The sequence below is a fragment of the Pseudomonas sp. AC229 genome (assembly GCF_979254655.1).
The window spans coordinates 334,083-391,753 of record NZ_CEEDHK010000003.1; the positions used below are offsets into that span (position 1 = coordinate 334,083).

49 protein-coding genes and 4 tRNA genes (2 of these 53 cut by a window edge) are annotated in these 57,671 nt (G+C 61.0%); 34 read left to right on the forward strand and 19 right to left on the reverse strand.

All coding sequences use genetic code 11. The annotated features are described in order from the left end of the window. The 3 genes from AC0IW7_RS06285 to AC0IW7_RS06295 form a co-directional block, all read right to left on the reverse strand. Positions 1-924 carry the 5' portion of a nitrite/sulfite reductase gene (locus tag AC0IW7_RS06285; protein WP_471816477.1) on the reverse strand. 735 nt of this gene lie to the left of the window's left edge, so only the first 924 of its 1,659 coding nucleotides appear in the window; it begins with the start codon at positions 922-924; the stop codon falls past the left edge of the window. A 208-nt stretch (positions 925-1,132) separates the two neighbouring features. After that, a complete protein-coding gene (locus AC0IW7_RS06290) occupies positions 1,133-1,996 on the reverse strand; it encodes a pirin family protein (RefSeq protein WP_471816479.1) in 864 nt (287 codons plus the stop codon). A gap of 6 nt (positions 1,997-2,002) precedes the next feature. Continuing rightward, the gene (locus AC0IW7_RS06295) at positions 2,003-2,407 is read right to left on the reverse strand and encodes an OsmC family protein (protein WP_471816481.1); all 405 of its coding nucleotides are present in this window, start codon (positions 2,405-2,407) and stop codon (positions 2,003-2,005) included. A gap of 110 nt (positions 2,408-2,517) precedes the next feature. Between AC0IW7_RS06295 and AC0IW7_RS06300 the strand changes: the two genes are divergently transcribed. From AC0IW7_RS06300 to AC0IW7_RS06315, 4 genes are all read left to right on the forward strand, one after another. Further along, complete coding sequence (locus AC0IW7_RS06300; RefSeq protein ID WP_471816483.1) at positions 2,518-3,543, forward strand: amidohydrolase family protein; 1,026 nt, start codon at positions 2,518-2,520, stop codon at positions 3,541-3,543. Positions 3,544-3,611: 68 nt separating this feature from the next. Next, positions 3,612-4,079: a DUF3859 domain-containing protein gene (locus AC0IW7_RS06305; protein ID WP_122497125.1), complete on the forward strand. Its 468-nt coding sequence runs from the start codon at positions 3,612-3,614 to the stop codon at positions 4,077-4,079. A gap of 359 nt (positions 4,080-4,438) precedes the next feature. Then, on the forward strand, positions 4,439-6,394 hold the full coding sequence (locus tag AC0IW7_RS06310; RefSeq protein ID WP_471816485.1) for a DUF1302 domain-containing protein: 1,956 nt from the start codon (positions 4,439-4,441) through the stop codon (positions 6,392-6,394). Positions 6,395-6,422: 28 nt separating this feature from the next. Continuing rightward, positions 6,423-7,793: a DUF1329 domain-containing protein gene (locus AC0IW7_RS06315; RefSeq protein ID WP_471816487.1), complete on the forward strand. Its 1,371-nt coding sequence runs from the start codon at positions 6,423-6,425 to the stop codon at positions 7,791-7,793. A gap of 81 nt (positions 7,794-7,874) precedes the next feature. On the opposite strand, the gene queD is transcribed toward AC0IW7_RS06315, so the two are convergent. Both queD and norR read right to left on the reverse strand, forming a co-directional pair. Further along, positions 7,875-8,231 (reverse strand): 6-carboxytetrahydropterin synthase QueD, encoded by a 357-nt coding sequence (gene queD / locus AC0IW7_RS06320; protein WP_122451187.1) that lies wholly within the window; start codon positions 8,229-8,231, stop codon positions 7,875-7,877. A 105-nt stretch (positions 8,232-8,336) separates the two neighbouring features. After that, positions 8,337-9,893: a nitric oxide reductase transcriptional regulator NorR gene (norR, locus tag AC0IW7_RS06325; protein ID WP_471816489.1), complete on the reverse strand. Its 1,557-nt coding sequence runs from the start codon at positions 9,891-9,893 to the stop codon at positions 8,337-8,339. Between the two features lie 144 nt (positions 9,894-10,037). On the opposite strand from norR, the gene hmpA reads away from it, so the two are divergent. Then, entirely contained in the window at positions 10,038-11,216 is a 1,179-nt protein-coding gene (gene hmpA / locus AC0IW7_RS06330) for an NO-inducible flavohemoprotein (RefSeq protein ID WP_471816491.1), read from the forward strand. A gap of 124 nt (positions 11,217-11,340) precedes the next feature. On the opposite strand, the gene AC0IW7_RS06335 is transcribed toward hmpA, so the two are convergent. From AC0IW7_RS06335 to nhaB, 6 genes are all read right to left on the reverse strand, one after another. Beyond that, positions 11,341-11,697, reverse strand: a complete 357-nt coding sequence (locus AC0IW7_RS06335) for a YfeK family protein (RefSeq protein ID WP_471816493.1) — start codon at positions 11,695-11,697, stop codon at positions 11,341-11,343. Next, on the reverse strand, positions 11,651-12,478 hold the full coding sequence (locus AC0IW7_RS06340; protein ID WP_471816495.1) for a hypothetical protein: 828 nt from the start codon (positions 12,476-12,478) through the stop codon (positions 11,651-11,653). Before AC0IW7_RS06340 ends, AC0IW7_RS06335 begins: the two co-directional genes overlap by 47 nt. 41 nt (positions 12,479-12,519) lie before the next feature. After that, entirely contained in the window at positions 12,520-13,599 is a 1,080-nt protein-coding gene (locus AC0IW7_RS06345) for a patatin-like phospholipase family protein (protein WP_471816497.1), read from the reverse strand. A 371-nt stretch (positions 13,600-13,970) separates the two neighbouring features. Beyond that, a complete protein-coding gene (locus AC0IW7_RS06350; protein WP_471816499.1) occupies positions 13,971-15,248 on the reverse strand; it encodes an OmpP1/FadL family transporter in 1,278 nt (425 codons plus the stop codon). A gap of 175 nt (positions 15,249-15,423) precedes the next feature. Then, positions 15,424-15,903, reverse strand: a complete 480-nt coding sequence (locus tag AC0IW7_RS06355; protein ID WP_471816501.1) for a hypothetical protein — start codon at positions 15,901-15,903, stop codon at positions 15,424-15,426. A gap of 235 nt (positions 15,904-16,138) precedes the next feature. Beyond that, complete coding sequence (nhaB, locus tag AC0IW7_RS06360) at positions 16,139-17,635, reverse strand: sodium/proton antiporter NhaB (protein ID WP_471816503.1); 1,497 nt, start codon at positions 17,633-17,635, stop codon at positions 16,139-16,141. Between the two features lie 220 nt (positions 17,636-17,855). Between nhaB and AC0IW7_RS06365 the strand changes: the two genes are divergently transcribed. The 3 genes from AC0IW7_RS06365 to nudC are packed head-to-tail and all read left to right on the forward strand — an operon-like array spanning position 17,856 to position 21,216. Beyond that, positions 17,856-18,668, forward strand: a complete 813-nt coding sequence (locus AC0IW7_RS06365; protein WP_471816505.1) for a crotonase/enoyl-CoA hydratase family protein — start codon at positions 17,856-17,858, stop codon at positions 18,666-18,668. Between the two features lie 41 nt (positions 18,669-18,709). Next, positions 18,710-20,386, forward strand: coding sequence for a FimL-related protein (locus tag AC0IW7_RS06370; protein ID WP_471816507.1), 1,677 nt, complete (start codon positions 18,710-18,712; stop codon positions 20,384-20,386). Beyond that, a complete protein-coding gene (gene nudC, locus AC0IW7_RS06375) occupies positions 20,386-21,216 on the forward strand; it encodes an NAD(+) diphosphatase (protein ID WP_471816509.1) in 831 nt (276 codons plus the stop codon). The genes AC0IW7_RS06370 and nudC overlap by 1 nt, the downstream gene beginning before the upstream one ends. Here the strand turns inward: nudC and AC0IW7_RS06380 are convergent. Then, positions 21,184-21,963, reverse strand: a complete 780-nt coding sequence (locus AC0IW7_RS06380; protein WP_471816511.1) for a TSUP family transporter — start codon at positions 21,961-21,963, stop codon at positions 21,184-21,186. The genes nudC and AC0IW7_RS06380 overlap by 33 nt on opposite strands. Positions 21,964-22,062: 99 nt before the next feature. Here AC0IW7_RS06380 and AC0IW7_RS06385 point away from each other — a divergent pair, with 99 nt between their 5' ends. Next, entirely contained in the window at positions 22,063-22,713 is a 651-nt protein-coding gene (locus AC0IW7_RS06385) for a hypothetical protein (protein WP_463382342.1), read from the forward strand. Positions 22,714-22,775: 62 nt separating this feature from the next. Here AC0IW7_RS06385 and AC0IW7_RS06390 read toward each other — a convergent pair whose 3' ends face one another. From AC0IW7_RS06390 to AC0IW7_RS06400, 3 genes are all read right to left on the reverse strand, one after another. Then, positions 22,776-23,678, reverse strand: a complete 903-nt coding sequence (locus AC0IW7_RS06390) for an EamA family transporter (protein ID WP_471816513.1) — start codon at positions 23,676-23,678, stop codon at positions 22,776-22,778. 65 nt (positions 23,679-23,743) lie between these two features. Then, complete coding sequence (locus AC0IW7_RS06395) at positions 23,744-25,294, reverse strand: MDR family MFS transporter (protein WP_471816515.1); 1,551 nt, start codon at positions 25,292-25,294, stop codon at positions 23,744-23,746. Continuing rightward, entirely contained in the window at positions 25,284-26,330 is a 1,047-nt protein-coding gene (locus tag AC0IW7_RS06400; RefSeq protein ID WP_471816517.1) for an HlyD family secretion protein, read from the reverse strand. Before AC0IW7_RS06400 ends, AC0IW7_RS06395 begins: the two co-directional genes overlap by 11 nt. A 120-nt stretch (positions 26,331-26,450) precedes the next feature. Here AC0IW7_RS06400 and AC0IW7_RS06405 point away from each other — a divergent pair, with 120 nt between their 5' ends. The 7 genes from AC0IW7_RS06405 to AC0IW7_RS06435 all read left to right on the forward strand — a co-directional run bounded on the left by AC0IW7_RS06405 (position 26,451) and on the right by AC0IW7_RS06435 (position 30,298). Further along, positions 26,451-27,377, forward strand: a complete 927-nt coding sequence (locus AC0IW7_RS06405; RefSeq protein WP_471816518.1) for a LysR family transcriptional regulator — start codon at positions 26,451-26,453, stop codon at positions 27,375-27,377. A gap of 69 nt (positions 27,378-27,446) precedes the next feature. Continuing rightward, a complete protein-coding gene (gene gltX, locus AC0IW7_RS06410) occupies positions 27,447-28,928 on the forward strand; it encodes a glutamate--tRNA ligase (RefSeq protein ID WP_471816520.1) in 1,482 nt (493 codons plus the stop codon). A gap of 146 nt (positions 28,929-29,074) precedes the next feature. Further along, positions 29,075-29,150, forward strand: a tRNA-Ala gene (locus AC0IW7_RS06415). 68 nt (positions 29,151-29,218) lie between these two features. After that, positions 29,219-29,294, forward strand: a tRNA-Glu gene (locus AC0IW7_RS06420). 52 nt (positions 29,295-29,346) lie between these two features. Continuing rightward, positions 29,347-29,422, forward strand: a tRNA-Ala gene (locus tag AC0IW7_RS06425). Positions 29,423-29,490: 68 nt separating this feature from the next. After that, a tRNA-Glu gene (locus AC0IW7_RS06430) sits at positions 29,491-29,566 on the forward strand. A gap of 297 nt (positions 29,567-29,863) precedes the next feature. Next, positions 29,864-30,298 (forward strand): acyl-CoA thioesterase, encoded by a 435-nt coding sequence (locus AC0IW7_RS06435; protein ID WP_122451206.1) that lies wholly within the window; start codon positions 29,864-29,866, stop codon positions 30,296-30,298. A 203-nt stretch (positions 30,299-30,501) separates the two neighbouring features. Here the strand turns inward: AC0IW7_RS06435 and AC0IW7_RS06440 are convergent, their stop codons facing one another. After that, positions 30,502-30,915, reverse strand: coding sequence for a hypothetical protein (locus tag AC0IW7_RS06440; protein WP_122497166.1), 414 nt, complete (start codon positions 30,913-30,915; stop codon positions 30,502-30,504). A 136-nt stretch (positions 30,916-31,051) separates the two neighbouring features. Here AC0IW7_RS06440 and AC0IW7_RS06445 point away from each other — a divergent pair, with 136 nt between their 5' ends. Both AC0IW7_RS06445 and AC0IW7_RS06450 read left to right on the forward strand, forming a co-directional pair. After that, entirely contained in the window at positions 31,052-32,077 is a 1,026-nt protein-coding gene (locus AC0IW7_RS06445) for a tRNA dihydrouridine synthase (protein WP_471816522.1), read from the forward strand. Between the two features lie 115 nt (positions 32,078-32,192). Further along, positions 32,193-32,639: an Hsp20 family protein gene (locus tag AC0IW7_RS06450; protein WP_471816524.1), complete on the forward strand. Its 447-nt coding sequence runs from the start codon at positions 32,193-32,195 to the stop codon at positions 32,637-32,639. Between the two features lie 71 nt (positions 32,640-32,710). Here the strand turns inward: AC0IW7_RS06450 and AC0IW7_RS06455 are convergent, their stop codons facing one another. After that, positions 32,711-36,382 carry a PAS domain S-box protein gene (locus AC0IW7_RS06455; RefSeq protein WP_471816526.1) on the reverse strand — a complete coding sequence of 1,224 codons (3,672 nt, stop codon included), beginning with the start codon at positions 36,380-36,382 and terminating at the stop codon, positions 32,711-32,713. 125 nt (positions 36,383-36,507) lie between these two features. After that, entirely contained in the window at positions 36,508-37,401 is an 894-nt protein-coding gene (locus AC0IW7_RS06460; RefSeq protein ID WP_471816528.1) for a LysR family transcriptional regulator, read from the reverse strand. Positions 37,402-37,559: 158 nt separating this feature from the next. On the opposite strand from AC0IW7_RS06460, the gene leuC reads away from it, so the two are divergent. From leuC to AC0IW7_RS06540, 16 genes are all read left to right on the forward strand, one after another. Further along, positions 37,560-38,987 (forward strand): 3-isopropylmalate dehydratase large subunit, encoded by a 1,428-nt coding sequence (leuC, locus tag AC0IW7_RS06465; protein WP_122497176.1) that lies wholly within the window; start codon positions 37,560-37,562, stop codon positions 38,985-38,987. 10 nt (positions 38,988-38,997) lie between these two features. Then, complete coding sequence (gene leuD / locus AC0IW7_RS06470) at positions 38,998-39,639, forward strand: 3-isopropylmalate dehydratase small subunit (RefSeq protein ID WP_471816530.1); 642 nt, start codon at positions 38,998-39,000, stop codon at positions 39,637-39,639. Positions 39,640-39,749: 110 nt separating this feature from the next. Next, entirely contained in the window at positions 39,750-40,514 is a 765-nt protein-coding gene (locus AC0IW7_RS06475; protein WP_471816532.1) for a class I SAM-dependent methyltransferase, read from the forward strand. Between the two features lie 364 nt (positions 40,515-40,878). Continuing rightward, positions 40,879-41,961, forward strand: coding sequence for a 3-isopropylmalate dehydrogenase (gene leuB / locus AC0IW7_RS06480; protein WP_471816534.1), 1,083 nt, complete (start codon positions 40,879-40,881; stop codon positions 41,959-41,961). Positions 41,962-42,080: 119 nt separating this feature from the next. Beyond that, complete coding sequence (gene asd / locus AC0IW7_RS06485; protein WP_122497184.1) at positions 42,081-43,193, forward strand: aspartate-semialdehyde dehydrogenase; 1,113 nt, start codon at positions 42,081-42,083, stop codon at positions 43,191-43,193. Between the two features lie 173 nt (positions 43,194-43,366). Next, positions 43,367-44,377, forward strand: a complete 1,011-nt coding sequence (locus AC0IW7_RS06490; protein WP_471816536.1) for an aspartate-semialdehyde dehydrogenase — start codon at positions 43,367-43,369, stop codon at positions 44,375-44,377. Positions 44,378-44,544: 167 nt separating this feature from the next. Next, positions 44,545-47,601: a motility hub landmark protein FimV gene (locus AC0IW7_RS06495; protein WP_471816537.1), complete on the forward strand. Its 3,057-nt coding sequence runs from the start codon at positions 44,545-44,547 to the stop codon at positions 47,599-47,601. Between the two features lie 36 nt (positions 47,602-47,637). Further along, positions 47,638-48,459, forward strand: a complete 822-nt coding sequence (gene truA, locus AC0IW7_RS06500) for a tRNA pseudouridine(38-40) synthase TruA (protein WP_471816575.1) — start codon at positions 47,638-47,640, stop codon at positions 48,457-48,459. A gap of 68 nt (positions 48,460-48,527) precedes the next feature. Beyond that, positions 48,528-49,148 (forward strand): phosphoribosylanthranilate isomerase, encoded by a 621-nt coding sequence (locus AC0IW7_RS06505; RefSeq protein ID WP_471816539.1) that lies wholly within the window; start codon positions 48,528-48,530, stop codon positions 49,146-49,148. A 237-nt stretch (positions 49,149-49,385) separates the two neighbouring features. Next, positions 49,386-50,276, forward strand: coding sequence for an acetyl-CoA carboxylase, carboxyltransferase subunit beta (accD, locus tag AC0IW7_RS06510; RefSeq protein WP_122497194.1), 891 nt, complete (start codon positions 49,386-49,388; stop codon positions 50,274-50,276). Continuing rightward, on the forward strand, positions 50,273-51,592 hold the full coding sequence (folC, locus tag AC0IW7_RS06515; RefSeq protein WP_471816541.1) for a bifunctional tetrahydrofolate synthase/dihydrofolate synthase: 1,320 nt from the start codon (positions 50,273-50,275) through the stop codon (positions 51,590-51,592). Before accD ends, folC begins: the two co-directional genes overlap by 4 nt. Further along, on the forward strand, positions 51,576-52,223 hold the full coding sequence (locus AC0IW7_RS06520) for an SPOR domain-containing protein (RefSeq protein ID WP_471816543.1): 648 nt from the start codon (positions 51,576-51,578) through the stop codon (positions 52,221-52,223). The genes folC and AC0IW7_RS06520 overlap by 17 nt, the downstream gene beginning before the upstream one ends. 250 nt (positions 52,224-52,473) lie before the next feature. After that, positions 52,474-53,025, forward strand: coding sequence for a CvpA family protein (locus AC0IW7_RS06525; protein ID WP_122497200.1), 552 nt, complete (start codon positions 52,474-52,476; stop codon positions 53,023-53,025). A gap of 186 nt (positions 53,026-53,211) precedes the next feature. Continuing rightward, positions 53,212-54,717: an amidophosphoribosyltransferase gene (purF, locus tag AC0IW7_RS06530; protein WP_122497202.1), complete on the forward strand. Its 1,506-nt coding sequence runs from the start codon at positions 53,212-53,214 to the stop codon at positions 54,715-54,717. A gap of 63 nt (positions 54,718-54,780) precedes the next feature. Then, a complete protein-coding gene (locus AC0IW7_RS06535; RefSeq protein WP_471816545.1) occupies positions 54,781-55,992 on the forward strand; it encodes an O-succinylhomoserine sulfhydrylase in 1,212 nt (403 codons plus the stop codon). A 13-nt stretch (positions 55,993-56,005) separates the two neighbouring features. Then, positions 56,006-56,785, forward strand: coding sequence for an SDR family oxidoreductase (locus tag AC0IW7_RS06540; RefSeq protein WP_471816547.1), 780 nt, complete (start codon positions 56,006-56,008; stop codon positions 56,783-56,785). Between the two features lie 119 nt (positions 56,786-56,904). Here the strand turns inward: AC0IW7_RS06540 and gspD are convergent, their stop codons facing one another. Next, on the reverse strand, positions 56,905-57,671 hold the 3' portion of the coding sequence (gene gspD, locus AC0IW7_RS06545; protein WP_471816549.1) for a type II secretion system secretin GspD. 1,195 nt of this gene lie beyond the right edge of the window; only the last 767 of its 1,962 coding nucleotides appear in the window; the start codon falls outside the window, past its right edge; the stop codon is at positions 56,905-56,907.

Consider the following 57,671-nt stretch of genomic DNA (forward strand, 5'->3'; position numbering starts at 1 on the left):
GAGGGCGTCGGTCTGGTCTTCCAGAGCTTTGTAGGCTGGGTCGACGAAGTGGGCGGCAACACGTGCCACCTCAGCTTCAGTCAGGGTGGTAGGGCCATCTTTCAAATGCGCCCATTCGGCGTTGACGCGTTCGGCGAATACGTCCGGCGTCAGCGCTTTCACCAGGATTTTGATGCGCGCCTTGTACTTGTTATCGCGGCGGCCATAGCGGTTGTACACACGCAAAATGGCGTCGAGGTAACTGATCAGGTGCTGCCACGGCAGGAACTCGTTGATGAAGCTGCCGACGATTGGTGTACGGCCCAAGCCGCCACCGACCGATACGCGGAAGCCCAACTCGCCGGCTGCGTTTTTCACCGCTTCCAGGCCGATGTCATGCACTTCGATGGCCGCACGGTCGCTCACGGCGCCGTTAACGGCAATCTTGAACTTGCGCGGCAGGTGCGAGAACTCGGGGTGGAAGGTGGACCACTGACGAATGATTTCGCACCACGGGCGCGGATCGACGATTTCGTCTTTCGCCACGCCGGCGAACTGGTCAGTCGTGGTGTTGCGGATGCAGTTGCCGCTGGTCTGTACCGCGTGCATTTGCACGGTGGCCAGTTCGGCGAGAATTTCCGGTACGTCCTCCAGTTCCGGCCAGTTGAACTGCACGTTCTGGCGGGTACTGATGTGCGCGTAGCCCTTGTCGTAGTCGCGGGCGATCTTGGCCATCATGCGTACCTGTGCCGACGACAGCAGGCCATAGGGCACGGCCACGCGAAGCATCGGCGCAAAACGCTGGATATAAAGACCATTCTGCAAGCGCAACGGGCGAAATTCTTCGCCAGAAAGTTCGCCAGCCAGATAACGGCGGGTCTGATCACGGAACTGCTTGACGCGGCTCTCGATGATGTCTTGATCGTAACTGTCGTAGACGTACATACGGGTCCTGTTTTCAGGCTACTTACTGCCAAATCAGCGCGCACGGCCGCGCACTCCTTGCGGAGCCGGGGGAAGATACCAGTTCAGGTTTATGCGCAAAAGTGATGTTTTAGTATAAGAACGAAACTTATGGTGCTAAGAGCCGCGCGCTATAAGGCGCAGCCCTACATGCCCCATCGAAAGGCTCCTGTCTGATGGGAGAAAACCCCTATCGCGGCAGCTCGATTCTTTCGGTTTCGCCGGGCACCGTCGGCCAATCGCCGGCGGCCCATTTCGCCCGGGCGCGGTCGATCAATGCCGAGTCGCTGGCGACGAAATTCCAGTTCATGCGCCTTGGGCCGTCCAACGGGCTGCCGCCGACCATGATGATCTGGCAGTCGCTCTCGGCGAACAGCGTGTAGGTTTCACCGGCCGGCAATACCACCATGCTGCGCGCCGCCAGAGGTTCGTCTTCCAGGCGCGCTTCGCCGCTGATCAGGTACAGCGCGCGCTGCTCATGTTCGGCGGCAATAAATTGCGCCGAGCCGGTGCTCATATAAATGTCGGCGAGCAGGGTAGGCGTGGGCACCGGCACGGGCGACTTGAGGCAGAAGCCTTCTCCGGCAACCAGCCGAATCTTCACCCCCAGCGCTTCGCTCTCGGGTAACTCGGCAACGCCGTGATGGCTGTAGCTCGGTGTGCCTTGTTCCAGATGCTGCGGCAGGGCAAGCCACAGCTGCAACCCGTGCAACTGTGAACCGGTTTCCCATAACTCGGCCGGTGTGCGCTCGACATGGGCGACGCCGTTGCCGGCCGTCATATAGCTGACATCGCCAGCCTCCACGCGCTGATCCGAGCCGATGCTGTCTTTGTGCAGCAGGGCGCCTTCAAACAAATAGCTCAGCGTCGACAGGCCGATGTGCGGATGCTGACGCACATTCATGCCGGTGCCCGGCGCGTAGTGGTTGCTGACGATGTGGTCGAAGAACACAAACGGCCCGACGCTGCGGCACTGTGCGGAGGGCAGCGGCCGCAAAATCGGCTGGCCTTCAACATCTTCCGGGCGTGGGCGAATTACCAGGGGAGCGGCCATAAACGATTACTCAGCGAGTTGGGTGTCGACGTGAATCTCGGTGCTGGTCATCAGCTTGTGCACCGGGCATTTGTCGGCGATAGCCAGCAACTTGGCGCGCTGCTCATCGCTGAGCTCGCCTTCCAGCGTCAAGCTCACCGCGAGGGTGTAGTGGCCTTCGCGCTCTTTGCTGGCGTCGCGGCTGATGGCCACCTTAATGCCGGTTAGCGGCATACCACGGGCGCGGGCATATTGCGTGACGGTCAGGGCTTTGCAGGCGCCGAGCGCAGTGTCGAAGTAATCGTGCGGGTCTGGCGCCGAGCTTTCGCCGCCCAGTTCGGTCGGCATGTCCGTCGCCAACGGCGCCAGTTCGGCGATCTGAATGTCGTGGCGATAGCTGGTGGCGGACTGGCTGGTGATGGTTATGGTCATGGCACATCTCGGCGTCGAAGGGCGTGGTAGAACATCGTGCTTGGCGCCGCTTGAACCTGCAAGCCCGACGCGGGGTCTATGCTTGTCACGCACTTTCAGGGAGCGAAGCGTTGTCCAGTCACCCCACGTTTATTGCCACATTCATCCTCACGCTGCTGCTGGCCAGCCCCAGCCACGCCCGCGACTACCACTACACCGACGCCCACTTGCACTACGTCGATTTCTTTCAGGAAACCGAGGGCATGCCGGCGCTGCTAAAGCAGATGGACGCCAACCGCGTTGACCACGTGATGATCGCCGGCATTCCGCTGGCCAAGAAATGGCACGAAGACGAACCCAAGCGCCCGCGTTACTACGCCGGCGATGACGCCGATGCCTACTGGTACAGCGCCACTGATTTCTACGTCGCCGCGGCGCTGGGCGACCTCAGCCCCAAACAGCGCGCGCGCTTCCACCCGTTTCTGTCCGGCTTCAACCCCGTGGACAAAAACGCCGACGCCCATATCGCGCGGATGCTCAAGTTGTACCCCGGTTTCTGGCAAGGCATCGGCGAGGTGTTCACCCGTCACGATGACCTGACAGCCATCACTTCCGGCGACACGCCAAGGGCCAACAACGAAGCCATGGCGCGCGTGTATCACCTGGCCGCCGAGCATGATTTACCCGTGTTGCTGCACAGCAACATCACCTCCAAGCGCGAGAAAAATCCGCTCTACCTGGCCGAAATCGAAGAGCCGCTGCGTAACCATCCGCACACGCGGTTCATCTGGGCGCACGCCGGTACGAGCATGGAGCTGCATCGCCATCAGACCAAGCTGGAGTTCGTGCTGCCGACGCTGCAACGCATGCTCGAGGCGTACCCGAATTTGTATATCGACCTGTCGTGGAGCGTTCTGCACCCGTATTTGCTGGACGAGCAGGGCAAGCCGGATGCCGATTGGTTGGCGCTGGTTAAGCGCTACCCCGAGCGCTTTATGCTCGGCTCCGATGTGGTGGGCAAGTTCGACAACGTGGGCAAAGAGCTGCGCGGCTTCGATCCGTTTCTCGACGCGCTGCCGGCCGATGTCGCGCAGAAAGTGGCGCGCGACAACTTCCTGGCCGTGTTGCCGCGGAACTTGAAACAGCCGGCGCCGTAACCGGCACTGTCATCAGTCTGTCATTGCATGGTCATAAGCTCGCGCGATCCACAACTAAGGAGCGCGACATGCAAGTCATCCGTAAGAGTTCGTTGGCGGCGTTGCTGCTGTGTGCAGTCAGCCAGTTGGCCCAGGCCGAAGTGCGGGTCGAAGGCCCGGTTGAGTTCGGCATTTTCGAAACCACCGCCACCGACCTGCAACCGGGCGAGCGCGTGCTGACCCGCAGCAAACAAGCGATTCAGCCGACGGATGTGATTCCCGCCAAGCTCGGGACCAAATTCGGTATTCGCTACACCCTGGCGAACAAGAAAATCGACGACACGCCGCTGACCCTGCTGTACCTCACCCCCGGCATCCAATCCGCCGATGGTCGCCACGACAAACTGGTGGTCGAGCAGAAGCTGGTGGTCGGCGCCCCGCAAGACGTAATGGCATTCGAGTTCAGCGAATACAACGAATTGGTAAAAGGCGACTGGCATTTCATGGTCTTCCAGGGCGACCGCCTGCTGGCCGAAAAGCGCTTCACCGTGCAGTAAATTTCCCCGCTCCACCGAGCCCGAGCCGCCATACTCACCAAACACACCGTCATCCCCGCGCAGGCGGGGATCCAGGCTTGCCGCCCGCGTAAAGCCCTCGAAATTCCGTACGCATTCCCCACAACCAGCTAATTTCTTCCCACCGGTTGGCAGCGAGGCAACACTTTGTTACTTTGCCTGCACTATCGTACCAACTCGAAACGTGCGCACCGGTCACGGTGACGCCTCAAGGGACGATGGAGTTTCTGTTGCAGGTCGCAGTTGCGTGCGCGCCGACCTTCAGCAGCCGAGAGATGAATAAAAAACAGGGTGGCCGTTAGCGCTGCCCAAATAATCTTGGCGTATAGGGAGCGTTGTCGATGAACACACGTGTGTGCGGTTCCAACGGAAAGGGGCGCCCATGGCGGGCGGGGGCAACGATGGCGTTACTGCCATTGCTGGTGGCGGGGGCCGCGCAGGGCGCTGAGTTCAGCTTTGCCGACAACGAAGTAACTGGCTCGTTGGACACCACCCTTTCATACGGCTCAATGTGGCGCGTGCAAGGCCGCGACAAGGGCAACGTCACCGACATCAACGCCGACGACGGCAACCGCAACTTCGACACCGGCCTGGTTTCCGAAGTGTACAAAGCCACCTCCGACCTCTCGGTCAAATACCAGAACTACGGCGCGTTTGTGCGCGGCACGGCGTTCTACGACACGCAGATCATGGACAAGCGCAACGACTATTACGACACCACCGGCGGTGTCGAGCGCCCCAGCCAGAACTTCCCCAACGACAACGAATTCACCGAAGACACCCGCCACAACGCCGGACGCAAAGCGCAGATTCTCGACGCTTATCTCTACGGCAACTGGGACATCTACGACAAACCCCTCGCCGCCAAAGTCGGCCGCCAAGTGCTGAGCTGGGGCGAGGGCGTGTTCTATCGCGGCGGGGTGAACACCATCAACCCGGTCGACGCGGCCAAATTCCACCTGCCGGGCTCCGAACTGAAGGAAGTATTGGTGCCGATGGAAGCCTTCAGCTTCAACGTCGGGCTGACCGACGATTTGTCCATGGAAGCGTTTTATCAGTGGAAATGGAAAGAAACCCAGCTGGACCCGGCGGGCACGTATTTTGGTGATACGGACCTGTTCGCGGAGGGGGGGAATACGGCGTATACGGACAACGCGGACCTGGCGCCACTGATGCCGCTGTACACCTCGTTTCTTGGGGTAGGCGGATTAGGTGCGGGGGCTTTTGGTCCTAACTCCTATCTGAATGAACAGACCACCGTGTTCAAGGTTGCCAACATCGGCAAGGACATTGAAGCCGATGACAGCGGTCAGTTTGGTGTGTCGTTCAGGTACGTGGCCGAACAGCTCAACTCCACTGAATTCGGCTTCTACTTCGTCAACTATCACGCCAAAGAACCGCAGATTGCGATAGATCTTTCGGGATTCGAGGGCGTCGATCTCAATACCTTAGGCGGTGCACTCGGCAGCTTCGGCCTTGCGCCTGAGTTCGCGGGCGCACTGGCTACCTTTGATATGGCTGGGAATGCACAGGCGCGGCGGGACTATGTCGAAGACATCCGCATGTACGGCTTCAGCTTCAACACTACGCTGGGAGATGCATCGTTCTCCGGCGAACTGGCGTATCGACCCAACGCTCCCATCAGCATTGCCGCGACCGACGACTTGCTAGGTGACCTGCTCATCCAGGGGGTTAACGGTTCGCCATTGGTAGACAGCGCGATAGCTGGCGGCGAGGCGTGCGCAGCGGTTGCAGGCAAACAACTGTGCCGCTCCCAACTCTTCGAAAACTACCAGCGCGCCGAAACCTACAACATCTCGCTTTCCACCATTTACAACTTCGGCCCCATGGTGAGCTTCGACTCGGTCATGGGCGTGGCCGAAGTCGCCTCGCAACACATCCGTGGCAGCAGCCTGAAATACCGCGCCTACGACGGCACCACGCGCAAATTCGCCAGCACCACCGACAAAGCCTACGTCGACCCCGAAAACGGCGACTCCGACCAAATCACCCGCGACAGTTACGGCTACACCTTGCTGCTCTCCGGCAGTTGGAACGACGTCTACGCCGGCGTGAAGTTGGCGCCGTACGTGGTGTACCAGGACGACTTCCAAGGCAACTCCGACCGCACCGGCAACTTTATCGAAGGGCGCAAGGCGTACACCCTGGGCATGGACGCCACCTACCTGAACGCGTTCGAAGTCGGGTTGCAATACACCGAGTATTACGGCGCCGGCCGCAACAACTCGATGCGCGACCGTGACAACGTGTCGTTAAGCGCCAAGTACTCGTTTTGATGCCTGACAGAATTCTGGAGAACCGTGCATGTTGAACAAAAATTCACTGCTGCTCGCCGCCATTCTGCTGGCCGTCGGCACCACCGATAGCCTGGCCGGCGTTTCTGCACAGCAAGCCGCCACGCTGAAAACCACCCTCACACCGCTAGGTGCGGAGAAAGCCGGCAATGCCGCCGGCACCATTCCCGCCTGGACGGGCGGCATGACCCAGGCGCCGGCCGGCTACAAAGGCCCGGGCGCGCACCACGTCGACCCGTTTGCCGGCGAGAAGCCGCTGTTTACCATCACCAAAGGCAATCTGGAACAGTACAAAGGCAGCCTCACGGCGGGGCAAATCGCCTTGTTCAACGCCTACCCGGAAACCTTCCAGATGCCGGTGTACCCCACGCACCGCACCGGCTCAGCGCCGCAGTGGATCTACGACAACACCTTCAACAACGCCACCAGCGCCAAAGTGCTGGACGGTGGCAACGGCTTCGCCGACGCCTATGGCGGCACGCCGTTTCCCATTCCGCAGAGTGGTGTCGAAGCGGTGTGGAACCACATCGTGCGCTATCGCGGCACCTATGTGATTCGTCGCTCGGCCGAGGCGGGCGTGCAGCGCAACGGCCAGTACTCGCTCGTTACCTCGCAAGACGAAGCCCTGTTTCGCTTCTACAACCCCAAGGGCAGCTACAGCGAGCTGAACAACACCTTGTTCTACTACATGACCTTCACCACCGCGCCGGCACGCCTTGCCGGCAATGGTGCACTGGTGCAGGAAATGCTCGACCAGGTCAAAGAACCGCGCCAGGCCTGGGGTTACAACCCCGGCCAGCGCCGTGTACGCCGCGCGCCAACGCTGGCCTACGACACGCCGATTGAATCGTCAGATGGCCTGCGTACCGCCGACGACACCGACATGTACAACGGTGCGCCAGACCGTTACGACTGGACCCTGGTCGGCAAAAAGGAAATCTACATTCCCTACAACAACTACCTGCTCACCAGCCCGGCCGTGAAATACGACGACCTGCTCAAGCCCGGCCATATCAACCCGCAGTACACGCGCTATGAACTGCACCGCGTGTGGGTGGTGGAAGGGAAGTTGAAAGCGGGCGCGCGGCACATCTACTCCAAACGCACGCTGTTCCTCGACGAAGACAGCTGGGGCGCGGCGGTAGTCGATCAATATGACGGGCGAGGGGAGTTGTGGCGCGTGTCCATGGCCTACCTGAAAAGCTTCTACGAGCTGCCCACCGTATGGACCGCGCTGGACACCTTCCACGACCTGCAAGCGCGGCGCTATAGCGTGCAATGGCTCGACAACGAAGAGCCCGGCACTGCCGACTTCAGCAAGCCCTCGCCAGACGACGCCAACTTCAGCCCCGCCGCTTTGCGCCGCAAGGCATCGCGCTAACCGCACCCTCAGTCGCGATGCTCTTGATCTAAAAGCATCGCGGCTAAAGCCGCTCCTACAGGTGATTGTTGAGGCTGCTGATCAATCGCCGCGGTATTCGCAGCCGCTGGTGCAGGTTTCGTGAATGCGCACGCGCGAAAGCTCGGGCAGCAGGGGTTTGAGCTGTTGCCAGATCCACTTGCTGAGCACTTCGCTGGTGGGGTTTTCCAGGCCGGGAATGTCGTTGAGGTAGTTGTGATCCAACTGCTCATACAGCGGCTTGAAGATCGCTTTGATTTCGGAGAAGTCGCGGATCCAGCCGGTGTACGGATCAACGTCGCCCTCGATGTAAATGGCAACGCGGAAAGAATGGCCGTGCAGGCGCCCGCATTTGTGCCCGTCAGGCACGTGGGGCAGACGGTGTGCGGCTTCGAAGATGAATTCTTTAAACAGTTCCACGACGTAACGCTCTGAGAAGGGAGGGCGGCAAAAACAGCCGGCGAGTCTAGCAGTTCGGCCTGGGCTTTACCCATAGCGAGCTTGTCTCGCCGGTCAGGAAGTGCCTTACGCCTTCAGGTTCAGGCGCTTGGCCAGGCGGTTGAGGTTGGCGCGGTCCAGGCCCAGCTCCCGCGCCGCACCGGCCCAACTTCCTTGATGACGCGTCAGGCATGCGCTGATCAGTTGGCGTTGATAGTCGTCGAGGTGCTGGCGTAAATCGCCCACCGCGCCCTCAGCGGCTGGCACTTCCAAGGTCTGGCCCCGCGCAGCCGGCTGGGCGTCGGGCAAGGCCAGGTCGGCGGCGTTGAGGCTGAGAATTCGCGGCCGTTCGCGGCACGCTGCCAGCGCTTTGAGCGAGGCGCGGCCGATCAGATGCTCCAGCTCGCGCACATTGCCCGGCCAGTCGTAAGCCAGCAAGGCCGCCTGCGCATCAGCCGCCAGGCGCAGGCTGCGCAAGCCCAGGCGCGGACGGTTGTCTTCGAGGAAAAACCCGGCGAGCAGCAACACATCGCGGCCCCGTTCGCGCAACGGCGGCACGCGCAGGGGGTACACGCTCAGGCGGTGATAGAGGTCGGCGCGGAAACGACCGGCGCGCACCTCTTCGGCCAGGTCGCGATTGGTTGCCGCCAGCACCCGCACATTCACGTGGTGCTCTTTGTCCGACCCCACGCGTTGCAGTTGCCCGCTCTGCAGCACCCGCAGCAATTTGGCTTGCACCGGCAACGGCAGTTCGCCCACTTCGTCGAGAAACAACGTGCCGCCATCGGCCAGCTCGAACTTGCCGCGCCGCTCGCTTACCGCCCCGGAGAACGCGCCGCGCACGTGGCCGAACAGCTCGCTCTCCACCAGGGTTTCCGGCAAGGCAGCGCAGTTGAGGCTGATCATCGGCGCCTTGGCGCGCGGTGACTGCACGTGAATCGCCTGGGCGACCAGCTCTTTGCCGACACCGGTTTCGCCACTGATCAACACGCTCAGTTCGCTGTTACCGACCACCGCGATCTCTTCCAGCAAGCGCTTGTGGGCGGGGCTCTGGCCGATCATTTCCTTGGTCTGCGCTTGGGCCGCCGCCTGCTTGTAGACCTCGGCGAGCTGGTGTTGGTCGTGGGCATCGCGGGCCAGATGGCTGATGCGCTCGCCGGCTTTTACGGTGGCCGCCGCCAAGCTGGAAAAGGCCGCCAAGGTGTTCAGGTCGGCGGGGCTGAAGCAGGCGGCGTCCAGCGCGTCGAGCGTCAATACGCCCCACGGACGGTCGTCGAGGTAGAGCGAGCAGCCCATGCAGTCGTGCACCTCCAAATGGCCGTGCACGCCTTCGACCAAGCCGTCATACGGGTCGGGCAAATCGCTGTCGGCGGCGAAGTGTGTGGGCTCGCGGTTTTCCAGCAGCGCTTTTAAACGCGGGTGCTCCGCCACTTTGAAGCGCCGCCCCAGGGTGTCGGCGCTCAAACCATGAACGGCCAGGGGCACCAGTTGCTCGCCTTCCAGGCGCAACAACGCAGTGGCGTCGCACGGCAACAGGTCGCGCAGGGCGTCGAGCAAACGGCGGTAACGCTCGCTCTCCGGCAGCTCGCGTGACAGGTCGGCCACCAAAGGAAGAAAGGCATTGAGCAGCGAAGTGGCGGTCATAATGACCCTCTTTGAGTCATAGGGACTCGTGTCATAGCGACTTCAATTCGAGATAAGTCGTTGAAAGTTAAGGGCTAAAAAGCTGGCACGAAAACTGGAATGTTCAGCTGGCGAAAAACCCTACCACAGCCTAGGAAAGAACTCATGCTCACTGCCCCGCAAACCGTATTGATCAAAGCCACCGTGCCGCTGCTCGAATCTGGCGGCGAAGCGCTGACCACCCATTTCTACGACACCATGCTGCGCGACTATCCGCAGGTGCGCCCGCTGTTCAACCAAACCCACCAAGCCAGCGGCGCGCAAGCCCGGGCGCTGGCCAATGCGGTGCTGATGTACGCCAAGTTTATCGACCGCCTGGAAGCCCTGGGGCCGCTGGTGGGGCAGATCGTAAACAAGCACGTGGCGCTGCAGATTCTTCCCGAGCATTACCCCATCGTCGGCACGTGCCTGCTCAACGCCATTCGCGAAGTGCTGGGCGCGCAAGTGGCGACCGACGAGGTGATCGATGCCTGGGCCGCCGCGTACGGGCAATTGTCGAACCTGCTCATGGGCATTGAAGAAAACATGTACAGCGCCAGCGAGCAGGCTGAAGGCGGCTGGCGCGGTGGTCGGCAATTCCGCCTGGCGCGTAAAGAAGCGGAGAGCGAAGAAATCACTTCCTTCTACTTTGTGCCGGCTGACGGCGGGGCGCTGATGGACTTCGTGCCGGGCCAGTACATCGGCTTGCGCCTGGTAATCGACGGCGATGACCTGCGCCGCAATTACTCGCTGTCCGCTGCCTCGAACGGGCGCGACTACCGCATCAGCGTTAAGCGCGAGCCAGGCGGACGCGTGTCGGGTTACCTGCACGACCGCCTGAACGTCGGCGATAGCCTAGAACTGTTTCCACCGGCGGGCGCGTTTACCTTGCAGGCTTCGGACAGGCCGCTGGCACTGATTACCGCCGGTGTCGGCATCACCCCGGCGCTGGCCATGTTGGAACAGGCGTTGCCCAGTGGCCGCGAGATTTACTTTATTCATTGCGCACGGCATGGCGGGGTGCATGGGTTTCAGGCGTGGCTGGAGACAAAGGCGCAGGACTATCCGCAGCTCAAACGCTTCTACTGCTACAGCGAGCCGCGTGAAGAAGACCAGCACATTCAACCGGGATTTTTGACCGAAGAGCGCTTGGCCCAGTGGCTACCCGAGAGCCGCGACTTCGACGCCTACTTCCTCGGCCCGCAACCGTTTATGGCCCACGTAAACCGCAGCTTGCGTGGCTTGGGAGTGCCGGCGGCGCAGTGTTATTACGAGTTCTTTGGGCCGGCTGGGAAGCTGGAGTAATGCGTTCGGCTCGAAATTCTGGGTTCCCGCCTGCGCGGGAACGACGGAGTTTTTTAGCTAGCCGCCACGTTCCGCTCCCTCTGCCCGCTTGCGGGAGAGGGCTGGGGAGAGGGTTTTGAGTGGGTCAGGGCTTACGAATCCGCTGCAATTCCCCATTCAACCAATCGGCCGACGGCTGTTGCTGGCCGTTGCAGTCGACGCTGTAGGCCTTGCCGCTGATGCTGCTGCCGGTAGCCGCGCGTTTGATGAAGTCTTCGCTGCTGTCGACCAGGCCTTTGTTTTCCAGGTAGTCGAGCTTCTGCTGCAGGTGCATGCGCGCTTCCTTGCCGTCGTAAGCGCTACCGTTGCGGATAAAACTGCAGCCGCTGCTCTCGACGAAAACCAGCAATTTGTCGACTTCGCCACGGCTCTGCGCGCTCAGTGCGGCGTGGGTTTCAGTCGCTGCAAGCAGGCAGCAGCTGATGCAGATAATCCGCCACATAGGCGTGAAAGCCACCATCGTTCCAATACTCCATATGACTCAAAGGGGTGTGCCGTTTGTACCAGGGCCCTACGGCCATGGCACGGTCTTCGTACACCACGTCGGCGTAGTTTGGCAGCGGACGCAAGGGATAGCCCAGTGCATCCGCCGGTGCATAAAGGTTAAGCCAGCGCGCCCGTTCGCGCACGGTCGGGCTCAGGCAATTGCCAGGAAAGCGAATCGGCAGCACCGGGTAATAGGCAAAGGTGAACAGCGGAATATTGCAGCCAAAGGTGATCAGCCCGGCCAGGGTTTCCAAGCCCAGGAACGGGTCCAGCGGGCAACTGGGCGTGGCGTTCAGCTGCTGTTGGTCCCAGGCGTAATTGGAAAAAATATGCCCGCCCAGCGAGTGCGCCAGCACCACCAGCGGCGTGTCGGCATCCACCTTGGCGCGCAGCGCTTGCAGGCCCTGACGCACCGTTTGGTGCACTTGTTGGTAGGTGGTGTCGTAGGCCTCGCTGACCTTGCGGTAGCCGCTGGCATCGCCGAGAAAAAGCGTGACCGCACGGCGCAGCCAGCGCCAGGTCACCGGCTCGGCTTTGAGCTTTTCCAGGTAGGCAAATTCGCGGTCATCCAGCACGTCGGCCCAGTACAGACTCTGAAATGCCACCTGGTCCGCCTGATCGCCGAGGTGCAAGCGCAGCTGACTGATCAGGCCCTGAGCGAATACGTGATAACCGTCGCTATTGAACTGCGCGGGTTGTGTGCCAATGCCGTGAATGATGGCAACTGCAAGCTTCATGACCGGTCCTTGGTATTGCTCGGAAGTTTCCCTGTGCGTTTTTACAGCGCCAGCAAGCGCTCGCCAAGTTTGTTGCCATCAACCAGTTCGAGGAACTCATCGCCCATTCGCCGGCTCGCGTCCATCGCGGTGCGCCAGTAGCGTTCGCGCCCGGCGTCGTCACCAAGGAAACGGGTGAAGTCTTTGCGGTCGGGCAGTTTGCCGAACGGCAGTTTGGCCAGGTACTCGCGCGAGGGCGCCAGCAGCAGCACGTTCTGCAGGCGCACGTTATCGCCCTTGCGCCACGGCAGGCCTTTGTCGAACCAGCCGGGAATGACTTTGTCGGTGAAGTGCGGATACAGCACCACGTCATCGCCGCTGTAGGGCAGGTCGAGGTGGTAATCGAGCAAGCCGCCGTCGCGGTAGGTGCCCGCGCCGGCGCCGGGAATATCGCGCACGCCTTCCATCACCATGGGAATGGAGCCGGAGGCGAGCAGGGCGTGGCGCAAGTTGTTCACGTCCAGGTGCAGCAAGCGCGAGGGGAAGTCGCTGAGGGCGCTCAGCGGCGGCTGGTTGCGGGCGTCGTGCAAAATTACCCGCTCGAAATGGCGCGACAGGCGCGGGCGGCCGAGCAGGTTGTTGCCGATTACCGACGACAAGCCCAACCCCAACGCGCCACGGCGGTCGTGGGCGAGCAAGCCGAGGCTGCGAACCACCATGATGTTGAGGTTGTAGTGGGGATTATTGAGGACGTGATCGTCCTGGCCTTCAAGCAAATCGTCGAGCATGCGCACGCAGCTCTGCGTCACTTGCGCCATGGTCACGCCCTTGGCGAAACGCTGCTGGGTATACAGCTCGCCCAGGCGCTGAATGCCGGCCGCCGCGTCAGGCAGACAAGCACTGGCGAAGCGCCAAGAGCCGATGGAAGCACCGATCAGCGCGCGTTGACGCGGTGCGCGTGGCAGCCAGTCGCCGAACAGCGCCAGGTCCAACCCTTGAATGCCCAACGCCTTCGGACCGCCCGCGGCGCCCGGCAGAATGCCCACGTCAGCTGGCGCCAAGCCACGCTCACGAATTCGCGCCAAGGCTTTGCTGCCGGCTTTAAGGGTCAGGGCGGGGGACTTGATTTGGATCGCGCTCATGTAGGCCTCCATCACGCAAGGGCGCGATTATAGAGCGGTGAGCGGTAAGACCAAGGAGGTTTTGTTGTGTGAATGTGGGGGTAAAACGTGGGGGTGTAACAAAGCACGTGGTGATCCCGGCCGGCGTCATTCCCGCGAAAGCCGCGGTTCGACGACTCGGAACTCGAATGATCAGAGGTAAGCACTTGCCTGCGAAATTCTGGATCCCCGCGTGCGCGAGGATGACGGGTGCTGGAGGGAGAGCACCGTCATCCTCGCGAACGAGGTAGTCCGACAATTCGGGGTCCAGCTTGCATCAATTGACTTGCCTCTGGATCCTGAGTTGTTGCACCGCCGTGCTCGCGAGGATGACGGCGGCTTACGACCAACAATCAGAAACGGTACGAAACCTGAGTACCGAAACCGTGGGCGCTGTTTTCGTAGGTGGCGCGATACGAGCCTTTCGCCGGGTCGGTGTCGTTAACCTTGGTGTCTTCTTCCCACAGGTAGGAGTAGGCCAGGTCAACAGTCAGATCCTGAGTCGGATTCCAACCTACACCGAAGCTGACAGCAGTACGGTCGCCAGTAGGAATGCGCGGCGAGCGGTTTTCGTTGTTAGTCGGGCTTTGATCGAAAGCCAGACCGGCGCGCAACGTCCATTCTGGGTTCAGCTTGTAGGCGGTGCCCACGGCGTAACCCCAGGTGTCATGCCAGTTCTGTTCTTCGGTGATGGTGGAGAACGAAGCGGACGCACGACCGGCGGGGACGCCATCGTTTTCTACAACGATTTCTTTCAGGCGGCTCCAGCGAGTCCAGGTGCTGCCGGCATATACCGTCCAGGCACTGTCGATTTCGTGGGTGATCGACGCGTCAACCGATTCTGGAGTGGTCAGGTCGAGCGAGGCATCGTATTTGCCATAGGCGCCAATCGCACCGAGTACCAAGTTGTCGCCGGTGACTTTGGTGTCACCTTCCAGCTTGTATTTCACTTTCGAGTGATAGGTGACACCGGCACGGGTTTGCGGCGTGAATTCGTACAGCACACCGATGTTGTAACCAATGGCCGTGTCGTCACCTTTGACTTCCACGTTGCTCTCGCGAGGGTCCAGGCCCGGGACGCCGGAAACCGCGCTCTCCAACTTGCCGCTGATGCGGTTGATGGTCGGACCGAAACCCACCGACAACTCGTCGTTCACACGGAAGCTTACGGTCGGCTGCACGGTGACCACTTTCACTTCGCTGTAGTCGCCGAACTTACGGCCCTGGAAGTCGCCTTCGTAGTCAGTGATCAGGCCGAACGGGGCGTACACGCCGACGCCAAACGCCCATTGCTCATTCACCGGGTTCACGTAGTAGCCCATGGGCACGGCAGTGAACGGCACCATGTCGCCGTCGTTGCTGCCGGAAGTGGAACCGCTGGCGTGCTTGATGTCGGTTTTGGCGGAGATGGCCGCCGCGCCAACGCTGACTTCCTGGCGCTTGAGGCGCGACATGCCGGCAGGGTTGCCGAACAAGGTGGTCGCATCTTCAGCCGAGGAGGAGCGCCCGGCGAAGGACGAACCCATGCCGCTGACACTTTGTTCGTTAAGGGCAAAACCGCCAGCCAGGGAGTAGCTGGAAGCGGCAGAAATAGTCAGGGCTAGGGTGGTCTTGAACCAGGCGTGTTTCATGGAATAGTCCTGTTGTAATTGTGTACGGGTGGCGGAAATTATCAGGATTCATATTTCCTGGCCAGTCGCTCAAGATCCCAAATTTACCCGTAATTGTCCTACAAGTAAGGGCATTGTGATGGCAACGTCGGCAATCCTGTACGAGCGTACTTTTGCCGTTTTGTTCCAGTTGTTTTTAAGCCGCTTGACGCGTTTTAACGATGTAGTGGTGCCACGCGCGGCTGAAATCGCGTTCCCGGCCCTCCGGTTGAAACACCTGCCGCCACACCCGCGCCATGCCCATTATGTCGTCTCCATCAAGCAGGCCGGGGCTTTGCGCCTCGACCATAAGCCAGGCGATGGCGGTGGCGTAGCGCAGGTTCACCGTCAGTTCCAGATGAGGGGCGGCCAGAAAGGCGTGCTGGCTGGCTAACCCGCGAACGCGGCTGGCCAGTTCTGGGTCGAGTGCGAGGTGGTGGTCCCAGAGCGTTTGGTGACGCAAATCGGCGATTCGGTACAAGCCGTGACCGCTCTGGTCATCCAGCGCTGAGCCGAGAGCCGACTGACAAGCGGCGGTGCACAGTAGAAAGGATTCGGCGCACGGGCTGTGCCGATCCAGGTAGAGGAGGGTAGGGCGGATGACGTGTTGGCATAAATCACTGGCGGCAATGCCCATGGCAACCTCGAAGAAAGGTGACCGGTGAGACCTTGGCGCCTGGCAGCGGTGTTGAAACGATTTTTCGAAAAGGCCCCACCGGGAGCGGGGTTAGCCGCTCCTGTTGAAGCATAGTCAGACCATTACGCTGTAAAGGGCTGTTTTTAAATCATTTACGCGCCAGCTGCGGCGCGTATATGCCTCAGGGTGATTAAAAGCCGCTTTCAAGGGAGGTTCCGAACGGGCTTGTTGGGCTTTACAACCAGTGCGCCACGGCCCACCAGCCCAGCAGACTCATCACGATGGTGTACGGCAACGCCATCCACGCCATGCGGCCGTAGGACAAACGCACCAGCGGTGCCAAGGACGACGTCAGCAGAAACAAGAACGCCGCCTGGCCATTGGGCGTGGCCACGCTTGGCAGGTTGGTGCCGGTGTTGATCGCCACGGCGAGGTTTTCGAAATGCTCGCGGCTCATGTTGCCGGCGGCGAATTCGCGTTTTACCTCGGTGATATAGATGGTGGCCACGAACACGTTGTCGCTAATCGCCGACAGCAAGCCGTTGGCAATAAACAGCATGGTCGGCTGCTGCTCGGACGGCAGCGCTAAGACGGCCTGGATAATCGGCGTGAACAGCTGCTGTTCGTGAATCACCGCCACCACGGCAAAAAACACCACGAGCAACGCAGTGAAGGGCAGCGCGTCTTTGAAGGCGTTGCCGATGCGGTGCTCGTCGGTGATGCCGCTAAATGCGGTGATCAGCACAATAACCAGCAAACCGATCAGGCCCACTTCCGCCACGTGGAAGGCCAGGCAGCCGATCAGAATTAACGCCGCCAGGCCCTGCACGATCAGGCTGGCTTTATCGGCCTGTGTGCGGTGTTGCGATTCGCGGGCGGCGTGTTCGGCCAATACGTTGCGCACCGACTCGGGCAGCTCGATGCCATAGCCGAACCAGCGCAGCTTTTCCAGCAACACGCAGGTAATCAGGCCCGCCGCCAGCACGGGCAGCGACACGGGCGCCACCTTCAAGAAGAAGGTGATGAAATCCCAGCCCACTTCGTGGCCGATCAGCAGGTTTTGCGGTTCGCCCACCAGCGTGCACACGCCACCGAGCGCTGTGCCGACCGCGCCGTGCATGAGCAAGCTGCGCAAAAACGCGCGGAATTGGTTGAGGTCGTGGCGTTTCTGTTCGTCGATATCGCTGTCGTCACTGCCGTCTTTCGGCGCGCTGTGGCACGAGGCGAAGTTATGGAACACCTGATAGAAGCCCAGGCAAACGGTGATGACCACGGCGATCACGGTCAGGGCGTCGAGAAATGCCGAGAGGAAGGCGGCCATCAAACAGAACGTCAATCCCAGCAACGCCTTGGACTTGACCCCCAGCAGCAGCTTGGAGAACACCAGCAGCAACAGGTCTTTCATAAAGTAGATGCCGGCGACCATGAACATCAGCAGCAAAATGACCGGGAAGTTATGCACCAGCTCGTCGTACAGCGCCTGCGGTCCGGCCATGTGCAGCAGCAGCGCTTCGATCACCAGCAAACCGCCGGGTTGCAGCGGGTAGCACTTGAGCGCCATGCCCAGGGTAAAGATGAACTCGGCCACCAGCATCCAGCCTGCCACCATCGGTCCGAGCGTCCAGAGTGCCAGCGGGTTGAGGATCAGAAAGGCGAGAATGCAGAGCTTGTACCAGCGTGGCGAGTGGCCCAGAAAGTTGCGCGCGAAGGCGGGGGCGAGCGAGGTTGGCATTGCGGGCGGACCTTATTCGAATGTGGGTTTGAGGCGCTGGCAAGATACCAGACAGATCAAGCGCTTAAAGCCTTTAGTCGAGCAGTGGTGTGAAGACCGGCAGCGTGGTCTGCGTCACACCCTCGGCATCGACTTTTATGACGTGCTTGTTATAGTTGCGCGGTTTTATCCACAACAACATTCTATGCGCGCACGCGCAGCAGAAATGAGGAAGGCCAAGATGTCCGCCTACAAAGCGTTCCGTGTAGAACTGGCCGACAAGATCGCCCATGTGGTGATCAACCGCCCAGAAAAGGTCAACGCCATGAGCGCGGACTTCTGGACCGAAATCGTGGAAATCTTCAATTGGATCGACGCCACCGACGACGTTCGCGTAGTGGTGATCTCCGGCGCGGGAAAACACTTTTCCTCCGGTATCGACCTGATGATGCTGGCGCAAGTCGGCAGCCAGCTCGGTAAAGACCCTGGCCGCAACGCCGAAGTGCTGCGGCGCAAAATTCTCGAACTGCAGAGCTCGTTCAACGCCGTCGACGCCTGCCGCAAGCCAGTGCTGGCGGCCATTCAGGGCTACTGCCTGGGCGGCGCCATCGACCTAATCAGCGCCTGCGACATGCGTTACTCGACGCTGAACGCGCAATTCTCGATCAAAGAAATCGACATGGGCATGGCGGCCGACGTCGGCACCCTGCAACGTCTGCCGCGCATCATTGGCGACGGCATGATGCGTGAACTGGCCTACACCGGCCGCACCATTGGCGGCGAAGAAGCGCGCAGCATCGGCCTGGTCAATCGCACGTTTGTAGACGAAGCCGCGTTGCTCGACGGTGTGTTCGGCATCGCCCGGGAAATCGCCAGCAAATCGCCAATTGCCATTCGTGGCACGAAAAAAATGATCGGCTACATGCGTGATCACCGCGTGGACGACGGCTTGGAATACGTCGCCACCTGGAACGCCACCATGTTGCAATCTGCCGATCTGCGCGTGGCCATGGCCGCGCACATGAGCAAGCAAAAGCCTGAATTCGCAGACTGATGCGCGCGTATTTCTCACTGGCGCGGGAGGCGCAGTAGGCCATGGTTTCTGGAGCCACATCCCTGAGTTTGGTGCGCGACGAGCTGTTCGCCACCATGGAAGAGGCGGAACTGAGCCTTGAGCAGTTTATTGCCGAGCGCAACAACGGCAGCCTGCTGCAACAAGCGGTGGAATACCTGCAGCAAATTCGCGGCACGCTCAATCTGATCGAGCTGGCCGGTGCCGAATTGCTGGCCCAGGAAGTGCTGGAACAGGCCACCGACATTCCCGAAGGCGCCGGTGAAGAGCGTGATGTACAGCTCTCGGCATTGAACAATGCCTTGCACGTGCTGCGCCGCTACCTCGAAAACGTCGAGATGCACCGCCAGGAATTGCCGGAATTGCTGTTGCCGGCGATCAACGACCTGCGCGCTGCCGGGTCGCAGCCGCCGCTGCCGGAAAGCTTTTTCTTCAGCGCCCGTCTGGACCAAACCCGTCCGCAAACCGGTACGCCGGTCGATGTATCCGCCCATGCCGATGACCTGCGCCGCCTGCGCCATATGTACCAGGTTGGCCTGCTCGGCTTTATCCGTGAGGAAAGCCCGCAAGCCGGCTTGAAGCTGATGGGCCGCGCCTTGAGCCGTCTCGACAGCCTGTTCGCCAGTCAGCCGCGTGGCCGCCTGTGCTGGATTGGCGCCGCCGCGCTGGAGGCCCAAGTGGACGGCCAATTGCTGCCGCGTAAAGCGCGCAAGCAACTGTTCGCCCGCATTGACCGCGAGCTCAAGCAACTGCTCGGCAATGCCAGCTACGAAGCGCCACGCAATCTGCTCAAAGAATTGCTGTATCTGGTCGCACTGGCCGACAGCCATGGGCCGCAAGCGTCCCAGGTGCGTGAAGTGTTCGGCCTGCTGCCGCTGCCTTTTACCGATCAGCTGCTCGAAGAAGAATCGCAATTGCTGGCCGGTCCGGGCCGTTCGGTGATGCGCTCGTTGTCCTCGGCCATTCGTGAAGAGTTGGCCAGCGTGAAAGACCTGCTCGATCTGATCGAGCGCGGCACCGTCGACAGCGAACGCCTCACCACCTTGCACGGCCTGCTCGGCAAGTTGGCAAAAACCCTCGGCATGGTGGGCCTCAGCTCGGCGGGTGCGACCCTGCAGAATCAATTGCAGGTCGTGGCCGGCTGGAACGACGCGGAACCGATTGAAGTGCCAGCGTTGCACAAACTTGCCGACGCCGTGCTGTATGTCGAAAGCATGGTCGCCAGCCTGGAAAGCGGCGAGCGCCGTGATGCGCGTCCTCAAAACGCGCAGCCAGGCGATGAAGCCACCTCGTTTGCTCAGCACCAATTGAACGAAGCGCGGATTGTGGTGGTCGATGAATCACAGGCGGGCTTGGTCATGGCCAAGCGCGCGATTACCTCGTACCTCGAATCCAATGGCGACAAGCTGCACCTGGCCAATGTGCCGTTCAGCTTGCAGGCGGTGCGCGGCGGCCTGTGGTTCCTCAATCAGGAACGTGCGGCCCTGCTGGTGGGCGCCTGCGCCGATTACATTCAGACGCAGATGTTGGAGAGCGCGCAAATGCCATCTGAACAAATGCTCGAAACCCTGGCCGATGCCCTGACCAGCCTTGAGTACTACCTGGAAGGCGGCGCCGTGCTGCGGCCTGAAACCGTGCCGAGCGTGCTCGACCTGGCCGCCGAAAGCGTGCGTGCCCTGGGTCTGCAGGTGGCCGCGTAATGAGCAAAAGCTGGGAGCCGGCGGTACTCGATATCAGCCAAAACGGCGGCTGGGCACTGGCGCATTTTCGCCAGGGTTTTCTCGCCGACAGCAACGGTGTGCTGTTCCCCCGCGATTGGCTCAAGCGCCAGGACCTGCCCGCCTTCGAAGAGCACGGTCTCGGCCATTTCGATGGCGATGCCGTCTACCTGCTGGACTTCGCCCACGCCCCGGAACTGCCCGGCTGCACCTTGCAGAGCTTGCGGCAGTTCATGATGCAGAGCGATGCCGACACCTTCCGCCTGCTGGGTTTCGCCGCGCAGATCGCCACCTGGGCCGACAACTATCGCTTCTGCGGCAGCTGCGGCACGCGCATGCAGCGCTCGGTCACCGACCGTTCCTCAACCTGCCCCAATTGCCAAGTGGCGCATTACCCGCGCCTGTCGCCGAGCATGATTGTGCTGGTTACCCGCGGTGATGAAATTCTGCTGGCCCGCTCGCCGCGCTACGTGCCGGGCATGTACAGCACGCTGGCCGGTTTCGTTGAGCCGGGCGAGTCGGTGGAAGCCTGCGTGGCGCGTGAAGTGCGCGAAGAAGTGGGTATCGAAATTCAGAACATTCAGTACCTGGGCAGCCAGAGCTGGCCGTTCCCGCATTCGCTGATGTTCGGCTACCACGCCGAATACGCCAGCGGCGACATCGTTATGCAGGAAGAGGAAATCGAAGACGCGCAGTGGTTCAAGATCGACAACTTGCCGCCACTGCCGGCAGCGCGCTCGATTGCCCGTTACCTGATCGATGTGTACCTGGCGCGCCGCTCAGGCCTGCCCGAACCAGTGCTGCCAAACTAGCCGCGCGGTCAACGCCAACACCACCATGATGAACACCGGGCGGATAAATTTAGAACCGCCCGAAATCGCCGTGCGCGCGCCCAGAAACGCACCGGCCATCAGCGCCACGCCCATGCTCAAACCGAGCACCCACGCCACTTGCCCGCCGATGATAAACACCACCAGCGCGGTGATATTGCTGACGAAGTTCATGGTCCGCGCCACGCCGCTGGCGCGCAGCAGATCGAGCGGGTAGAGCAGCAGCGTGCTCACTGTCCAGAACGCTCCGGTGCCGGGGCCGGCCACGCCGTCATAGAAACCCAGCGTAAAGCCTTGCGGCCATTGGCGGCGGCGGGCGATAGGCGCGTCGCTGTTCACCGGTGCGGTAGGCGTGCGGCTGAACAGCAGGTACAAACCGCAGGCGAATACCACCACCGGCAGCATTTGCATCAGCCATTCGGCCGGCAGCCAATGGGCGACGATGGCGCCCAGAGTCGAGCCGATGGCAGTGGCGATCAGCGCGAAGCGCCAGGCGCTGGGATCGAATAATTTGCGTCGGTAAAAGGTCAGGCTCGCCGTGGCCGAGCCGAAGGTGGCGCACAGTTTGCTGGTGCCCAGCGCCAGGTGTGGCGGCACGCCTGCGGTGAGCAGCGCGGGCATAGTCAACAGGCCGCCACCGCCGGCGATGGCATCGATAAAACCAGCCAGAAAGGCAACGCCCGCGAGAATGGCGAGGGTGGTCGGGTCTACAAGCAGTTCGAAGGGCATAAAAAGGTCGACTGGTGTCAGTTGCGCCGAATGCCGGCTGGCCGTGGCGGGGGAGGCTGCGCATAATGCCGCCTATTTGCCGCAGAAGGAATTGGCTTTATGCAGTATGACGGTCTGGCGTGGGGCATCGCCCTGCTGGCTCTACTGGCCGTATTGGTCGCCGCACGAATTCTGCTCAACCGCAGTTGGTTTCTCGGCTGGTTACGCGGCACGGTCGGTCTGGCCTTTCTGGCATTGGCCGGGCTTATCGGCACCGTCGCCTACGATCTGGTCAGCTACGACGCCATTCCCGAAGACAAACCTGTGGTCACCCTCAGCTTCCAGGCCGATGGCCCGCAGCGTTATCGCGTCACCCTGCTTGAAGGCGCCGATGAGCGCAGCGTAAACCTGGAAGGCGACCTCTGGCAGCTGGACGCGCGCATGATCGAATGGAAAGGGCTGGCTGCGCTGATTGGTCTGCAACCAGGCTACCGCCTGGAAAAACTCTCCGGCCGTTTCCTGGCTATCGAACAACAAGAGTTGGCGCAGCACGCCAGCGCGCCGTTGGCGCAAAGCCCGTTCGGTATCGACCTGTGGCGCTGGCTGCGTCTGGGCCAACACGACCTGTTCCTTTTCAAGCCGCAAGCGTTGCGCGTGACCTACCTGCCCATGGCCGATGGCGCGGTGTATGCCGTTAGCCTGTCGCCCACCGGCTTGATGGCCAAGCCGCTGAACCAGGCGGCGGATCAGGCGCTGAAAGACTGGAAATAAGAGCGTTCGAACCGATGTTGTAGGAGCTAGCTTGCTAGCTCCTACGGGGTCGGTGAATCGCTTCATCTGCGCCCAAAAATAATCATCATCACCCCACCCAGCGTCACCAGGCACGCCACTAGCGCGGCCATTCCCAGGCTTTCACCGAGCAGCAGATAACCCAGCAGCAGCGCAATCACCGGGTTAACGAAGGCAAAGGTCGACACCAAGCTCGGGCGCACTTCGCGCAGCAGCCAGAAGTAGGCGGGATACACGCCCAGGCTCACGGGCAGCACCAAATACGCCAACCACCACCAGCCATGCGCGGACAGCTGCGTCAGGTCGAGTTGATTCCATTCGCCACGCCAGGCGGCAAACAAGGCGAGCATCAGCGCGCCGATGAGCATTTGCAGGCTCATGCCTAACCAAGTAGAGCGGAACGAAGGGCGGCTGCGTAGAAGCCAGGCGCCAATGGCCCACATCAGCGTGGCGGCCACCACAAGGCTGCCGGCGAACCATTGCTGGGCGGTGGCGGCGCTGCCCAAGCCGTTGCTCATCAGCAACACGATGCCGCACGAAGCCAATACCAGACCGCACAACACCCACAGCGGCGGCCGGTCGCCGAGCAGCCATTCCAGCGCCACGCTCCAGATCGGCAGGCTGGTGTAGAGCATCGCCAGCAAACCGGTGGGCAGGTATTGGTTGGCGTAGAGCAGGGCGCCTTGGCCGACGGTGATCAGCATCAGCCCGCCGATAAACGCGCCGCCCCAATCGCTGCGTTGAATGCGCGCCTGGCCGCTGATAAACACCCACGCCAACGCCAGGCTGCCGGCAAGAAAGAAGCGCAGGGTCACGATCACAAACGGCGGCAATTCAAGCAGCAGAAAATGGTTGGCCAGGTAGGTGGTGCCCCAGCCGATGTACACGGCTGCAAACGAAAGCAGCAACACCAGGGAGCGAGCGCGAGGGGAAAGCATGGAAGACATGGATAGCCTGAAATGACGCGCGCCGGCAGGGCGCCGGCGCATCGTTAATAGATGAAGTGATGAGCTTAGTGCGCAGCGCCACCCGTGGCGCCGGACGGCAACGCTTTGGTCAGCAGCACGGCGATCATGCTGATGGCCAACGCCAGGCCGACAAAATGGAAGGCGTCATTGTAGGCCATGATCATCGCCTGCTGGTGCGTGATCTCGCTGAGCTTGGCCAGCGCGGCGGTCTCGTTGCCCAGGGTTTGCGTGAGGCTGCTAATGCGCTCGGCCACTTGCGGGTTGCTCGGCACAATGGATTCGCGCAGGTAGTCGAAGTAAATCTTGGTGCGCGCATCCAGTAGCGTGGCGAGCAGGGCAATGCCGATGGCGCCGCCCAGGTTACGCAGAATATTGAACAGGCTGGAGGCGGAGCCGGCGTCCTGCGCGCTGATGTACACCGTGGCGATCAGCGAGATGGTCACCATGATCAGCGGCTGGCCGAACGCGCGCAGCAGTTGAATATGGTTGAACTGCGGGCCGGCGAAATCCAGGTTCAGCACGCCAGACAGAAAACTGCCCAACCCGAACAAACCAAAGCCGGCCGCGCACAGCCATTTCGGCGAAATGAACTTCATCAGTTTCGGCACGAACGGAATCAGAAACAGCTGCGGCACACCCATCCACATGATCACTTCGCCGATCTGCATGGAGTTGTAGCCCTGGATTTGCGCCAGATACAGCGGCAGCAAATAGATCGAGCCATACAGCCCGACGCCCATGCCCAGACTGGAAATGCTCGATAAACCAAAGTTGCGGTTGCCGAGAATGCGCAGGTTAATCAGCGGATTCGGTTTGGAAAACTGCACGATCACAAAGGAGATCAGGCTGATCACGGCAATGCTGCCCAAGGTGACGATAAACGCCGACTCCAGCCAATCCTTGCGATGGCCTTCCTCGAGAAACACCTGCAAGCAACCCAGGCCGATGCCGAGGGTGAGGATGCCGGCGTAGTCGGTGCTTTTCAGCAGCTCCCAATGGGGCGCCTTTTTCTCCAAGCCATACAGCAGCCCGGCGATCATCAGCAGGCCGGGCGGTACGTTGATATAGAAGATGTATTCCCAGCCCCAGTTCTCCGTCAGCCAACCGCCCAGCGTCGGGCCGATGGAGGGGGCGAACGTGGCGGTCATGGCAAACATGGCCATGCCCACGGCGCGTTTGCTTTCCGGCAGCTTGATCAGCACCAGCGTGAACGCCAAGGGAATCAGCGCGCCGCCGGTAAACCCTTGCATGGCGCGGAAGACGATCATGCTTTCCAGGTTCCAGGCCATGGAACACAACAGCGAGGAAATCAGAAAGCCGATCGACACATACACCGACAAACGCCGCGCCGACAGCAGCTGCACCAGCCAGGCGGTGAGGGGAATCATGATGATTTCAGCGACAAGGTAGGACGTGGAAATCCACGAGCCTTCTTCCAGCGTGGCCGACAGCGCGCCCTGAATGTCCTTGAGCGAGGAGTTGGTGATCTGAATATCCAGCACGGCCATAAACGCGCCGAGCATGGCGCTCATCACCGCAATCCAGTCACGCCGCGAGGGTTCGCCGTCCGGGCGAACCAGGGCGTCAGCTGCCACTGTTGTCCGCCTTGATGGTCACTTTCACAGTCACCGACATGCCTGGGCGAATTTTGCCCCTGAGCGGGTTGTCGGCAGGGAAGGTGAGTTTCACCGGAATACGCTGCACCACCTTGGTGAAGTTGCCGGTGGCGTTGTCCGGCGGCAGCAGGCTGAACTGCGCGCCCGAGGCGGCAAACAGGCTTTGCACCGTGCCCTCGATGGACTTGCCGGGGTAGGCGTCAAATTCCAGCTCGGCTTTCTGGCCGGGCTGCATGTCGCCGATCTGGGTTTCCTTAAAGTTGGCCTGCACCCAGATGTCTTCATCCGGAACCAACGACATCAGGTAGGCGCCGGCCTGAATGTACTGACCATTGCGCGCAGCACGCTGACCAATCATGCCGCTGATGGGCGCATGAATTTCGGCGCGGCTGAGGTTGAGCTTGGCTTGTTCAAGGTCGGTTTTGGCATTGCTGATTTGCGCTTGCAGCCGTTTGATGTCGGCGTTCAGCGAGTTCACCTGCTGGCGCTGGGCTTGCAGGTCGGCCTGGGCTTTGCTGACGTTTGAACGGGCGACGCGGCTGTCAGCGGCCAGGGTGGTGACGCGTTCCTCGGATACATAGCCCGGTTTGCGCAGGGTTTGCGCGCGGGACAGATCCATTTGCACGCGGCCCAGTGTAGCTTCGGAAGACGTTACGTCCGCTTCGCTGGCGGCGATCATGCTGCTTTGTTGCGTGAGTTTGCTTTGCGCCTGCACCAGCTCGGCTTCGCGGGTCGCCAGCGCGGCTTCGGCGCGGCTGACAGCGATGCGGAAATCTTCAGGGTCGAGTTTTACCAACAGCTCGCCTTTTTCCACATGCTGGTTGTCATGCACCAACACTTCTTCGATGCGCGCGCTTAATTGGCTGGATACGCGGGTGATTTCGCCCTGCACATAGGCGTTGTCAGTGGTTTCGATAAAGCGCCCGACCAGAAACCAGTGGGCGAAAAAACCACCGGCAATAATCAGCAGAATGGCCAGGAAGATAAATAGACGGCGTTGCAATTGGGCAGGCATGCGAGAGCTCGTAGGGCGATTCCCCGAAGGGCGGGCAAAAGTGTAAGCGAATCTAACAGTGTTCCACGCAACCAAGTAGCCGATACAATTCAGAAACTTTGTTGCTTATGGGGAACAATAATGGGGCTGGATGATGCGCTGATCTTCACCCGCGTCGTGGAATGCCACAGTTTCACCCAGGCGGCGCAGGCGCTGGCGATGCAGAAATCGACGGTGAGCCGCCGTATCGCCTTGCTGGAAGAGCGGCTCGGCGTGCGCTTGCTCAACCGCACCACGCGCAAACTTCGCCTCACCGAAGTGGGCCAGGCCTATTACGAGCGTTGCCGGCAAATCATGCTGGACTTCGCCGAGGCAGAGCAGGCGGTCATGCAGTTGCAGCAAGAGCCGGCGGGTTTGTTGCGCATCACAGCGCCCATTGAGTTCGGCCAACTGTTCCTCGGCCGCGTGCTGGGTGCCTTTATGTTGCAGTACCCGCAAATTACCGCCGAGGTGGAAATTACCTCGCGGCATGTGGATCCGCTGGAAGAGGGCGTCGACATCGCCATCCTGATCGGCCAGCCGCAAGACTCGACCCTGATCGCGCGCAAATTGTTTTCCAGCGGCCGACGCCTGTGCGCCAGCCCCGTCTATTTAAAGGCGCACGGCACGCCCCGAGTGGTGGAAGACCTGGCCCGGCACCGGGCCATTTTGTTGCCGCAGGACTCCATTCGCTATTGGCCGTTGCTGGGGGAGAACATTCCCTGTCAGCGCGTGTTGTCGTGCAACAACCTCACCTTTGCCCGCGAGGCCGCGTTATCCGGGGCTGGCATTGCGGCGCTGCCGTTTATGCTCAGTGAGGATCAGGTCGTGCGCGGGCAATTGGTGGAATTGCTGCCTGAAGTGCGGCTGCCGGTGGGCGAGGTGTATGCCGTGTACCCGTCGCGGCGTTTCCAGGCCATGAAAGTCAAAGCCTTTCTCGACTTCCTGATGCGCAGCCTGCGCCTGGAGGAAGGTGGTTTGCTGGAGCCTTCCGTGGTGCGGCTGGTAACATTGCCGCCCACTCTTTGAATACCGGCCGCTCCCGCCTTCCGGCGGCGGCCCGACGCCCTTAATTGATCTGCTGATTCGAGACTGTCCATGACCAAAGTACGCACCCGTATCGCACCATCGCCCACCGGCGACCCCCACGTTGGCACCGCTTATATCGCGCTGTTCAACCTGTGCTTCGCCCGTCAGCACGGTGGTGAGTTCATTCTGCGTATTGAAGACACCGATCAGCTGCGCTCCACCCGCGAGTCGGAACAGCAAATTTACGACGCCTTGCGTTGGCTGGGCATCGAGTGGAGCGAAGGGCCGGACGTTGGCGGCCCGCATGGCCCATATCGGCAGAGCGAGCGCGGCCCGATCTACCAGAAATACAACGCCGAGCTGGTGGAAAAAGGCCACGCCTTCCACTGCTTCTGCACCGCCGAGCGCCTGGACAAACTGCGCGCCGAGCAAACCGAAAAGAAAGAAACTCCGCGCTACGACGGCCTGTGCATGAACCTGCCAGCCGCCGAAGTGGCACAGCGCGTCGCCGCTGGCGAGCCGCACGTTACCCGCATGAAAATGCCCACCGAAGGCGTGTGCGTGGTGCCAGACATGCTGCGCGGTGAGGTCGAAATTCCATGGGACCGCATGGACATGCAAGTGCTGATGAAGACCGATGGCCTGCCGACCTACTTCCTCGCCAACGTGGTCGACGATCACCTGATGGGCATCACCCACGTATTGCGTGGCGAAGAATGGCTGCCCTCGGCGCCCAAGCTGATCAAGCTGTACGAGTATTTCGGCTGGGAACAACCGCAGCTGTGCTACATGCCGCTGCTGCGCAATCCGGACAAAAGCAAGCTGTCCAAACGCAAGAACCCCACCTCGATTACGTTCTACGAGCGCATGGGCTATCTGCCGCAAGCAATGCTCAACTACTTGGGCCGCATGGGCTGGTCGATGCCGGACGAGCGCGAGAAATTCACCCTGGACGAGATGGTCGAGCACTTCGACATCCAGCGCGTGTCGTTGGGCGGGCCGATTTTCGATCTGGAAAAACTGTCCTGGCTCAACGGCCAGTGGATTCGCGAACTGAGCGTCGAAGATTTCGCCGCGCAGGTGCAGAAGTGGGCGTTGAACCCCGAATACCTGATGCAAATCGCCCCGCACGTCCAGGGCCGGGTAGAAACCCTGAGTCAGGTCGCGCCGCTGGCCAACTTCTTCTTCGCCGGTGCCTTGCCGCTGGATGCCGCGCAGTTCGAGCATAAAAAGCTATCGCCGGAGCAGGTGCGCCAAGTGATGCAGTTGATTCTGTGGAAGCTCGAATCGCTGCGTCAGTGGGAAAAAGACAAGATCACCGGCTGTATTCAGGCCGTGGTCGAGCATCTGGAACTGAAACTGCGCGATGCCATGCCGCTGATGTTTGTCGCCATCACCGGCCAGGCCAGCTCGGTGTCGGTGCTGGATGCCATGGAAATTCTCGGCCCGGACCTCACGCGTTTCCGCTTGCGCCAGGCCATTGAATTGCTGGGCGGCGTGTCGAAAAAGGAAACAAAAGAGTGGGAAAAGCTGCTGGCGAGCATCGCTTAAGGCGCTTTATTGCACGGCGGTAAGCGCTGAAAATGCTGGGAGGGCAGGGTAAGTAGTTGTTCTTCCAGCATAAAAAATAAGTATGTAGGAAAAATAGTGTTGACAGCCCCAAGGCTCACGCTTAACATGCGCCCCGTCCTCGAGATGGGGCTATAGCTCAGCTGGGAGAGCGCTTGCATGGCATGCAAGAGGTCAACGGTTCGATCCCGTTTAGCTCCACCAATCTCTAAAGCCGAAAGGCTTGCCACAACCGGTTCCTGGAACGGGTTGAGTTGTTAGAAGGGTTTTGCGTCCCCTTCGTCTAGTGGCCTAGGACACCGCCCTTTCACGGCGGTAACAGGGGTTCGAGTCCCCTAGGGGACGCCACGATTTAAAGTGCAACACCGCAAGGTGCTGTGAGCCGAGAGGCGATAAATCTGGGGGTATAGCTCAGCTGGGAGAGCGCTTGCATGGCATGCAAGAGGTCAACGGTTCGATCCCGTTTATCTCCACCAATTTCGCAGTAAACATTGTTAGAACTGCCACGGGCCAGCTTATTGCTGGCCTTGTTTTTGAAGGTTTTGTCCCCTTCGTCTAGTGGCCTAGGACACCGCCCTTTCACGGCGGTAACAGGGGTTCGAGTCCCCTAGGGGACGCCAATTTATCCGCTCTGCGGACTTTTGAAGGGTCATTCCATTGGAATGGCCCTTTTGTTTTTCTGGGGTACTAAGCGATCGGCTGCGCGTCGGCGGGGCTGCGTTAAAAATGGTTTTTAAATGCTCATGGGCTACAGCCCACTGCGCTTTAAAAACCATTTTTGCCTTGCTCCGCTCTAGCTCGCTCGCTCTCGATTGTCTTGGGGCTAAGAGTTTTTCGCTGTCTATTCACGGATCTGATCTCGTACCCCGCATCCGCCCACGTTGCTAAACTGCCGCCTCGCCGCCATGGAGAGACGTATGAACTGGGATTTGCCGACGCCGTTTGTAATTGACCTGCAGGTGCTCGCCGACGACATCGATGGGCTTGGCCACGCCAATAACGCGGTCTACGTCAGTTGGCTTGAGCGCTGCGCGTGGCGGCATTCGCAGAGTCTGGGCCTGGACCTGAGCGAATACCGCCGCCTGGACCGCGCCATGGCGGTGGTGCGCCATGAGGTGGATTACCTGGCCAGCGCCTACGAAGGCGACGAGTTGCAGGTGGCGACCTGGATTATCGAGTCGGATCAGAAATTGCGCATGAGCCGGCATTTCCAGCTAATTCGCCCGGCCGACGGCGTCACGTTGCTGCGGGCGAAAACCACGTTTGTGTGCATCGAACTCAGCACCGGCAAGCCCAAGCGCATGCCGCCGGAATTTCTCGAAGGGTACGGTCCGGCGGTTCTTCAGCGTTGATGCGCGAACCCCATCGCGGCTAAAGCCGCTCTTACAGGGGCCGCTTTTCGGCGGGAATGACGAACACCTTCCAAACCGCACCGTCATCCCCGCGCAGGCGGGGATCCAGAGTTTCGAAGGGAAATGCCGGTGCCGAATGCTCCTCTTCCTGTGGGAGCGGCTTTAGCCGCGATGGGCCAGACCTGCAAACGACTAACCCCGCATCAAGGCGCCTGAGTATCAGCCGGCGACAAAAACGCCCCGGTGTCATCCACCACAATCTTGAACTCTCTGGTTTCCCCAGGCGTAAACACGGCGGACTGCGCATTGGCCGGCATGTCGCTGACGCAATAGCCCGAGCCGCCGCGCGAGACGCTGATCGATACCTCACCCGGCGGCACATCGACAGCAATCGACTGCTTTGGCGCGAGCTGCGCCACCAATTGGTTTTGCACGTACAAGTCCACGGCGCAGGCGTTCGGCGCGTTGTTGTCGCGGCTCACTACCAGGCGCGCCATGGCTTCGCTGTCGGGTGCGGCGGTAAGCGGTACGTCCGGCGGCGGTACCAGCGATTCGGCGTTGGCGCTCGTCAGGCAAACGAGGCAGGCGAGGGCGAGCAACAGGCGGGAAATGGGCATGGACGACATCCTTTCATCGGGTTCTATGCGTTGTGACCGCATGCTGGCCAATTGAATTCACTCTGAATCATCGCCTTGCCCCGTGTCCGTCCCTACACTAGGCGCCTTTTTCGCCTGCTCTAAAGAGATTGTCGTTATGCAAATCGCCCTGGCGCCTATGGAAGGCTTGGTCGACGAAATCCTCCGTGATGTGCTGACCCAAGTGGGCGGCATCGACTGGTGCGTGACCGAATTTATCCGCGTCAGCGACCGCCTGTTGCCGGCCTCGCATATGCACAAAATGGCCCCCGAATTGCGCGACGGCGCCCGCACCCGAGCTGGCGTACCGCTGCGTGTGCAGCTTTTGGGTTCCGATCCGGTGTGCCTCGGTGATAACGCCGCACTGGCGTGCGAGTTGGGCGCGCCGGTGCTGGATTTGAACTTCGGCTGCCCAGCCAAAACCGTGAACAAATCCCGTGGCGGCGCCATTCTGCTTAAGGAGCCGGAGTTGCTGCATGCCATCGTCAGCGAGGTTCGCCGCAGCGTGCCGGCGGCCATTCCAGTGACGGCGAAAATGCGCCTGGGCTTCGAAGTGCCCGACGGCGCGCTGGACTGCGCCCGCGCCTTGGCAGACGGCGGCGCAGCGCAAATCGTGGTGCATGCCCGCACCAAGCGCGACGGCTACAAGCCGCCGGCGCACTGGGAATGGATTGCGCGCATTCAAGAAGTGGTCAAGGTGCCGGTGTACGCCAACGGCGAAATTTGGAGCGTTGACGATTGGCGGCGCTGCCGCGAGATCAGCGGTGTTGACGACATCATGCTGGGCCGCGGTCTGGTGGCCTTGCCTGACTTAGCCCGGCAAATTGCAGCGGCCCGAGCAGGGCATGAAGTCGTGCCGATGACCTGGGCGGAACTGATGCCCTTGCTGCAATCGTTCTGGCTGCAAGCCCGTGGAAAGTTGTCGCCGCGTTACGCGCCGGGGCGATTGAAACAGTGGCTGGGACAGCTCACCCGCAATTACCCGCAGGCCATGGAATTGTTCAGCCAGATTCGCCGGGAAAGCGATTGCGTGCGGATTGATGAGTTGCTGAATGTGCAATTCCAGGGTCAACGGCTCGCGGCTGAAGCCGCTCCTGCAGCTGATGCGTTTTCTGTGGGAGAGGCTTCAGCCTCGAGTTTTTGATTTTTTTTGTGGGCTCTCTTGAAAACGTTTCACCTGTCCTTATCTAGCGGTTACGGGATGCCGAAGTCGGGTCCCGGACTTAACCACTTGCTGATTTTTTCAGGAGAGAAACACCATGAGTACTGCATTTTCCCTGGCTCCGCTGTTCCGTAGCTCCGTTGGCTTTGACCGTTTCAACGACCTGTTTGAAACCGCCATGCGCAACGATCAGGGCAGTTCGTATCCACCCTATAACGTGGAAAAACACGGTGACGACCAGTACCGCATCGTGGTCGCTGCAGCCGGCTTCCAAGACGAAGACCTGGAGCTGCAAGTCGAGCGCGGCGTGCTGACTGTGAGCGGCGGCAAACGGGCTGACGCCAACAAAGAAGTCACCTATCTGCATCAGGGCATTGCCCAGCGTGCGTTCAAGTTGTCGTTCCGTCTGGCTGACCATATCGAGGTCAGAAGCGCGGACCTGGCCAACGGCCTGCTGAGCATCGAGCTTGTGCGCGTAGTGCCGGAAGAAGCCAAGCCAAAACGCATCCCGATTGCGGGTTCGCGTCCGGCGTTGAATAGCTGATAACAGTCGCGCGCTGCGCAGACCACGTCAGTAGCACAAGGGCGCCCCAGGGCGCCCTTGTCATGTCTGCCTTACGGCCGTTTCACCGCCGGTGGCAGCAGGGCACGGAAGTCGGCCAGTGGCACGGGGCGGCTGTACAAATAGCCCTGATAGAAGTGGCAACCTTCCTTGAGCAGGAAATCCAGCTGGTCTTGTTGCTCCACACCCTCGGCAATCATTTCCAGCCCCAGGCTGCGCGCCATGGCCACAATCGCGCGGATGATCTCGGCGTCGTTGGGATCATTGGTGGCATCGCGCACGAACGACTGGTCAATTTTCAGCACGTCCACCGGCAGGCGCTTGAGGTAGGTGAGCGACGAATAACCGGTGCCGAAGTCGTCCATGGCAAAGGTCACGCCGATTTTTTTCAGGCGCAGCATTTTCGCGATGGTGTCGTCGATGTTTTGAATCACGATGCCTTCGGTGATTTCCAGCTTGAGCATCGAGTGGGGCAGCTCGCTGTCGCGCAGGCTGTTGGAAACCCGCTCGACAAAGTTGTTCTGGCGAAACTGCAGCGGGCTGATGTTCACGCACAGGCTGAAGTTGTCAGCTGCGATCAGCCCGTCAGCCAATAGCCGCGCGCAGGCGTGGCAGGCTTCGGCCATCACCCAGCCGCCGACTTCCAGAATCAGACCGCTTTCTTCCAGCACATGAATAAACTGCGCCGGCGACTGCGGCCCGAGCGTCGGGTGGCTCCAGCGCAGTAGCGCCTCGGCGCCGATGATGGCGCCGTTGCGGGCGTCGACTTGGGGCTGAAAGTGCAGGTTGAATTCGCCGCGCACCAGCGCCTGGCGCAAATCGTTTTCCAGGCGCAGGCGCTCGCTGGCCGCCTCTTGCATGCTCTTGCGGAACATTTGAATGGCGTTGCGGCCGGAATCCTTGGCGCGATACAGCGCAATGTCCGCGCGCTTGAGCAGGTCCGCCGGAGTGTTGCCGTGGTCGGGAATCAGCGCGATGCCCATGCTCGGCGTCACTTGCAGGCGGTGGCTGTCGAGCAGCATCGGCTCGGCCAGTAGCTTGCGCAGCTTGTCGGCGATCTGCCGCACTTGGCGCATCACTTCCGAGCGCTTGCCTTCCAGACCAGAAAGCAGCACCACAAACTCGTCGCCACCCAGGCGCGCCACGGTGTCTTCCTGGCGCACGCTGGCCTCCAGGCGCGCGGTGACCATTTTCAGCACCGAGTCGCCGACCGGATGGCCCAGCGAGTCGTTGATGTGTTTGAAGTGGTCGAGGTCGAGAAACAGCAGCGCACCGCGCAGGTCGTGGCGGGTGAGCAGGGCGATCTGCTGGGTCAGCCGGTCCATCAGCAAGGCGCGGTTGGGCAGGTTGGTCAGCGGGTCGTGGTAGGCCAGGTGCTGAATCTGCGCGTGGGCTTTTTTCAGTTCGTCGATGTCGCGCGCCGTTAGCAACAGGCAGCTCTGGCCGTTGAGGTCGATGGGTTCCACCGACACTTCCACCTGTTTGAGCGTGCCGTCGCGGTGGCGGCCAAGCATTTCCAGGTGATGCACCCGACCGTCGCGTTCCAGCAGTTCGACCAGGCGCTCGCGCTCGCTGGGCTTGGCCCAGACGTTGAGGTCTTCGGGGGTGCGGCCAATCACTTCGTCCGGGCGGAAGCCGGTGAGGCGGAAGAACCCTTCGTTCACCTCGATATAGCGTCCGTCTTTGCGCTCGGTGATGGTGATGGCGTCGGGGCTTGAGTGAAACGCCTTGGCGAATTTTTCTTCGCTGGCCTTGAGCGCGGCTTGCGCCTGCTGGCGCTCGGTGATGTTGCGGAAGGTCGTGGTGATGCACAGCTGACGGTCGACGTTGATATAGCGGCTCGACACCGCGCAGGTCAGCTCTTGACCGCTGTGTGTGAAGTAACGCGCCTCGACGTTGTTCAGTTCCTTGTTCTGCCGCAACTGCGCCCCGAGGCGCTCACGAACGTCCGGATCGGCCCAGAAACGGATCTCCTTGGCGCTCTTGCCCGTGATGTCTTCCGCCTTCCAGCCGAAGGTGCTGCAAAAGCTCGGGTTAACCTCAATAAACACGCCGTCCACCACGCGCGACACACAAATCGGGTCGGGACTGGCCTGGAACAGCGTGGAGAATTTTTCTTCGGACGCGGCCAGGCGCTGAACGCGGTGCACCCGCTCGCTGATGTCCATCAGAATGCCGACCATGCGCAGCGGTTGGCCGTCGTTGTCGCGATACAGCTTGGCGGTGCTCTCCAGGTAATGAACTTCGCCGTTAGTGAACTGGGAGCTGTAGGTGATCTGGTAATCCTTGCGTTCGCCCTCGACCACGTCGCGATACGCCTGGCGCATGGCGTGCTGCTCAGCTTCCGGCACGCTGCCGAAAAAACTGGCGAAGCTGCCGTGATAGGGCTCGTTGGCCATGCCATGCAACTGCGAAGCGCGCGGCGAGCCGTACAGCATGTTGCTCGGAATGTGCCAATCCCACGTGCCTAATTCCGCAGACTCCAGGGCCAGGGAAAGCCGCTCGCGGCTGTCGCGCAGTTCCTGTTCCTGTTCGCGCTGCTGGGTGATGTTGCGCATCGACAACACCAGGCAGGGGCGACCATCCAGCTCGATCTTGCCGCCGAATACCACATTGACGCTCTGCCGGCCGGCGCGGTCGTGCAGCACGATTTCCAGCTGCTCGATGCGGCCTTTCTGCTCCAGGGTTTCGAGCATGCGCCGACGATCATCAATGTTGTGCCACAAGCCCAACTGGGTCGAGCTGCGGCCAAGCGCCTCGGCGGCGCTCCAGCCGAACTGGGCTTCGAAACCGGGATTGACCTCAATGAATTCGCCCGTGGGGTAGTCGGTGATCACCACGGCGTCCGGCGTGTTGCGAAAGGCTTTGGCGAATTTGTCTTCATTGGCCCGCAACGCTTGCTCGCGACGCTTGTGCTCGCTGAGGTCGAGAAAGGTGCTGAGGATCAAACTTTGATCTTCCAGCTCGATCAGTTGGCTGGATAGGCGCCCGTCCAACACACGGCTGTCTTGTGTGCGTAGCTGCACTTCGTGGCTTACGGGTTCGATGGTTTGCGTCAGGTCGAGCAAATATTGCTCGTGCTGCCCGGGGTCGGCCCACAATTTAAGCTCGCCCACCGACCGCCCAATGCACGCCTCGGGCGCCCAGCCAAACAGGGTTTCGAAGTGCTGATTGGTGGCAATGAGCACGTTGTCTTCATAGCGCACCAACAAAATGACGTCGGGGCTGAGGTGGAACAGGCTGGCGAAGCGCTGCTCGGAGGCGCGTAAGGCGTGTTCGCGCTCTTGCTGTTCAGTGACGTCGCGGATCACGCCCATCATGCTTGGCTTGCCGTCATCGTCGCGCTGCAGGCTGCCGGAAATTTCCAGCCAGTGCAGGCTGCCGTCCGGCCAGCGAATGCGGTGGCGAAAGGCGCGGGTAGTGGGCAAACCGCTGATGGCTTCCTGGAACAGGGTCTGAACCGTGTCGCGCTCGTCTTCGGGTATCAGCGAGAAGTAGTCGACCGGCTGGCGCACCGGGCGGTTGGGGTCGAGGCCGAAAATCGCCTGGGCACCGCGCGACCAGTTGATACGGCCGGTTTCCAGTTCCCAGTGCCAGGCGCCGAGGCGCGCGCCATTGAGTGCGGCGAGCAGGCGCGGTGCGTCTTGCCAGGCTTTTTCCCGTTCGACCGGGTCGGACACAGGAATATGCGGCCGTGGCGGCAGGGAATCAGATGGTTTGGGCATAAATGCCCCATTCGACGGAGGGGTACGACGCGGTTACATGCAAGCGGGGTGGGGTCATGGGCTCGCCCTTCTTATCATTATGTGTAGCACGTTAGCGTCTGCCTGCCCGCTTAGGCAAGACGCCACTATTGATCGCTGCGCGGCGTTTCTTCGCGTTGGGCGTCCAGCAGCGCCATAAACGCTTTGGCTGCGTTGGACAGGGTTCGTTCGGTATGAAAGATGTAGCCCAATTGGCGACGCAACTGAATGCCCGGAATAGGCAGGCGCGCCACTTGGTCATCGAGCATGGTGCGCGGCAATACGCTCCAGGCCAGGCCGATGGAGACCATCATCTTGATGGTCTCCAGGTAGTTGGTGCTCATGCCGATATTGGGCGTCAGGCTCTGTTCGGCAAACAGCTTGCTGACGATGCGGTTGGTAAACGTGTTTTCGCCCGGAAATACCGCGGGGTGCTCGGCGATGGCCTTGAGGTTGATTTTCCTCAGCCGCGCCAGTGGGTGCTCGGGGGCGGCCACAAAGTCCAACGGGTCGTCCCACACCGGTACGGCACGCACCGGCGCGTGCGTTTGCGGTGCCAGCGTAATCACCGCCACCTCGGCACGGCCATGGAGGATTTCCTCATAGGCCACTTCCGAGTCCATAAACTGAATATCCAACGCAACCTGCGGATAGGCGCGGGTAAAGGCGCGTAGCAACGACGGCAGGCGGTGCAGGCCGATGTGGTGGCTGGTGGCCAGGGTCAACCGCCCACTGATTTCGCCATTGAGGTTGCTCAGGGCGCGGCGCGTATCATCCAGCACGTTGAGAATCTGATACGCACGCGGCAGCAGGGCGCGGCCCGCTTCGGTCAGGCTCACCTCGCGGCCAAGGCGGTCGAACAGGCGCATGTTCAACTGCTGCTCAAGGCTGGCGATGCGTTTGCTGATGGCCGGTTGGGTGAGGTGTAGACGCTCGCCGGCGCCGGAGAAGCTGGCGGTTTCGGCGATGGCGATAAAGGCGTTGAGGTTGGCCAGATCCATACTGGGATTCCACTTGGTTATCCAAAGTATGAAAAATATGAATTTGAGTTATTTAAAGCAAGTCCTTACGATCCAACCCCATAAGCAGAAGGGTTATTCGGACAGGGGCAAACGCTCAGCCGACAAGGCCCAAACGCAAACCTGATGAGGAATAACTGATGGCCGGCAAGACGCTCTACGACAAACTTTGGGAAGCGCACGAGGTAAAACGGCGTGACGATGGCTCGTCGCTGATCTACATCGACCGCCACATCCTTCACGAAGTGACGTCGCCGCAAGCGTTTGAAGGTCTGCGTCTGGCCGGGCGCAAACCGTGGCGCATTGACGCCAACATCGCCACCCCGGACCACAACGTGCCGACCACGCTCACCGAGCGCAAAGGCGGCATCGCGGCCATCGCTGACGAAGTGTCGCGCATTCAGGTGCAAACCCTGGACGACAACTGCGACGAATTCGGCATTCTCGAATTCAAAATGAACGACATCCGTCAGGGCATCGTTCACGTCGTCGGCCCGGAGCAGGGCGCTACCTTGCCGGGCATGACCGTGGTGTGCGGCGACTCGCACACCTCGACCCACGGCGCGTTCGGCGCGCTGGCCCACGGCATCGGCACCTCGGAGGTCGAGCACGTGCTCGCCACTCAGTGCTTGGTGGCCAAGAAAATGAAAAACATGCAGGTGCGCGTCGAAGGCCAATTGCCGTTCGGCGTCACCGCCAAAGACATCGTGCTGGCCGTGATCGGCAAAATTGGCACGGCGGGCGGCAACGGCCATGCATTGGAATTTGCGGGCAGCGCAATCCGCGACTTGTCGATTGAAGGGCGCATGACCATCTGCAACATGTCCATCGAAGCCGGCGCTCGCGTGGGCTTGGTGGCCGCGGATGAGAAAACCGTCGCCTACATTCAGGGCCGTCCGTTCGCACCGAAAGGCGCCGATTGGGACGCCGCTGTTGAGGCCTGGAAAGACTTGGTTTCCGACGAAGACGCGGTGTTCGACACCGTGGTCGAACTCAACGCCGCCGACATTCAGCCGCAAGTGACCTGGGGCACCTCGCCGGAAATGGTGTTGCCGGTCGACGCCAACGTGCCGGACCCGAGCAAAGAGTCCGACCCGGTGAAAAAAGACTCCATCGAACGCGCACTGAAATACATGGGTTTGGCCGCCAACCAGGCGATCACCGATATCCAGCTCGACCGCGTGTTCATTGGTTCGTGCACCAACTCCCGTATCGAAGACTTGCGCGCTGCTGCCGTGGTCGCCAAAGGCCGCAAAGTGGCCTCGACCATCAAGCAGGCGATGGTGGTGCCGGGCTCCGGTCTGGTGAAAGCGCAGGCCGAAGAAGAAGGGCTACACACCATTTTCCTCGAAGCCGGTTTTGAATGGCGCGAACCAGGCTGCTCCATGTGCCTGGCGATGAACCCGGACAAACTCGGCAGCGGCGAGCATTGCGCCTCCACCTCCAACCGCAACTTCGAAGGCCGCCAGGGCGCCGGTGGGCGCACCCACCTGGTGAGCCCGGCGATGGCCGCCGCCGCTGCGGTAACCGGCCGCTTTATCGACGTTCGCGAATTGACCCAGGCTTGAGGACCAGCACATGAAAGCGTTTACCCAGCACACCGGCCTGGTCGCTCCTTTGGATCGCGCCAACGTCGACACTGACCAGATCATCCCCAAGCAATTCTTGAAATCGATCAAGCGCACCGGTTTTGGTCCGAACCTGTTCGACGAGTGGCGTTACCTGGATGTCGGGCAGCCGAACCAGGACAACTCCACGCGCCCAATCAACAAAGACTTCGTGCTCAACCATCCGCGCTACCAAGGCGCCAGCGTCTTGTTGGCCCGCGAGAACTTCGGCTGCGGCTCCAGCCGCGAGCACGCCCCGTGGGCACTCGAAGAGTACGGTTTCCGCGCCATCATCGCGCCGAGCTATGCCGACATCTTCTTCAACAACAGCTTCAAGAACGGCTTGCTGCCGATCATCTTGCCGGAAGCCGAAGTGGACGAATTGTTCCACCTGGTGGAAGCCAACGTCGGCTACCAACTCAGCGTCGACCTGGCCGCACAAACCGTGACTCGCGCCGACGGCAAAGTGATTGGTTTTGACGTCGACGCGTTCCGCAAACACTGCCTGCTCAACGGCCTGGACGACATCGGCCTGACTTTGCAGGACGCCGCGGCGATCAGCACGTTTGAAACCAAGCACCGCGCTTCGCAACCGTGGTTGTTTCGCGATTAAAAGCTTCGCGAGCAAGCTCGCTCCTACGAGCCTCACATTCTCTGTAGGAGCGAGCTTGCTCGCGAACAGCCCCGGCGCGGTTAAAAGCTGCGCCACACAAGGAGGTCACCATGACCAGCAACGCCCACGCTCAAGTTGTACAGAAACAATTCGGTGAACAGGCTGCCGCCTACCTGAGCAGTGCTGTGCACGCCCAAGGTCCTGAATTCGCTCTGCTACAGGCCGAGCTGGCCGGTCGTGACGCGGCGCGGGTGCTGGACTTGGGCTGTGGTGCCGGGCACGTCAGTTTTTATGCCGCGCCCCTGGTACGCGAAGTGGTGGCCTACGACCTGTCGGAGAAAATGCTCGACGTGGTCAACCATGCTGCTGCCGAGCGCGGGCTGAGCAACATCCGCACCCAGCACGGCGCTGCCGAGCAGCTGCCGTTCGCGGATGGCGAATTCGATTTCGTCTTCAGCCGTTATTCGGCGCACCACTGGAGCGACGTCGGCCAGGCCCTGCGCGAAGTGCGGCGTGTATTGAAGCCGGGCGGGGTGGCGGCGTTTATCGACGTGATGTCGCCGGGCAAGCCGCTGCTCGACACCTATCTGCAAACCGTGGAAGTGCTGCGCGACACCAGCCATGTGCGCAACTACGCTGCAAGCGAATGGCTGCGTTTTATCAGCGATGCCGGCCTGCACACCCGCAGCTACAGCCGCCAGCGTTTGCAACTGGAATACAGCTCGTGGGTGGAACGCATGCGCACGCCGCACAACTTGCGCGTCGCGATTCGCGAACTGCAGCAAGCGATGGGCGCGGAAGTGCGTGAGTATTTTGAGATTGGTGAAGACGGTACGTTTAGTACGGATGTGTTGGTGGTGTGGGCTGAGAAGTAAGGATTGCAACCACTGTCATCCTCGCGGGAATGACGGAGATAGGTCAACCACCACCGTCATCCTCGCGAACGCGGGGATCCAGGCTCGTTCAGGAGAAGGTGCTCGACGAGACATTCTGGATTCCCGCTTTCGCGGGAATGACGGTGGTGGGTCAAATGGCTCCGTCATCCTCGCGAACGCGGGGATCCAGGGGTCGTTCGGGAGACGGTGTTCGGCGGGAATCCAGAGTCGTTCAGGAGACGGTGATCCGCGACCAACACCGGATTCAAACCATCGGCCCCCCGCCCGCGGAACCGCCGATGTGAAATTCAAGATTTCTGAAGACGCGCCCCCAAGCCCGTCCATTTATTAATTTGAGGAACCTATGAGCAAGCAAATCCTGATTCTCCCCGGCGATGGCATCGGCCCAGAAATCACCGCCGAAGCGGTGAAAGTGCTCGAACTGGCCAACGACAAATTCCAGCTGGGTTTTGAATTCAGTGAAGACGTCATCGGCGGCGCCGCCATTGATAAGCACGGCGTGCCGCTAGCCGACGAAACCCTGGCCCGTGCTCAGGCTGCGGACGCCATCTTGCTGGGCGCCGTCGGCGGCCCGAAATGGGACAAGATCGAACGCGACATTCGCCCTGAGCGTGGCTTGCTGAAAATTCGTTCGGCCCTTGGCCTGTTCGCCAACCTGCGTCCGGCCATTCTGTATCCGCAACTGGCTGACGCCTCGTCGCTCAAGCGCGACATCGTCGCGGGCCTGGATATTCTGATCGTCCGTGAGCTGACCGGCGGCATCTACTTCGGCGCGCCGCGCGGCACCAAGCAACTGGAAAACGGCGAGCGTTTTGCCTTCGACACCCTGCCGTACAGCGAAAGCGAAATCGCCCGTATCGCCCGTGTCGGTTTTGACATGGCGCGCGTGCGTGGCAAGAAGCTGTGCTCGGTCGACAAGGCCAACGTACTCGCGTCCAGCCAACTGTGGCGCGAAGTGGTTGAAGAAGTGGCCAAGGATTACCCGGACGTCGAACTCAGCCATATGTATGTCGATAACGCCGCCATGCAACTGGTGCGCGCGCCCAAGCAATTCGACGTGCTGGTGACCGACAACATGTTCGGCGACATTCTGTCGGATGAGGCTTCCATGCTGACCGGTTCTATCGGCATGCTGCCGTCCGCCTCGCTGGATGCCAACAACAAGGGCATGTACGAGCCGTCCCACGGTTCTGCCCCGGACATCGCGGGCCAAGGCATTGCCAACCCGTTGGCGACCATTCTCTCGGTGTCCATGCTGCTGCGTTACAGCTTCAACCAGAACGCGGCGGCCGACGCCATCGAGAAAGCGGTCGGCGTGGTGCTGGACCAAGGCTTGCGCACCGGTGATATCTGGTCGGAAGGCTGCAAAAAGGTCGGCACCCGCGAAATGGGTGACGCCGTAGTAAAAGCGCTGCGTGAGCTGTAAATAGCGGCGCCAAGCAACAACCGCTTTCGGGGTCGCACGGGCGACATCAACTCGGTTACTCTCTGCGACCCCCTCGAAAGCGGGGGTTCGTATTCATGTTTTCTTAAGGTGTAGTTGCGATGAAGCGTGTAGGTCTGATCGGTTGGCGCGGGATGGTCGGTTCCGTACTCATGCAGCGGATGCTCGAAGAGCAGGATTTCGATTTGATCGAGCCGGTGTTCTTCACTACCTCCAATGTCGGCGGCCAAGGCCCGGCCGTGGGTAAAGACATTGCGCCGCTCAAAGACGCTTACAGCATTGAAGAGCTTAAAGGCCTCGATGTAATCCTGACCTGCCAGGGCGGCGACTACACCAGCGAAGTATTCCCCAAGCTGCGCGAAGCGGGCTGGAACGGTTACTGGATCGACGCGGCATCCTCGCTGCGTATGGACGACAACTCGGTGATCGTGCTCGACCCGGTGAACCGCAAGGTCATCGATCAGGCGCTGGACGCTGGCACCAAGAACTACATCGGCGGCAACTGCACCGTCAGCTTGATGCTGATGGCATTGGGCGGTTTGTTCGAAGCCGGTCTGGTGGAGTGGATGAACGCCATGACCTACCAGGCGGCCTCGGGCGCCGGTGCGCAAAACATGCGCGAGCTGATCAAGCAAATGGGCGCCACCCACGCCGCTGTCGCCGATGAACTGGCCAACCCGGCTAGCGCCATCCTCGACATTGATCGCAAAGTGGCTGAAGCCATGCGCGGCGACGCGTTCCCCACCGAAAACTTCGGTGTGCCGTTGGCTGGCAGCCTGATTCCTTGGATCGACAAGGAATTGCCCAACGGCCAAAGCCGTGAAGAGTGGAAAGGCCAGGCCGAGACCAACAAGATTCTGGGCCGCTTCAAGAGCCCGATTCCGGTTGACGGCATCTGCGTTCGTATCGGCGCCATGCGTTGCCACAGCCAGGCGCTGACCCTGAAGCTGAACAAAGACGTGCCGCTGAGCGACATCGAAGGCCTGATCAGCCAACACAACCCTTGGGTAAAACTGGTGCCAAACCAGCGCGAGCTGAGCATCAAGGAACTGACCCCGACTGCTGTGACCGGCACCCTGACCGTTCCGGTTGGCCGCCTGCGCAAGCTGAACATGGGTTCGCAGTACCTGGGCGCTTTCACCGTGGGCGACCAACTGCTGTGGGGCGCCGCTGAGCCGCTGCGCCGCATGTTGCGAATTCTGCTGGAGCGCTAATCGCCGCAATCCTTTCTATAAAGAAGGGAAGGGCGCACAGACAGACGCTTTAAAAAAAACAGCCTTGGAGCGCACGGGTTAACGCCTGTGCAACACCAAGGCTGTTTTTTTATGTGCGGGCGGGTACAGTGCCGCTCCCCGCGTTACACCCGGCTTTCAACAGAGGTAGCAGCATGAGCCAGACTCTCGATATCGCCATCATTGGCGCCACCGGCACCGTCGGCGAAACCCTCGTTCAAGTGCTCGAAGAGCGCGAATTCCCCATTGGCAACCTGCACCTGCTGGCCAGCATCGAATCGGCCGGCGCCTCGGTGCCGTTCCGTGGCAAAAACGTGCGGGTGCGTGAGGTTGAGCAATTCGATTTCAAACAGGTGCAACTGGTCTTTTTCGCCGCTGCCGAGCAGGTCACCCATAGTTTCGCCGTTCGTGCCCAGGCCGCCGGTTGCCATTTGATCGACTTGTCCGGCGCGCTGCCAGCCGCCGAGGCGCCGCTGCTGGTGCCCGAGGCCAATGCCGATGTGTTGGAACAGCTTAAAGCACCGTTCCAGATCAGCAGCCCGAGTCCTTGCGTGATTGCCTTGGCCGTCGCGCTGGCGCCTTTGCGCGCGGTGTTGGATATCCAGCGGGTGACAACGACGGCATGTCTGGCGATTTCGAGTGTCGGTCGGGAAGGGGTGTCGGAACTCGCCCGACAAACAGCGGAATTGCTAAATGTGCGTCCGCTGGAGCCGCGCTTCTTTGATCGTCAGGTGGCTTTCAACGTATTGGCGCAGGTGGGTAAGCCGGATGCCAGTGGTTTCAGCCGCGTAGAGAAGCGCCTGGTTGAAGAGCTGAAAGCGGTGATGGCCAAGGCAGACCTCAAGGTGTCCGCCACCTGCGTGCTCGCGCCTGTGTTTTTCGGCGACAGCCTGAGCGTTTCGTTGCAGTGTTCCAACGCCGTGGATGTGGCTGCGGTGAACGCCGCGTTGGAAGCGGCCGAGGGCATCGAACTGGTGGAAGAGGGCGATTATCCGACCGTGGTCGGGGACGCCGTTGGCCAGGATGTGATCTATGTCGGACGGGTTCGTGTCGGATTCGACGATTTGTCCGAACTCAATTTGTGGATTGCGTCTGATAATGTGCGCAAAGGCGCCGCTCTGAACGCTGTGCAAATTGCTGAGTTATTGATAAAACACTATCTGTAAAAGATACTTACCTAGAAATTTGAAGAATCATTCTAGCTTGGCCTATCTTGGTACAACCGGGGGCTGAGCTGTTGTTGGTTGGGGAGCCGCCGCAAGGCGGAACAGGCAGCAACTGTAATAAGACCCTCTCGCAGTTCGAGAAGAAAGATAAAACAAGGGATATCGCTATGGCTCGGGTTCGCAAACTGGTGCTGGCAATCGCGGCTGCTTCGGCGCTGACGTCCGGTATGGCGCACGCGTTGGGGCTCGGGGAAGTGACCCTGAAGTCGGCGCTGAATCAGCCATTGGACGCAGAAATCGAACTCGTCGAAGTTCGGGATCTGGCTTCTAACGAGGTGGTTCCGAATCTGGCATCCCCTGAAGAATTCAATAAAGCCGGTATTGACCGTCAATACTTTCTAACTGATCTCAAGTTCACGCCGGTGCTCAAGCCTAATGGCAAGAGCGTTATTCGCGTGACTTCCAGCAAACCGGTTCGCGAGCCTTACTTGAACTTCCTCGTGGAAGTGCTGTGGCCGAGCGGCCGCGTAATGCGCGAATACACCCTGCTGCTCGATCCGCCGCTTTATTCCCCACAAACTGCCGCCGCTGCCGCGCCCAAGCCGCCTGTGGCTGCGCCGGCCGCCAAACCTGCAAGCAAGCCGGCCGCCGTAGCGCCTACCGTACGTCCAGCCGCACCGGTCGCCGCTGCACCTGCGCCGTCGGCACCTGCCGCCCGCCCGGCAACGCCTGCGCCAGCTCCGGCACCTGCCGCCGCACCGGCTGGCAAAGTGGCCGACGACACCTACAAAACCACCTCCAGCGACACGCTGTGGGAAGTGGCCCAGCGCACCCGCTCTGGTGGCTCGGTGCACCAGGCCATGTTGGCCATTCAGGACCTCAACCCTGATGCCTTCGTCGACGGCAACATCAACCGCATGAAAAGCGGCCAGGTGCTGCGCCTGCCTGACGATCAACAGATCAAGTCGCGCTCGCAGAGCGAAGCGATTGCCCAGGTGGCTTCGCAGAACGCCGCTTGGCGTGAACGCCGCAGCGTAGCTGCTACCGGTGCGCGTCAGTTGGACGCCACCAAGCGCGACACCGCTGGCGCCGCGCCTGCGAAAGCCGAAGATAAAGACAGCCTCAAGTTGTTGTCCGGTGATGCCGGTAAAGCCACTCGCGGCGCCGACAAAGGCACCGGTGGTGACACCAAGGCGCTTAACGACAAGCTGGCAGTTACCAAAGAAAGCCTGGATTCCACTCGCCGTGAGAACGACGAGCTGAAGAGCCGCATGGGCGATCTGCAAAGCCAGGTCGACAAGCTCAATCGCCTGCTCCAGCTCAAAGACAGCCAGATGGCCAAGCTGCAGGCCGACCTAGCTGCCAAAGCCAAACAGCCAGCCGCCGCAACTGCCCCAGCGGGCTCCTCGACGGCAACCGCAACGCCGAGCGCTTCGGCCGCGCCAGCCGCACCGGCCAAGGTCGAAACCCCTGCTCCAGCCACCGCTCCAAGCGCTGCTGCGCCGGCACCGGCACCGGCACCGACCGTGGACGCCGCCAAGCCAGCTGAAACCACGCTAGCGGCCCCGGCTGCAACTCCTGCAACCCCAGCGCCGGCTGCGAACGCAAGCGGCGAGACCGACTACAACTACAGCGAAGAACCGGCCGAGAAATCGGCTGCTGAAGCCGCCAAAACCCCAGCCGAAGCCGCGCCAGCGCCAGCGCCAGCGCCTAAGCCAGCCGAAGCCCCGGCCAAGCCGAAGCCCGCTGTTGTGTCCGCGCCTGAGCCAGCCGCAGAAACCAGCTTTGTCGATGACCTGATGGCCAACCCGATGATGCTTGGCATCGCCGGCGGTGGCGCGCTGTTGTTGCTGCTGATCGGCTTGATGGTGCTGTCGCGCCGCAATGCACAGAAAGAAGCTGCACTGCACAACGAGATTCACATCCACGAAGAGCAAAGCCCGTTCGACAACGATCTGGATACCCCAGATACCTCGTTCGCCGGCCTGGACGACGCCACCGACGACAACTTCGCACCGGTCAAAGAAGAGCGCGTGACCGCGCAAACCGGCGACGTGCTCGGCGAAGCCGACATCTACATCGCCTACGGTCGCTTCACTCAGGCTGCCGAGCTGCTGCAAGACGCCATCAACAACGAACCGCACCGCGCGGATCTGCGCTTGAAACTGATGGAAGTGCAGGCCGAGCTGGGCGACCAGGAAGGCTTTGCTCGTCAAGAGCGTGAGCTGAACGAAATCGGCGGCGCCCACAGCGAAGTTGAACAGCTGAAATCCCGCTACCCAGGCATGGGCGCTGCGGCACTCGGCGCGTTCGCTGGCGTAATGGCTGCCTCGGCGCTTGATAACCACAACGATGATTTCAACAACAGCGACGCCGACAACTTCAGCCTCGACGACCTGACCCTCGACGAACCTGCGCCACTGGCCGCTCAGCCAGCCGACGACATGGACTTGAGCCTGGACGACCTGGAAGCTGAACTGGATCGCGACCTGAACGCCGCCGGCAACGACTCGCTGAACGACTTCGGTGACCTGAGCCTGGATGACGAGCTGGCGCTGTCTTCGACCACTAGCCCAGCCGCCAGCGGCATGAGCGACCTGGACTTCGACCTGAGCCTGGACGACACCCCAAGCACCACCAGCAACGCCGCTCTCAGCGACGACCTGGCCGATTTCAGCCTGGATCTGGACGAGCCGAAAGCCAGCGCCACCAGCGAAGAAGACGACTTCCTGCTAAGCCTGGACGACGACCTGAACAGCACCACCAGCAGTAACGATTTCGCTGATCTGAACTTGGAACCTGACGCTACGCCAGAGCTGCACGCTGGCCTGGACGCCGAGCACGAGCTGCCAGCCGACTTCGATCTGTCGCTGGCTGACGATGAGCCAAGCGCACCAGTAACCAACGAAACGTTCGCCGCCAAACTGGACGAAGTGACTGCCGAGCTGGATCAGATGAATGACAAGCTGGACCTCCCAGAAGAAGACGACTTCGACTCGTTGATCGCCCCGGCTGCCAGCCCATCGGTGGCCAGCCTGGACGCCGACGATGATTTCGACTTCCTCTCCGGTACCGACGAAACCGCCACCAAGCTCGATCTGGCCCGCGCCTACATCGACATGGGTGACTCCGAAGGCGCCCGCGACATCCTCGACGAAGTGATCAGCGAAGGCACCGACGTTCAACAACAGGAAGCGCGCGAGCTGATCGCCCGTATCGTCTGATTAATGACTGAAGCAATACCCACAGCGGCGGCCGAAATGGCCGCCGTTGGCTTTTCCAGAATCGCCCTCGGCGTTGAATACAAAGGCTCCCGTTACCGCGGCTGGCAGCGCCAGGCCTCGGGTGTGGCGACTGTGCAGGAAGAGCTGGAAAAAGCCCTGTCGCGGGTCGCCGATTCGCCGGTCACGCTGCTGTGTGCCGGCCGCACCGACGCCGGTGTTCACGCCTGCGGGCAGGTTGTGCACTTCGACACCCAAGCCGAGCGCAGCCTGAAAGCCTGGGTGATGGGCGCCAATATCAACTTGCCCCACGACATCAGCGTGACGTGGGCCAAGGTGATGCCGGCGCACTTTCACGCCCGCTTCAAAGCCATCGCCCGGCGCTACCGCTACGTCATCTACAACGACCAGATCCGACCGGCGCATTTGGGTGAGGAGATCACCTGGAACCACCGGCCGCTGGACGTCGAGCGCATGCGCGAAGCGGCTCAGTATTTGGTCGGTGAGCATGACTTCAGCGCCTTCCGCGCCGGCCAATGCCAAGCGAAATCGCCGATTAAAAAGATGCACCACCTTCGCGTGACGCAGCACGGCAAAATGATTGTGCTGGACCTGCGCGCCAACGCCTTTCTGCACCACATGGTGCGTAACATTGCCGGCGTGCTGATGACCATCGGCGCGGGCGAGCGGCCGGTGGAATGGATGAAAGTGGTGCTGGAGTCGCGCATTCGCCGCACGGGCGGGGTAACGGCGCATCCGTTCGGCTTGTACCTGGTGCAGGTCGAATACCCGGCGGAGTTTGTGTTGCCGGAGCGCTATATCGGGCCGCATTTCCTCTCGGGTCTGCCGGACCTTGGCTGACGCCTGCCGATTGCCTTTGCTACCATTCCAGGCCTTGTGTTCAACAGCCGGTTATTCAGGTGTCTGCCGTGTCCGTCGTTCGTAGCAAAATCTGTGGCATCACCCGCCTTGAAGACGCACTCGCGGCCATCGAGGCGGGCGCCGACGCGTTGGGTTTTGTGTTCTTCGCCAACAGCCCGCGGGCGATGACGGCAGAGCGAGCCGCCGCCATCATCGCCGCGCTGCCGCCATTCGTGACCACGGTCGGGCTATTCGTTGATATGCCGCGCACTGAGTTGGAAGCCTTGCTGCAACAGGTGCCGCTGGACCTTCTGCAATTCCATGGCGACGAAGCGGCCGCCGATTGTGCCGGTTACGGCCGCCCGTATATCAAAGCCCTGCGGGTGCGTACCGGCGATGACGTTGCGTCAATGATCGCGCTTTACCCCGAGGCTTCAGGCATTCTGCTGGACACCTTTGTTGCGGGCGTTCCCGGCGGCACCGGTGAGGCGTTTGATTGGGCGTTGGTGCCAAAGCAGGCGACCAAGCCGATTATCCTGGCCGGCGGGCTGACGCCTGAGAATGTGCGGGCCGCGATTGAGCAGGTGCAGCCGTATGCCGTGGATGTCAGCGGTGGGGTAGAGCAGAGCAAAGGCATTAAAAGTACGTCGAAAGTGCAGGCGTTTATCCGCGCCGTAAAGGGCGCGTGAAACGCCCGCCAGGCATGTGACGGCTGGCCATCATGTGCCGTCCATAACCCTGTCGCTGCGCAAGGCGCGTGAACTTCGCCGCCTCGTTGCGGTTAAACCCATACGGCAATGAGCGGCATCAGCGGGTCTGAGGCGACACCTCAGGTGATCGACCGGACCGCCAACCTGAATTTTTTGCTTTGCGACAGGCTGCGGTAACGCCGCCTGTACAGGCCAACAGCTTTGGAGAATGAGTGCATGAGTAACTGGCTGGTAGACAAGCTGATCCCATCGATCATGCGTTCCGAGGTGAAAAAGAGCTCTGTCCCCGAGGGGCTGTGGCACAAATGCCCGTCCTGCGAAGCGGTGCTTTACCGTCCTGAGCTGGAGAAAACCCTGGATGTTTGCCCCAAGTGCAACCACCACATGCGCATCGATGCCCGCGCTCGTCTGGACATCTTCCTCGACCCCGAGGGGCGCGAAGAAATCGCCGCTGATCTCGAGCCGGTTGATCGCCTGAAATTCCGCGACAGTAAAAAGTACAAAGACCGCCTCACCGCGGCGCAAAAGCAGACCGGCGAAAAAGATGCGCTGATCGCTATGCGCGGCACCTTGCAAGACCTGCCTGTGGTCGCGTGCGCGTTTGAGTTCGCCTTCATGGGTGGCTCGATGGGCGCCATCGTTGGCGAGCGTTTTGTTCAGGCCGCCAACGTCGCGCTGAAAGAGCGTTGCCCGCTGGTGTGCTTCGCCGCCTCCGGTGGCGCGCGTATGCAGGAAGCGTTGATCTCGCTGATGCAAATGGCCAAGACTTCGGCCGTATTGGCCCGCTTGCGTGAAGAGGGCGTGCCGTTTATTTCCGTACTGACCGACCCGGTCTACGGCGGCGTGTCGGCCAGCTTGGCCATGTTGGGCGACGTAATTGTCGCTGAGCCCAAAGCGCTGATCGGTTTTGCTGGTCCGCGAGTGATCGAGCAAACCGTGCGTGAAAAACTGCCAGAAGGCTTCCAGCGCAGCGAATTCCTGCTGGCCCACGGCGCCATCGACATGATCATTTCCCGTCAGGAATTGCGTCCTCGTCTCGCCCGTTTGCTGGCGCAAATGCAGAACCTTCCGACCCCGGTCGCAATCCCTGCGCCTATCAGCGCATGACCCAGCCCACGGTGCAGCGCAACCTGGCTGAGTGGTTGAGCTATCTGGAGCAACTGCACCCGGTGGCCATCGACATGGGCCTGGATCGCACCCGCGAGGTGGCCGGCCGCCTCGGTCTGGGGCGGCCAGCGGCCAGAGTCATCACCGTGACCGGCACCAATGGCAAAGGCTCAACCTGCGCCTTTCTCGCCTCGATGCTTGCCGAGCAGGGGCTGAAAGTGGGCGTCTACAGCTCGCCCCACCTGCTGCGTTACAACGAACGCGTGCAAGTGGCGGGAGTGGAAGCCACTGACGCCGCGCTTTGCGAAGCCTTCGCCGCCGTTGAAGCGGCCCGTGGCGAAACCTCCCTGACCTATTTCGAAGTTGGCACCCTGGCCGCGTTCTGGTTGTTCCAGCGCAGCGGCCTGGATGCGGCGGTATTGGAAGTAGGTCTGGGCGGTCGACTGGACACGGTCAACCTGATCGACCCGGATCTGGCGCTGATCACCAGCATTGGCCTCGACCATGCAGACTACCTGGGCGACACCCGTGAGTCGGTAGCATTCGAGAAGGCCGGCATTTTCCGCGCTGGCGTGCCGGCTATTTGCGGCGATCTGAAGCCGCCAGCGCCGATTCGTGAAAAAGCCACCGCGCTGCCGTGCCCGTTGCTGCTGCGCGGGCCCGATTACGATCTGGCATTCGGCGAGCACAGCTGGCACTGGCGTGGCTTCAACGCCGCCGGCGAGCCACTGAGCCTGCATGACCTGCCGCTGCTTGATCTGCCCATGGAAAACGCCGCGCTGGCACTGCAGGCCTACGCCATGCTCGACCTGCCTTGGCAGCCGGACCAATTGGTCACTGCGCTGCAACGCACGCGGGTGACGGGTCGCCTTGATCGGCGTGCAATAAATTGGCATGGCAAGGCACTCACGCTGCTGCTGGATGTTGGGCATAATCCCCATGCCGCCGAGTATTTGGCGCAGCGCTTGGCGGATCGCCCGGTGGCTGGCAAGCGCCTGGCGGTGTTCGGATTGTTGGCGGATAAAGATTTACCCGGCGTGCTCGCTCCGCTGCTGGCACCGGTAGCGACCTGGGCCGTGGCGCCGCTGCCAACGCCGCGTAGCCGTCCCGCCGCCGAGTTGCAGGCTGCGCTGCTGAACCTGGGCGCACGTGTTGAAGCCTTTGGCGACATCGCCGCCGCCCTCGAAGCGCAATTGGAGCGTGCGACGGCAGAAGACGAAATTCTGTTGTTTGGTTCTTTTTACTGCGTGGCCGAGGCCCTGGAATGGCTGGCCCGCCATGCCATGGGAGAAGTGGGGAATGGCTTTGCTGGATAAAGGATTGAAGCAGCGGATCGTTGGCGCCTTGGTGCTGATTGCGTTGGCGATCATCTTCTTGCCGATGTTGCTGTCGCGCCAGGATGAATCTCGCCATGTCGTGGTCGAGGCTCCGGCTATGCCACAAGCGCCCGCCATGCCGGAAGTGGCGCAAGAGCCGGTGTCGGTCCCCGAGCCTGAACTGCTTCCCGAAGAACCTGTGCCAGTGGAACAGGTGGCGACCACGCCGGCCCCGCTGCCTACCACGCCAAGCGCATTGCCGCCGCCCACCACGCCCATCGCGCCTGCGCCTCCCGCGCCGCCTGCGAGCAAGCCGCCGGCAAACGCCAGCGCAACGCCGGCAGCGCCTCCTGCCGCTGCGGCAACGCAAAATCGCCTGGATGCCAATAGCTTGCCGATCAGTTGGTCGATTCAACTGGCCAGCCTGTCCAACCGCGCCAGTGCCGAAAGCCTGCAGAAAACGCTGCGTAGTCAGGGCTATAACGCCTACATTCGCAGCGCTGAAGGCATGAATCGGGTATTTGTCGGGCCGCTGATTGAACGCGCCGAGGCGGATCGCCTGCGTGATCAGCTGACCAAGCAGCAAAAGCTCAAAGGGTTTGTGGTGCGTTTCCAGCCGGAAAGTAGCTGATGGGCCGGTGAGAGCATCGCGGCTGAAGCCGCTCCCACAGGAATGTACGATTCTTGGGAGCATCTTTGCCGCGACGCTTTCAGCAGTTAGGTTGCGTCGGTCCGCGCTCTTTGAGCACAGCGCAACCCAACGCGCCATCAGCATTTTCGCCAAGCGGCAGGGATTTAATCGGTGTTCGATAAATCCCGGCTTACTCCTTTCCGAACGCTCTGCTAAAATCCCGCGCCTCTTCCGTCGGTAGGCCTGTAACGTGCCATTTACCTGGGTCGATTGGGCGATCATCGCCGTTATCGCAATTTCCAGTTTGATCAGCTTGAAACGCGGCTTCGTCAAAGAAGCGCTGTCGCTGGTAACTTGGATCATTGCTGGAGTCGTTGCCTGGATGTTCGGCGGCGCGCTTTCCCAGCACCTCGTGGATTACATCGACACCCCCTCAGCCCGCGTCATCGCCGGCTGCGCCATTCTCTTCGTGGCCACATTATTAGTGGGTGCCCTATTTAATTTTCTTATTGGCGAGCTGGTTCGCGTTACCGGACTATCGGGCACTGACCGCGTGCTGGGCATGGTGTTCGGTGCCGCACGGGGCGGTTTGCTGGTGGTGTTGCTGGTTGGATTATTGAGCCTGGCGCCGGTTACTCAGGACGCTTGGTGGAAAGAGTCATCACTGGTGCCGCACTTTCTGATCGTGGCGGACTGGTCGAAAAACATGATTCTTACCCTGGCCAGTCAGTGGCTGGCCAGCGGTGTGAGTGGGCCGGCAGAACTGTCGTTTAAAGATGTTCTGGCGCCCAAGCCGTTGTAGACGTTAGCAGTGGCGGTAACGAAGTAAGCAGTCGCGGTAATTCAGAAACGTAGCGAGCGAAGGTTAGGCGAGGCGAAAGCAGGTGAAAAAAGCGGAGTTGGCTCTAGCCAATGAGCATTTTTGAATCCCGTTTTCAACGAAGCCTAGCCGAGCGCAGTAGTTTCCCACTTCAAAGGGGTTGGTCGCATGTGTGGCATCGTGGGTATCGTCGGTAAGTCAAACGTCAATCAAGCGCTGTATGACGCGCTTACCGTGCTCCAACATCGCGGCCAGGACGCTGCCGGTATCGTGACCAGCCATGACGGCCGGTTGTATCTGCGCAAAGACAACGGACTGGTGCGCGATGTTTTCCATCAGCGCCATATGCAGCGTCTGGTCGGGCACATGGGCATCGGTCACGTGCGCTATCCGACGGCGGGCAGTTCCACGTCCGCTGAAGCACAGCCTTTCTACGTCAACTCGCCGTATGGCATCACCCTGGCCCACAACGGCAACTTGACCAACGTCGAGCAGCTGGCCAAGGAGATCTACGAGTCTGATCTTCGCCACGTCAACACCAGCTCCGACTCCGAAGTGCTGCTCAACGTGTTCGCCCACGAGCTGGCCGTTCGCGGCAAGTTGCAGCCGACCGAAGACGACGTGTTCGCCGCCGTCACCGACGTGCACAAGCGCTGCACCGGCGGTTACGCCGTGGTGGCCATGGTCACCGGTTATGGCATCGTCGGTTTCCGCGACCCTAACGGCATCCGTCCGATCGTATTTGGCCAGCGTCACACCGACGAAGGCGTGGAATACATGATCGCTTCGGAAAGCGTCTCGCTCGACGTGCTCGGCTTCACCCTGATCCGCGACCTGGCGCCGGGCGAAGCGGTGTACATCACCGAAGAAGGCAAGATTTCCACCCGCCAGTGCGCCACCAACCCGAAATACGCCCCGTGTATTTTTGAACACGTTTACCTGGCGCGTCCGGATTCGATCATGGACGGCATTTCGGTCTACAAAGCGCGTCTGCGTATGGGCGAGAAACTGGCCGATAAGATTCTGCGCGAGCGCCCGGATCACGACATCGATGTGGTTATCCCGATTCCGGACACCAGCCGCACCTCGGCTCTGGAACTGGCGAACCACCTGGGCGTGAAATTCCGCGAAGGCTTCGTTAAAAACCGCTACATCGGCCGCACCTTCATCATGCCGGGCCAGGCGGCGCGCAAGAAATCGGTACGCCAGAAGCTCAACGCCATCGAACTGGAATTCCGTGGCAAAAACGTGATGCTGGTCGACGACTCCATCGTGCGCGGCACCACCTGCAAGCAGATCATTCAGATGGCCCGCGAAGCCGGGGCCAAGAATGTGTACTTCTGCTCGGCAGCGCCGGCGGTGCGTTACCCGAACGTGTATGGCATCGACATGCCGAGCGCCCACGAACTGATCGCCCACAACCGCACCACCGAGGAAGTGGCTGAGCTGATCGGCGCCGACTGGCTGGTGTATCAAGACCTCAGCGACCTGATCGACGCGGTAGGCGGCGGCAAGGTCAAGATCGACCAGTTCGATTGCGCGGTGTTTGATGGCAAGTACGTCACCGGCGACGTCAACGAGGCGTACCTGAACAAAATCGAACAGGCGCGCAACGACTCGTCGAAGCTGAAGACCAATGTGGTCAGCGCCATCATCGACCTGTACAACAATTGATAACCCCCAGCCCGCGAAAGCGGGCTGAACGTTTTAGTGCTGAAGAATTGATGGAGAACGGGCATGACGCAGGAATGGGATGCGGGTCGGCTGGACAGTGACCTCGAAGGCGTAGGCTTCGACACTTTGGCGGTACGGGCCGGGCAACACCGTACCCCTGAAGGCGAGCATGGCGAGGCGATGTTCTTCACCTCCAGCTACGTGTTCCGCACTGCCGCCGACGCCGCGGCGCGCTTCTCTGGCGAAGTGCCGGGCAACGTCTATTCGCGTTACACCAACCCCACCGTACGCACCTTCGAAGAGCGCCTCGCCGCGCTGGAAGGGGCGGAGCAGGCGGTCGCAACGGCGTCTGGGATGTCGGCGATCATGGGTGTGGTCATGGCGTTTTGCAGCGCCGGCGACCACGTGCTGGTATCGCGCAGCGTGTTTGGTTCGACCATTAGCCTGTTTGAGAAATACCTGAAACGCTTCGGTGTGCAGGTCGACTACGTCGAGCTGACCAACGTCGCCGGGTGGGGCGAAGCCTGCAAGCCCAACACCAAAATGTTCTTTGTCGAATCACCCTCCAACCCGTTGGCCGAGCTGGTGGACATCGCCGCGCTGGCCGAAGTGGCTCATGCCCACGGCGCGAAACTGGTGGTCGACAACTGCTTCTGCACGCCGGTGCTGCAAAAGCCACTGGCGCTCGGCGCCGACGTGGTGGTGCATTCGGCCACCAAATTTATCGACGGCCAGGGCCGTTGCCTGGGCGGCGTGGTGGCCGGCAGTGCCAAGCTGATGGCCGAGCTGGTGGGCTTCGTGCGCACCGTTGGCCCGACCATGAGCCCGTTCAACGCTTGGGTGTTTCTCAAAGGCTTGGAAACCCTGCGCATCCGCATGCAAGCCCATTGCGCCAGTGCGCTGCAGTTGGCTCAGTGGTTGGAGCAGCAGCCGGGCATCGAGAAGGTTCACTACGCCGGCCTGCCAAGCCACCCGCAGCATGAGCTGGCCAAGCGTCAGCAACGTGCGTTTGGCGCCGTAGTGAGTTTTGAAGTGAAAGGCGGCAAAGAGGGCGCCTGGCGCTTTATCGACGCCACGCGTTTGCTCTCGATCACCGCTAACCTGGGCGACAGCAAATCCACCATCACCCACCCGAGCACCACGTCCCACGGTCGTTTGACGCCCGAAGAACGCGCTGCAGCGGGCATCCGCGACAGCTTGATCCGCGTGGCCGTTGGCCTCGAAGAAGTCGACGACATCCAGGCCGATCTGGCCCGGGGCCTCGCGGCGCTGTGATCGGGCGTCGCTGATGGTCGAGTTGGAAGTGGAGCGCCCGCTGGCCAGCAACGGCAAGGTGGCCTTGGTCACCGGCGCCGCGCGCGGCATTGGGCTGGGCATCGCCGCCTGGCTGATCGCCGAGGGTTGGCAAGTGGTGCTGGCTGATACCGAGCGTGAACGCGGCGCCAAGGTCGCCAAAGCGCTCGGCGACAACGCCTGGTTTGTGGCGATGGACGTCAGCCAGGAAAGCCAAGTGGTCGAAGGCGTGGCGCAGGTGCTGGGCCAGTTCGGCCGGCTGGATGCGCTGGTTAACAACGCCGGTATCGCCGACCCGCATAACGCGCCGCTCGATAGCCTGGAACTAGCCCACTGGAATCGCGTACTGGCGGTCAACCTCACCGGTCCGCTGCTGCTAGCCAAACACTGCGCGCCTTACCTGCGCGCGCATTACGGCGCCATCGTCAACATTACCTCTACCCGTGCCCATCAAGCTGAAGCCGACACCGAAGCGTACTCGGCGAGCAAGGGCGGCTTGCTGGCGCTCACTCACGCACTGGCCATCAGCCTGGGGCCGGACATTCGCGTCAACGCCGTCAGCCCAGGCTGGATCGACGCTCGCGACCCTCGCGAACGCCGCGCCGCGCCACTGACCGACGCCGACCACGACCAACATCCCGCTGGCCGCGTAGGCACGGTTGAAGACGTAGCCGCGCAAGTGGCGTGGCTGCTGTCGGCGAGCGCCGGGTTTGTGACGGGGCAAGAGTTTGTGGTGGATGGCGGCATGACGCGCAGGATGATTTACGTCGAGTAACGTCCGCGGCTAATGCTTTCGTAGGAGCCAGCTTGCTGGCGAAGCTCTTCAATAAAGAGCTTCGCCAGCAAGCTGGCTCCTACAAATCGGCCGTTTACCCACAGGTGATGCTGCGCCTCTTACTGCGGCCGCAGATCAATCGCCGAATCGCCTTGGCCATCAAACAGCTGCCCCGGCTTCTGCGGCAGTATGCTCGGCCGCGCGCTGTCGGCCGCGCCGCCTAGTACGCGAATGTCGCTGTATTTCTTGCCAGACAGCGCCGCCAAGCCCGCGCCATCACGCACGACGCTCGGTCTGAGGAACACCATCAAATTGCGCTTGGTATGGGCCTCTTTGGTTGAGCGAAAAAGCCGACCGAGCCATGGAATATCGCCTAACAGCGGCACTCGCGAATCGGTCATGGTCACGTCATCCTGAATCAGGCCGCCGAGCACAATGACCTGGCCGTCTTCGGCAAGGATGGTGCTTTTGATCGAGCGTTTGTTGGTGATCAAATCCACCGCCTGCGCAGACAGCGTGGCGCTGGGGGCAATCGAGGAAATCTCCTGTTCGATCTCCAACCGCAGCGAGGCGCCGTCGTTAATGTGCGGGGTGACCTTGAGGGTGACGCCGATATCTTTGCGTTCGATGGTCGTGAACGGATTGCTCGCGCCGTCGGTGGCCGTGGTGTACGAGCCGGTTTGGAAGGGCACGTTCTGCCCCACGAGAATCTCGGCTTTCTGGTTATCCAGCGTCAGCAGGCTTGGCGTGGAAAGCAGGTTGCTTTTGCTGTTGGCCGACAACGCCGTAATCAGCGCGCCGAAGTTCTTGCTGCCAATGCCGATGATGGCACCGTCGGGCAGGTTGTCCGGTACGGTGTCGTCCTGGATGGCTTGCAATACGGAGC

Coding starts and splice junctions, on each gene's coding strand:
- AC0IW7_RS06345 (WP_471816497.1), bottom strand. CDS start 13,599: ATGAGCGCGATCCAAATCAAGTCCCCCGCCCTGACCCTTAAAGCCGGC.
- AC0IW7_RS06540 (WP_471816547.1), top strand. CDS start 56,006: ATGGTCGAGTTGGAAGTGGAGCGCCCGCTGGCCAGCAACGGCAAGGTG.
- AC0IW7_RS06405 (WP_471816518.1), top strand. CDS start 26,451: ATGGGGCTGGATGATGCGCTGATCTTCACCCGCGTCGTGGAATGCCAC.
- AC0IW7_RS06380 (WP_471816511.1), bottom strand. CDS start 21,963: ATGCCCTTCGAACTGCTTGTAGACCCGACCACCCTCGCCATTCTCGCG.
- AC0IW7_RS06350 (WP_471816499.1), bottom strand. CDS start 15,248: ATGAAACACGCCTGGTTCAAGACCACCCTAGCCCTGACTATTTCTGCC.
- AC0IW7_RS06440 (WP_122497166.1), bottom strand. CDS start 30,915: ATGCCCATTTCCCGCCTGTTGCTCGCCCTCGCCTGCCTCGTTTGCCTG.
- AC0IW7_RS06295 (WP_471816481.1), bottom strand. CDS start 2,407: ATGACCATAACCATCACCAGCCAGTCCGCCACCAGCTATCGCCACGAC.
- folC (WP_471816541.1), top strand. CDS start 50,273: ATGACCCAGCCCACGGTGCAGCGCAACCTGGCTGAGTGGTTGAGCTAT.
- AC0IW7_RS06305 (WP_122497125.1), top strand. CDS start 3,612: ATGCAAGTCATCCGTAAGAGTTCGTTGGCGGCGTTGCTGCTGTGTGCA.
- AC0IW7_RS06450 (WP_471816524.1), top strand. CDS start 32,193: ATGAGTACTGCATTTTCCCTGGCTCCGCTGTTCCGTAGCTCCGTTGGC.
- leuC (WP_122497176.1), top strand. CDS start 37,560: ATGGCCGGCAAGACGCTCTACGACAAACTTTGGGAAGCGCACGAGGTA.
- AC0IW7_RS06310 (WP_471816485.1), top strand. CDS start 4,439: ATGAACACACGTGTGTGCGGTTCCAACGGAAAGGGGCGCCCATGGCGG.
- AC0IW7_RS06315 (WP_471816487.1), top strand. CDS start 6,423: ATGTTGAACAAAAATTCACTGCTGCTCGCCGCCATTCTGCTGGCCGTC.
- AC0IW7_RS06495 (WP_471816537.1), top strand. CDS start 44,545: ATGGCTCGGGTTCGCAAACTGGTGCTGGCAATCGCGGCTGCTTCGGCG.
- gltX (WP_471816520.1), top strand. CDS start 27,447: ATGACCAAAGTACGCACCCGTATCGCACCATCGCCCACCGGCGACCCC.
- asd (WP_122497184.1), top strand. CDS start 42,081: ATGAAGCGTGTAGGTCTGATCGGTTGGCGCGGGATGGTCGGTTCCGTA.
- AC0IW7_RS06445 (WP_471816522.1), top strand. CDS start 31,052: ATGCAAATCGCCCTGGCGCCTATGGAAGGCTTGGTCGACGAAATCCTC.
- accD (WP_122497194.1), top strand. CDS start 49,386: ATGAGTAACTGGCTGGTAGACAAGCTGATCCCATCGATCATGCGTTCC.
- AC0IW7_RS06335 (WP_471816493.1), bottom strand. CDS start 11,697: ATGTGGCGGATTATCTGCATCAGCTGCTGCCTGCTTGCAGCGACTGAA.
- AC0IW7_RS06385 (WP_463382342.1), top strand. CDS start 22,063: ATGCAGTATGACGGTCTGGCGTGGGGCATCGCCCTGCTGGCTCTACTG.
- AC0IW7_RS06370 (WP_471816507.1), top strand. CDS start 18,710: ATGGTTTCTGGAGCCACATCCCTGAGTTTGGTGCGCGACGAGCTGTTC.
- hmpA (WP_471816491.1), top strand. CDS start 10,038: ATGCTCACTGCCCCGCAAACCGTATTGATCAAAGCCACCGTGCCGCTG.
- nhaB (WP_471816503.1), bottom strand. CDS start 17,635: ATGCCAACCTCGCTCGCCCCCGCCTTCGCGCGCAACTTTCTGGGCCAC.
- AC0IW7_RS06355 (WP_471816501.1), bottom strand. CDS start 15,903: ATGGGCATTGCCGCCAGTGATTTATGCCAACACGTCATCCGCCCTACC.
- leuD (WP_471816530.1), top strand. CDS start 38,998: ATGAAAGCGTTTACCCAGCACACCGGCCTGGTCGCTCCTTTGGATCGC.
- AC0IW7_RS06365 (WP_471816505.1), top strand. CDS start 17,856: ATGTCCGCCTACAAAGCGTTCCGTGTAGAACTGGCCGACAAGATCGCC.
- AC0IW7_RS06520 (WP_471816543.1), top strand. CDS start 51,576: ATGGCTTTGCTGGATAAAGGATTGAAGCAGCGGATCGTTGGCGCCTTG.
- AC0IW7_RS06400 (WP_471816517.1), bottom strand. CDS start 26,330: ATGCCTGCCCAATTGCAACGCCGTCTATTTATCTTCCTGGCCATTCTG.
- purF (WP_122497202.1), top strand. CDS start 53,212: ATGTGTGGCATCGTGGGTATCGTCGGTAAGTCAAACGTCAATCAAGCG.
- leuB (WP_471816534.1), top strand. CDS start 40,879: ATGAGCAAGCAAATCCTGATTCTCCCCGGCGATGGCATCGGCCCAGAA.
- AC0IW7_RS06290 (WP_471816479.1), bottom strand. CDS start 1,996: ATGGCCGCTCCCCTGGTAATTCGCCCACGCCCGGAAGATGTTGAAGGC.
- AC0IW7_RS06460 (WP_471816528.1), bottom strand. CDS start 37,401: ATGGATCTGGCCAACCTCAACGCCTTTATCGCCATCGCCGAAACCGCC.
- norR (WP_471816489.1), bottom strand. CDS start 9,893: ATGACCGCCACTTCGCTGCTCAATGCCTTTCTTCCTTTGGTGGCCGAC.
- AC0IW7_RS06390 (WP_471816513.1), bottom strand. CDS start 23,678: ATGTCTTCCATGCTTTCCCCTCGCGCTCGCTCCCTGGTGTTGCTGCTT.
- AC0IW7_RS06475 (WP_471816532.1), top strand. CDS start 39,750: ATGACCAGCAACGCCCACGCTCAAGTTGTACAGAAACAATTCGGTGAA.
- AC0IW7_RS06455 (WP_471816526.1), bottom strand. CDS start 36,382: ATGCCCAAACCATCTGATTCCCTGCCGCCACGGCCGCATATTCCTGTG.
- AC0IW7_RS06535 (WP_471816545.1), top strand. CDS start 54,781: ATGACGCAGGAATGGGATGCGGGTCGGCTGGACAGTGACCTCGAAGGC.
- AC0IW7_RS06490 (WP_471816536.1), top strand. CDS start 43,367: ATGAGCCAGACTCTCGATATCGCCATCATTGGCGCCACCGGCACCGTC.
- nudC (WP_471816509.1), top strand. CDS start 20,386: ATGAGCAAAAGCTGGGAGCCGGCGGTACTCGATATCAGCCAAAACGGC.
- truA (WP_471816575.1), top strand. CDS start 47,638: ATGGCCGCCGTTGGCTTTTCCAGAATCGCCCTCGGCGTTGAATACAAA.
- AC0IW7_RS06435 (WP_122451206.1), top strand. CDS start 29,864: ATGAACTGGGATTTGCCGACGCCGTTTGTAATTGACCTGCAGGTGCTC.
- AC0IW7_RS06340 (WP_471816495.1), bottom strand. CDS start 12,478: ATGAAGCTTGCAGTTGCCATCATTCACGGCATTGGCACACAACCCGCG.